The organism is Reinekea sp., from assembly GCF_982785585.1.
Genome location: NZ_CEYAVF010000014.1, coordinates 1,530 through 42,164 on the forward strand (window position 1 = coordinate 1,530; position 40,635 = coordinate 42,164).

The 40,635-nt window shown below is 54.8% G+C and carries 35 protein-coding genes; 28 read left to right on the forward strand and 7 right to left on the reverse strand.

The features are described 5' to 3' along the window. Positions 1-1,543, reverse strand: a 1,543-nt coding sequence (locus AC4FIC_RS07250) for a hypothetical protein (protein WP_490359393.1), incomplete at its 3' end; no start/stop codon positions are given. A gap of 154 nt (positions 1,544-1,697) precedes the next feature. Between AC4FIC_RS07250 and sbcB the strand changes: the two genes are divergently transcribed. Together sbcB and AC4FIC_RS07260 are read left to right on the forward strand one after the other, a co-directional pair. Beyond that, positions 1,698-3,239, forward strand: a complete 1,542-nt coding sequence (sbcB, locus tag AC4FIC_RS07255; protein WP_273284476.1) for an exodeoxyribonuclease I — start codon at positions 1,698-1,700, stop codon at positions 3,237-3,239. Then, positions 3,239-4,744 carry a YiiX/YebB-like N1pC/P60 family cysteine hydrolase gene (locus tag AC4FIC_RS07260; RefSeq protein WP_100257944.1) on the forward strand — a complete coding sequence of 502 codons (1,506 nt, stop codon included), beginning with the start codon at positions 3,239-3,241 and terminating at the stop codon, positions 4,742-4,744. The genes sbcB and AC4FIC_RS07260 overlap by 1 nt, the downstream gene beginning before the upstream one ends. Before the next feature lie 8 nt (positions 4,745-4,752). Here the strand turns inward: AC4FIC_RS07260 and AC4FIC_RS07265 are convergent, their stop codons facing one another. Further along, complete coding sequence (locus AC4FIC_RS07265; RefSeq protein WP_100257945.1) at positions 4,753-5,496, reverse strand: enoyl-CoA hydratase; 744 nt, start codon at positions 5,494-5,496, stop codon at positions 4,753-4,755. Between the two features lie 260 nt (positions 5,497-5,756). Between AC4FIC_RS07265 and AC4FIC_RS07270 the strand changes: the two genes are divergently transcribed. Further along, complete coding sequence (locus AC4FIC_RS07270) at positions 5,757-7,271, forward strand: fumarate hydratase (RefSeq protein WP_100257946.1); 1,515 nt, start codon at positions 5,757-5,759, stop codon at positions 7,269-7,271. 78 nt (positions 7,272-7,349) lie between these two features. Here the strand turns inward: AC4FIC_RS07270 and AC4FIC_RS07275 are convergent, their stop codons facing one another. Further along, positions 7,350-7,814, reverse strand: a complete 465-nt coding sequence (locus AC4FIC_RS07275; protein WP_100257947.1) for a YbjN domain-containing protein — start codon at positions 7,812-7,814, stop codon at positions 7,350-7,352. 160 nt (positions 7,815-7,974) lie between these two features. Between AC4FIC_RS07275 and AC4FIC_RS07280 the strand changes: the two genes are divergently transcribed. Together AC4FIC_RS07280 and AC4FIC_RS07285 are read left to right on the forward strand one after the other, a co-directional pair. Continuing rightward, complete coding sequence (locus tag AC4FIC_RS07280; protein WP_100257948.1) at positions 7,975-9,159, forward strand: amino acid aminotransferase; 1,185 nt, start codon at positions 7,975-7,977, stop codon at positions 9,157-9,159. A gap of 68 nt (positions 9,160-9,227) precedes the next feature. Continuing rightward, complete coding sequence (locus tag AC4FIC_RS07285; RefSeq protein ID WP_145980295.1) at positions 9,228-10,136, forward strand: VanZ family protein; 909 nt, start codon at positions 9,228-9,230, stop codon at positions 10,134-10,136. On the opposite strand, the gene hisI is transcribed toward AC4FIC_RS07285, so the two are convergent. The 4 genes from hisI to AC4FIC_RS07305 all read right to left on the reverse strand — a co-directional run bounded on the left by hisI (position 10,128) and on the right by AC4FIC_RS07305 (position 13,389). Then, on the reverse strand, positions 10,128-10,541 hold the full coding sequence (gene hisI, locus AC4FIC_RS07290) for a phosphoribosyl-AMP cyclohydrolase (RefSeq protein WP_100257950.1): 414 nt from the start codon (positions 10,539-10,541) through the stop codon (positions 10,128-10,130). The two genes, AC4FIC_RS07285 and hisI, sit on opposite strands and share 9 nt — an antisense overlap. A gap of 7 nt (positions 10,542-10,548) precedes the next feature. Then, on the reverse strand, positions 10,549-11,421 hold the full coding sequence (locus AC4FIC_RS07295) for an AEC family transporter (protein WP_100257951.1): 873 nt from the start codon (positions 11,419-11,421) through the stop codon (positions 10,549-10,551). A gap of 98 nt (positions 11,422-11,519) precedes the next feature. Further along, a complete protein-coding gene (locus AC4FIC_RS07300) occupies positions 11,520-12,110 on the reverse strand; it encodes a hypothetical protein (protein WP_145980296.1) in 591 nt (196 codons plus the stop codon). Positions 12,111-12,210: 100 nt separating this feature from the next. Then, positions 12,211-13,389 (reverse strand): aminotransferase class I/II-fold pyridoxal phosphate-dependent enzyme, encoded by a 1,179-nt coding sequence (locus AC4FIC_RS07305; protein ID WP_100257953.1) that lies wholly within the window; start codon positions 13,387-13,389, stop codon positions 12,211-12,213. A gap of 104 nt (positions 13,390-13,493) precedes the next feature. Here AC4FIC_RS07305 and gluQRS point away from each other — a divergent pair, with 104 nt between their 5' ends. From gluQRS to AC4FIC_RS07420, 23 genes are all read left to right on the forward strand, one after another. Then, positions 13,494-14,396 (forward strand): tRNA glutamyl-Q(34) synthetase GluQRS, encoded by a 903-nt coding sequence (gluQRS, locus tag AC4FIC_RS07310; protein WP_227003685.1) that lies wholly within the window; start codon positions 13,494-13,496, stop codon positions 14,394-14,396. A 29-nt stretch (positions 14,397-14,425) separates the two neighbouring features. Next, positions 14,426-16,063: a sensor histidine kinase gene (locus AC4FIC_RS07315; protein ID WP_100257954.1), complete on the forward strand. Its 1,638-nt coding sequence runs from the start codon at positions 14,426-14,428 to the stop codon at positions 16,061-16,063. Next, entirely contained in the window at positions 16,060-17,604 is a 1,545-nt protein-coding gene (locus tag AC4FIC_RS07320) for a DUF3369 domain-containing protein (RefSeq protein ID WP_100257955.1), read from the forward strand. The genes AC4FIC_RS07315 and AC4FIC_RS07320 overlap by 4 nt, the downstream gene beginning before the upstream one ends. A gap of 78 nt (positions 17,605-17,682) precedes the next feature. Further along, on the forward strand, positions 17,683-17,841 hold the full coding sequence (locus AC4FIC_RS07325) for a hypothetical protein (RefSeq protein WP_158524381.1): 159 nt from the start codon (positions 17,683-17,685) through the stop codon (positions 17,839-17,841). After that, on the forward strand, positions 17,838-20,804 hold the full coding sequence (locus tag AC4FIC_RS07330; protein WP_100257956.1) for an ATP-binding protein: 2,967 nt from the start codon (positions 17,838-17,840) through the stop codon (positions 20,802-20,804). The genes AC4FIC_RS07325 and AC4FIC_RS07330 overlap by 4 nt, the downstream gene beginning before the upstream one ends. Positions 20,805-20,881: 77 nt before the next feature. Beyond that, positions 20,882-22,333 carry a sigma-54-dependent transcriptional regulator gene (locus AC4FIC_RS07335; protein WP_100257957.1) on the forward strand — a complete coding sequence of 484 codons (1,452 nt, stop codon included), beginning with the start codon at positions 20,882-20,884 and terminating at the stop codon, positions 22,331-22,333. 290 nt (positions 22,334-22,623) lie between these two features. Beyond that, positions 22,624-23,502: a glucosamine kinase nucleotide-binding domain-containing protein gene (locus AC4FIC_RS07340; protein ID WP_273283985.1), complete on the forward strand. Its 879-nt coding sequence runs from the start codon at positions 22,624-22,626 to the stop codon at positions 23,500-23,502. Further along, positions 23,499-24,278 carry a GntR family transcriptional regulator gene (locus AC4FIC_RS07345; protein ID WP_227003686.1) on the forward strand — a complete coding sequence of 260 codons (780 nt, stop codon included), beginning with the start codon at positions 23,499-23,501 and terminating at the stop codon, positions 24,276-24,278. Before AC4FIC_RS07340 ends, AC4FIC_RS07345 begins: the two co-directional genes overlap by 4 nt. 1 nt (position 24,279) lies before the next feature. Continuing rightward, positions 24,280-25,425 carry an N-acetylglucosamine-6-phosphate deacetylase gene (gene nagA / locus AC4FIC_RS07350; RefSeq protein ID WP_100257959.1) on the forward strand — a complete coding sequence of 382 codons (1,146 nt, stop codon included), beginning with the start codon at positions 24,280-24,282 and terminating at the stop codon, positions 25,423-25,425. A 41-nt stretch (positions 25,426-25,466) separates the two neighbouring features. Further along, the gene (gene nagB / locus AC4FIC_RS07355) at positions 25,467-26,261 is read left to right on the forward strand and encodes a glucosamine-6-phosphate deaminase (RefSeq protein WP_100257960.1); all 795 of its coding nucleotides are present in this window, start codon (positions 25,467-25,469) and stop codon (positions 26,259-26,261) included. A 489-nt stretch (positions 26,262-26,750) separates the two neighbouring features. Continuing rightward, positions 26,751-28,091: a polynucleotide adenylyltransferase PcnB gene (gene pcnB, locus AC4FIC_RS07360; RefSeq protein ID WP_193437302.1), complete on the forward strand. Its 1,341-nt coding sequence runs from the start codon at positions 26,751-26,753 to the stop codon at positions 28,089-28,091. Further along, entirely contained in the window at positions 28,088-28,564 is a 477-nt protein-coding gene (gene folK / locus AC4FIC_RS07365) for a 2-amino-4-hydroxy-6-hydroxymethyldihydropteridine diphosphokinase (protein ID WP_476194893.1), read from the forward strand. Before pcnB ends, folK begins: the two co-directional genes overlap by 4 nt. Before the next feature lie 99 nt (positions 28,565-28,663). Then, positions 28,664-29,461 (forward strand): 3-methyl-2-oxobutanoate hydroxymethyltransferase, encoded by a 798-nt coding sequence (gene panB / locus AC4FIC_RS07370; RefSeq protein WP_100257962.1) that lies wholly within the window; start codon positions 28,664-28,666, stop codon positions 29,459-29,461. Positions 29,462-29,466: 5 nt separating this feature from the next. Continuing rightward, positions 29,467-30,309 carry a pantoate--beta-alanine ligase gene (gene panC / locus AC4FIC_RS07375; RefSeq protein ID WP_100257963.1) on the forward strand — a complete coding sequence of 281 codons (843 nt, stop codon included), beginning with the start codon at positions 29,467-29,469 and terminating at the stop codon, positions 30,307-30,309. Between the two features lie 147 nt (positions 30,310-30,456). Beyond that, positions 30,457-30,840: an aspartate 1-decarboxylase gene (panD, locus tag AC4FIC_RS07380; protein WP_100257964.1), complete on the forward strand. Its 384-nt coding sequence runs from the start codon at positions 30,457-30,459 to the stop codon at positions 30,838-30,840. Positions 30,841-31,074: 234 nt separating this feature from the next. Then, positions 31,075-32,721 (forward strand): glucose-6-phosphate isomerase, encoded by a 1,647-nt coding sequence (pgi, locus tag AC4FIC_RS07385; RefSeq protein ID WP_476194892.1) that lies wholly within the window; start codon positions 31,075-31,077, stop codon positions 32,719-32,721. A gap of 291 nt (positions 32,722-33,012) precedes the next feature. Further along, positions 33,013-33,537: a prepilin-type N-terminal cleavage/methylation domain-containing protein gene (locus tag AC4FIC_RS07390; protein ID WP_100257966.1), complete on the forward strand. Its 525-nt coding sequence runs from the start codon at positions 33,013-33,015 to the stop codon at positions 33,535-33,537. Between the two features lie 188 nt (positions 33,538-33,725). Next, positions 33,726-34,292, forward strand: a complete 567-nt coding sequence (locus tag AC4FIC_RS07395) for a type II secretion system protein (RefSeq protein ID WP_487778662.1) — start codon at positions 33,726-33,728, stop codon at positions 34,290-34,292. Positions 34,293-34,336: 44 nt separating this feature from the next. Next, positions 34,337-34,873, forward strand: a complete 537-nt coding sequence (locus AC4FIC_RS07400; RefSeq protein WP_100257968.1) for a type II secretion system protein — start codon at positions 34,337-34,339, stop codon at positions 34,871-34,873. Further along, on the forward strand, positions 34,857-35,501 hold the full coding sequence (locus AC4FIC_RS07405; protein WP_158524382.1) for a type IV pilus modification PilV family protein: 645 nt from the start codon (positions 34,857-34,859) through the stop codon (positions 35,499-35,501). The genes AC4FIC_RS07400 and AC4FIC_RS07405 overlap by 17 nt, the downstream gene beginning before the upstream one ends. Further along, positions 35,502-36,365, forward strand: a complete 864-nt coding sequence (locus AC4FIC_RS07410) for a type II secretion system protein (RefSeq protein ID WP_476194889.1) — start codon at positions 35,502-35,504, stop codon at positions 36,363-36,365. Then, the gene (locus AC4FIC_RS07415; RefSeq protein ID WP_100257971.1) at positions 36,362-36,775 is read left to right on the forward strand and encodes a hypothetical protein; all 414 of its coding nucleotides are present in this window, start codon (positions 36,362-36,364) and stop codon (positions 36,773-36,775) included. Before AC4FIC_RS07410 ends, AC4FIC_RS07415 begins: the two co-directional genes overlap by 4 nt. Positions 36,776-37,658: 883 nt before the next feature. Next, positions 37,659-40,635 (forward strand): DUF6701 domain-containing protein (locus tag AC4FIC_RS07420; RefSeq protein WP_476194888.1); only part of this gene is annotated, 2,977 nt, incomplete at its 3' end.

Below are 40,635 nucleotides of genomic sequence, written 5' to 3' on the forward strand. Positions count from 1 at the left end.
CGTCCTGCATATCCCGAATCGATTGGGCACGGAATTCTGGATCGAGCGATTGCTCGATCAGGGCCGTCATGCGTCGGATCAGGGCTTCCTTCTTGGGCAACACCGCAAAGGCTTGCCAATCGCGTAGTTTAGCCAAGGCAGCGGTGGTTTCATCGAGTTGCTTGCGCACGCCAGCGTGATGGCCCAGGTCAAAATCCTTGAGCAGGTCTTCGACGCCGTGATACAGGCCAGAGGCGCGCCGAATTTGACCGTCCTGGACGGCCGACAGACAACGGCGCAGCTGGCCACGAATGGCACGCACTTGGCTCATTTCATGCTGCCGGTGCGCGGCTAGGCTTTTTTGATGTTGCTGCAGCCCCTGACGCAGAGCGATGACAACCTCAGGTGACTCGGTGCTGATGACAGGCGCCATCTCGTGCAGCCAATCCTCCAACTCATGCACCAACTTGTCTGCCGATTTGCCGTCGACCAGGAGTTGGTCGGGTATGGTCGCCAGTTCACCGTGCTGTGCGATCAATTTGCTTAGTTTGGGCAGGCCCAAGCTATAGCTCCGGCAGGCCTGTCGAAAAGCCTCGGCGTCGGCCTTGATCACCGCGCCCAGGGGCTCGGACTGTTGCCATTGAGCTTGCATCTCATCGAGAAAATGCTCGGCTGCGGCGATTTTTTCAGCACTGAAATCGCCAACCTCAATAAACTGACACATCCATTTAACCAATGCCTCGACCATCGGCTGTCGATCGATTGCCGGCAACTCGGCCGCAATGGGTTCCGCTTCCGGCTCTAGAGCAAGGTCAGTACTCAGTATGGCCTCAATTGGGGCCGCGTTATCGTCTAGCGCGGACGCTTCAGGGTCGGTAGGGACCGATGCCGATTTGGGCTCGACCGGGGTGAATACCGCCTGAGCCACTGCGCGGTTAACTTCAAACTCGGCCTGGAGCACGTCCGAAATATTCTTGAGCTCGCCCCACTGTTCCAATAAGCCCTTGTATTTGGCGATATACATCGGCTCGAGGGACCCATGCGCCAGTCGCCTCATGGCGTCCAACACCGCCTCTTGCTTATCCAGTAAGGCTTGGGCGGCCTTCTTATCCGTCGCTAGGCGATCGAGCTTATCGGTCGCAATACGATGGACAGATTTATCCTTACCCTTGGTTTCTTTTGCCAGGGCGGCCAGTAAGTCGGCATCGGTCAGTTCCGTGGCGGCCACTTTGCGCACCGAGGCCATATGGCCAGTCAGCGCTATATCGTGCCATTGCACTTGGCTGACAGCCTCGGTCGGCTGCCCGTGCTGGACTAAAAACATTATGCCCGGCAAGCCGGTCAGGTGAGCACTTACTTCCGCCAAGCTATAGGTGCCCTGTTTAATCGCTTCGGTTAGTTGGGTCCATAAGGGCGCCTGGGCCTTGCCCGGCGCGCTGACAATTTTGGCTGCCAGCTCAGGCAGTGAATCGGCTTGCACAACGGCCGGTGCCGGAGTCGCTTTGGCCTTGGCTGGCGTGCCAGTGATGGGCGGTGATTTACGCGAAAAGAGCTTCTTAAACATGATCAATACTCCACAAAAAAAGGCCAGATAAACCGATCGGGGGGCGATCTGTCACCGGAAACTGTAAATTGGTAGAACTACGCGTTAGCATACCCTGAACGGAGATGGCGCGGAACAGGGTAACTCGACGATGCAAACACCCCAATCAGGTGACATGACCCTACTATGGTATGACTACGAAACCTGGGGTGCCAACCCCCAGCGCGACCGCCTGGCGCAATTTGCCGCGGTGCGCACCGATCTGGAGCTGAATCCGATTGGCTCGCCCATCGATCTGCTCTGCCAACCAGCACTCGACACCCTGGTGGATGCCGATGCGGTCGCCATTACCGGTTTATCGCCACTCGACTTGGCCGCGCGTGGCCTGTCGGAATGGGACTTTGCCCACCAGATTCATCAGCATTTGTCGCTCTCGGGCACCTGTTCGGTGGGCTATAACAGTATTCGCTTTGATGATGAATGTACCCGCTATTTACTCTATCGCAATATGCTCGACCCCTATGCACGTGAATGGAAGAACGGTAATGCCCGCTGGGATCTGCTCGATGTAGTGCGCATGACCCATGCGTTGCGGCCCGATGGCATCAATTGGCCGACGCGGGACGACGGCACACCCTCCTTCAAGCTCGAGCACCTGAGCGCGGCCAACGGCTTGGCGCATGCCAAAGCACACGATGCCGTCAGCGATGTCTTGGCGACCATCGCGCTGGCCAAGTTGATCAAGCAACGCCAACCCAAGCTATATGACTATGCTTTTAGCCTGCGTTCCAAACATCGGGTTCGTCAGCATATCGATATAGAGGGCCGGCAACCGCATCTGCATTTTTCCGGCAAGATCCCGGCGTTGGAACATTGCATGGGCATTGAAATCCCCCTAATGATGCACCCGGAACGCAATAACGAGGTGATCGTTATCGATATCCGTAACGATCCCAGCTGGCTACTGGCCCACGACGCCCAAACGCTCAAGACCTGGCTGTACAGTAAGGCTGCTGATCTGCCCGAGGGTGCGACCCGACCGCCGTTCAAAACCGTGCACTTGAACCGCAGCCCGATGATCGCATCGATGACCCTGTTAGATGCCGTCACAGCAGAGCGGCTCGATGTCGACCTGGTCCGCATTCAGGTACATCAGGCCATAGTAGAGGCTCATCCGGAATTGCGTGCGCTGGCGCTGGCCGTCTTTACCGACCAAGACCGACGTGAGCCCCCTGCTGACCCTGAACATGCGCTCTATTCCGGCTTTATCGACGATCACGATCGCAACCTATTGAACCGAATGGCCAGTGACCGCATCCACAAAGAACGCTGGCTCGATGAAACCCATCTGCTGCACGATGATCGCTTACCACCTTTGGTCGAAAGCGCACTGGCGCGGAACTTCCCATCGGCGTTGAGCGATGCGCAGTTTGCCGGGTGGAAAAACAGCCGCCTCGGCGTGCTTGAGGATCCGGACCGAGGCCAAGCCTTAAGCATCTCGAGCGCGCTCGAGCGCGTCGCGGCAAAGCTGCTAGACTCACCGGAGCACGCCGCCTTACTCGACACCCAAGCGTATTTGCTGCAGCGCCAGAGCTATTGGTTCGGGGCCGCTCCTCTGGCGACTCATAAAGCGTCCGTTGAGGACTCGGCACCACCGGCCGAATCAGAAACGGACGCACCGGACAGCAACCTTAATGATCAAATGGACTTATTTTAGTGTTAGGAAAAAAACCGTTCGCGCTTGCCCTATTTTGTTATTCACTGCTGTTTGGCCTTGAGGCCCTGGCCGAATCGACCGATGTTCAGGCGATTCGAATTCAACGTCAGGGGCTGCTGAATCTGATCAGCTATATCGATCAAAAGCCTGACATATTTAATCGATCGAAACTTCTCCCGGTGCTGCTAAATCGGGCTGAGAAGCAGACCGTGCTCGATGTCTGGGGGGTTTATCTGGACTATATGGCCACCCTGGGTGTACTGGCCGACAAGAATGAGCTCTATCAGCGGCAATCTTCGGCCGAGCATGATCGGCGCATGCAAATACACGCCTTCGCCATGACGGCTTATTACCGCTTCGGCTTGGCATTTATCAGTCGCATCGGTCGGGATCCGGAACTGGTGAAATGGCTCAACCTTGCTCATCCGGATCTGGAGCTGCCCGCCAAGATGTATCAAAAATTCAGCAATCAGGTTTTGAGTGACTGGAACACTGTTCGCTTCGATGATCTCACCAGCAGTTTATCGGTCGATGCGCAGTCGTCTTTTGCCGCACAATTTTCCGCCGATCGACTGGCCGTTCGGCAGCAGAGTCGCACCGGTTTGTTGGTCGCCAACAGCGCCGGCACGGTAAGCCGTTCGCTATTTAGAACCTGGTTCCCAATCCAGCGAGGGGTCGCCAAGGGCATGGGCAAGGTCAAGGTTTGGCGTATTGGCGAGACACTGATCACGCCCGAGCAAGCCTTAAGCTTCAGCCGAGATTTAGAGCCAGGCGACTTTTATCTGACCCGCAAGGAATGGCGCCTGACCAATGTCGGCATTCCCGGCTTTTGGACCCACTCGGCAATCTATATCGGCTCGCACGCCGAACGCGAGCAATACTTTGATACGCCAGAGGTTAAGCAATGGCTCGCCGAGCAAGGTTTTAACAGTTTCGATGCGCTCTTGCGTGCGACCAGCGAGATCTATGCCCGACATCCAGGGTATGACGCCATGGGCGAGGTTCGGGCCATCGAGGCACTGAACGCGGGGGTTATCTTTAATTCCATTGAAACATCGCTGGCAGCCGACGGCGCCGCCATATTCCGCCCGTTGCTGGGCAAGCTTGAAAAAGCCAAGGCCATCCACAACGCCTTCTATTACACCGGTCAACCCTACGATTTTGATTTCGATTTCGACAGTGACAATGCCATGGTGTGCAGTGAGCTAATCTTTAAAGCCTATCAGGCGGGCACGACACAAACAGGTGTCGACTTCCCGCTTTACACCGTCGCCGGACGCAAAATGTTGACACCTAATGAAATTGCCCAATGGTATGACGCAACGGTAGACACCGCTGAACAGGAGATTGAACTGGTGATGTTTATCGACGGTAATGAAAAGGACCGCGTCGCCTTTCGGTCCAACTCGGCCGCCTTCAAGGGCTCGTGGCAGCGACCCGACTGGTATCTGTTTAAGCAATCCCCGTCCGCCCTGATCGATGCATTTACGACTGAGTCAAACTGAGTCGATACTCAGCTTCGGCTTAAAAACCGGGTCACCGCCTGTTTGAAATCGTCACTGGCCAACCGCTTGCGGAACAGTTCGCCTTCTTCTTCCATGGTTTGCAGGGTTTTCGCCATATAGGTCTGCTTCATTAGGCGCTTGGTGATAATCAAGGATTCCAGCGGCAATTGCGCCAAGGCCTGTGCCTGATGAACGGCGGCACTGAAAAACTGCTCATCATTATAAACCCCGTTGATTAGACCGGCGGCCTTGGCTTCCTGACCATCGAAGGTCTTGCCGGTTAACAGCCACTCCGCGGCCTTGGCATGACCGACGCGCAGCGGCAACAGGTAAGACGAGGCAAATTCTGGCACCAAACCCAGCTTCACGAAGGGTAATTGAAACAGCGCGCTCTCGCCGGAAAAAACCAGGTCGCAGTGCAGCAACAGGGTGGTGCCAATGCCAATGGCCGGGCCATTGACCGCGGCGACCAGCGGCTTGGGAAAGTCAGCCACGGTCTGCAGAAACCGAAACACCGCCGACTCATCATCCACCGGCGGATTATCGAGGAAGTCTTGTAAGTCGTTGCCGGCGGTAAAACAGGACTTCTGACCGGTAATCAGAATCACGGCGACCTCCGAGTTACTGCGCGCACCGATAAAGATATCGCCCAAGCGACGGTACATCTGCTCGGTAATGGCATTCTTTTTTTCAGGCCGATTAAATTGGACTTCCAGTACACCGTTGTTGAGACGCGTTTCTATTTCAGACATGTGGCCCACCTTTGATGATAAATGGTTTTGAGGACAAACGGTTTAATGATATAGAGTTTTAATGGCTAACAATCATGACTCGCAGCAGTAGGACGTTATCTCTAATTTAAACGAGCGTTTGAATTTTGCAAGCTTATCTCGATGCTGGGCGGCAAACCTGTGCAACTTTAGTCTGGGAACAGCCTCCACCCTGATATTTGTTGTACACTTCCAGCCAATAATAATACCGAGGCGCCACCTCGATCCTGATGGAGAGCAGTATGACTCTGATAAAACAAGCCGATATAATCCAAAGTGTTGCCGATGCCTTACAGTATATATCCTATTATCATCCCAAGGATTTTATTCAGGCCATGCACCAGGCCTACGAACGTGAAGAATCCCCTGCCGCACGGGATGCCATTGCCCAAATACTAATCAACAGTCGAATGTGTGCCGAAGGCCACCGGCCAATTTGCCAAGATACTGGCATTGTGACAGTCTTTGTTGAGGTCGGCATGAGTGTGGTCTTTGGCGATGCGACCATGAGCCTCGAAGACATGATCAATCAAGGCGTGCGCGAGGCCTATGCCCTGCCCGACAATGTCCTGCGTGCCTCGATCTTGGCCGACCCGGACGGTGCTCGAACCAACACCAAAGACAATACCCCCGCGGTCATCCATACCCGCTTAGTGCCCGGCACTACCATCGATATTCAGGTCGCGGCCAAGGGCGGCGGCAGTGAGGCCAAGGCTAAATTTGCCATGCTGAATCCATCCGACTCGGTGGTCGACTGGGTCCTGAAGATGATCCCAGAAATGGGGGCCGGCTGGTGCCCGCCGGGCATGATCGGTATCGGCATTGGCGGTACCGCTGAAAAGGCCATGATACTGGCCAAAGAAAGTCTGATGGCGCCAATCGATATTCAAGATTTACAGGCCAAGGGGGCGAGTAATAGGGCCGAGGAACTGCGCCTGGAGTTGTTTGATAAGATTAACAAGTTGGGCATCGGTGCCCAGGGTTTAGGCGGCCTGACTACAGTATTGGATGTTAAGGTACTGGATGCGCCCACCCACGCGGCCAATAAGCCGGTTGCGATCATCCCCAACTGTGCCGCCACGCGCCACGCTCATTTCACGCTCGACGGCAGCGGCATCGCCGATTTGCCCGTGCCAACACTCGCCGACTGGCCGGCCATCGTTTGGGAAGCCGGTCCATCGGCACGCCGAGTCAACCTCGACACCCTGACCAAGGCCGAGACGCAAACCTGGCAGCCTGGTGAAACCCTGCTCTTATCGGGCAAGATGTATACCGGTCGCGATGCCGCGCACAAACGCATGGTCGATATGATCAACAAAGGCGAACCGCTGCCAATCGACCTGACCAACAAGGTGATTTATTACGTCGGCCCGGTGGATCCGGTGCGCGAAGAGGCGGTCGGTCCCGCCGGCCCAACGACGGCGACCCGCATGGACAAGTTCACCGATACGGTACTGGAGCATACCGGCCTAATTGCAATGGTCGGCAAGGCTGAACGCGGACCGATCGGCATCGAGGCGATCAAGAAGCATAAGGCGACCTATCTGATGGCCGTTGGCGGTGCCGCCTATCTAGTCTCGAAGGCAATCCGCAGCGCCAAGGTGGTGGCCTTTGCCGATTTGGGCATGGAAGCGATCTACGAATTTGTGCTCGAAGAAATGCCGGTCACCGTTGCAGTGGACTGCAATGGCGTATCGGTACACAGCACCGGGCCACAGGAATGGGCCGCAAAGATTGCGGCAAAAGAAATCGTTTAGGCCGCTGCTTGGTAACCACAGGGCCGTCCTGCTGCCAAAGGCAATAGGGCGGCCTTGCCAAGGGGCTTGCGCTAAGCCCTAGTGCAGCCTGTCGTCGAAATCTTCGACAGGATCATCCAGCTCGTTGTGCACCATTAGGACGTCCATATCGGTTAATTGATCGTAGATGGCATCCATTTCGGTCAACAACATATCCAGCCAATCCTTAAACATCGGCGCGCTCAGATGCTTCAGCGGTATCGCTAGAGTCAGCAGCATGCGCGGCACGTCCTCATCATCCATGGAAATCATCACCTTCAGCAGACTGAAGTCATAATTCATAAAATGCACGGCGCCTTGCAGTGGTAACACCGCTGACGGTCGAATGGCAATCTCGGTCAGCACCGAGCAGCGATCGGACTCGACGAAACAACGCGCTTCGAGCACTCCCGGCCGACCTTCCCACACCGGCAAATGTATCCCTTCACAGTCTGAACAGACGTAGGCTTCCAATGAGCAAGCCTCTATCCAGCTTTGTACTTGATCACGCGATAAGGCTTTCATGCGGTCCTCAACAATGAGACTCAATAAAACAGCGACAGATTGTAGTGGGTTCTGGGCGAGTTTGCACTGCGCCGAGCGGCCATTATCGCGACAAGACTCGAAATGCACCCGACTTTAGCGTTATGCTAGTGCCTTTGCGATTCAATCCCCTGGAGTCATCATGTTTGAACAGATTCAGGCCCCCTCGGCCGACCCGATTTTATCGTTAATCAGCGAATTTAAGAATGATGCACGGACCGATAAAATTGATCTGGGCATCGGTGTCTATCGCAACGATAAGGGCATCACACCGATCATGGCTGCCGTGGCACAGGCCGAACAGACTCTGCTGAAAACGGAATCCACCAAGGCCTATCAAGGATTGGTCGGCGATGAAAACTTTAACCTGGCCATCCAGTCTCTGCTCTTGGGTGGCACTTCGGCGATGGCCCGCGCCAGCACCCTGCAAACGCCGGGTGCCAGCGGTGCCTTGCGCAATCTGGCCGATCTGCTCGCCTTTGCACGGCCCAATGCCACCGTCTGGATCAGCAACCCCAGCTACATCAATCATCGCCCTATTATGCTTCGTGCCGGTTTGGCCGTGCAGGAATACGCTTATCTGAACCCGGTGACCAAGGCAGTGGATGAAACCGCGATGCTGGCCCAAGTGGCCCAATTGGGACCCGACGATGTCCTGCTGTTACACGGCTGCTGCCATAATCCAAGTGGCGCCGATCTGAGCCTAGCGGCTTGGCAGCGGATCGCCGAGTTGGCTCAGCAACGCGGTTTTCTACCCTTTGTCGATATTGCCTATCAGGGTTTGGGCGACGGCCTCGAAGCTGATGCCCAGGGCCTGCGGCTATTGGCCAACGCCGTGCCAGAGCTGATGATCTCTACCTCCTGCTCGAAAAACTTTGGCCTCTATCGGGAACGCACCGGTGCTGCCATCCTGGTCGGCGAGGATGCCAGCCATGCGCATAATGGCCGCGCGAAGATGTGTGAATTGGCGCGCGGCAGCTATTCGATGCCGCCCTCGCATGGCGCTGCGATCGTCAGTACCATTTTGGCCGATGATCAACTCAATGGCCTCTGGCGGGCCGAACTCGACACCATGAACCTGCGCATCAACGGCTTACGTTCGGCTCTGGTCGAGGGTTTCCGCATTGCCACCCAAGGCGAAGACTATGACTACTTTGGTCACCACAAGGGCATGTTCAGCCTGACCGGGCTCAGTGATGCCAAGATCGCTCGCCTCAAGGCGGACTACGGCATCTATATCGTTAGCGGTGGCCGCGTCAATATTGCTGGCCTGCAGCTCAACGAGGTTGATGCGTTGGTCGCGGCCGTTGTCGCGGTCAATCGTTAGGCCTGAGTCCATGTGCTCGACTGACCATCACCCAGTGCCGGACCGGCCGCCGACGTCGGTAAACCGCCTTGCTTAGGCTGCTGCGCCCGGGTCACCTCTTGGTGATTCTGGTGCTGGCGGTGACGCCGCTGTTTTTTATCGGTGGGCCGAGCGCCGTTGCCTTGCCTTTTATCCGCTATGGCTGGAATCTCGGCCATATAGGCTTCTTTTTCCTGGCCACCGGCCTCTATTGCTCATTCCGGCCCATCACCCGTTGGCCACAGGTCGCCCTGGTCCTGGCGAGCATCTTCATTCTGAGTTTGCTGCTTGAGCTAATTCAACATCAGGTCGGGCGGGATTTCAGTAGTCGGGATATGCTGCGCAACCTGGTTGGTGCCACTCTGGCACTGTTTTGGCGCGCGCGAGCGCACCTACATCCTAGCCTGATCAGTTTTGCGATCCTACTACTGCTGCTCGATCTGAGTGGCTTCGCCTGGACGGCACAGCAGGATCTGCGGCGGCAAAACCGAGCGCCTCTTATTGAGAATTTCGAACAGGGAGACTCACTGGCCCATTGGCATGGGATGACTGAAATCAGTCCCGATCGAGTGTCGGAAGGTCGCTTCGCCGGCCAGGCGCGACTCAAGGCTGGCCATTTTTCAGGCGTAAGCCTCGCGCCAACGTTGGCCGACTGGCGCGGTTACCAGCAGTTGCAACTGCAGGCACACAATCCCAGCAGCAGGGTGCAGGTGTTGACCGTTCGCATCAATGACCGAGCCCATGAATTGTCGGCTCAACTGTATTCGGATCGCTATAATCAGAGCTTCGAACTGACGCCGGGCTGGAACCACATTAGGGTGCCCTTGGCGGCGGTCCAATCGGCGCCGGCTGGGCGTGCGATGGCGATGGACGGTATATATCGCCTGGGTCTGTTTTTTGCCCAACTCGACGCGCCGCTGCTGTTAACCTTGGATGATATCCGCCTAACTTCAGACTAAACCCGAGTCGACATCATTGAGCACGGTCACCGCATCGGCCTGGGCTTCGAAGAAGAAGCAATTGCGCCTATTGGTGTGACAGGCTGGGCCCTGTTGATCGACCAGCAGCAACAAGGTATCGCCATCACAATCGGCACGCAGCGCCACCAGTTGCTGTCGGTGACCCGAGCTTTCGCCCTTGCGCCAATAGGTTTGGCGCGAGCGCGACCAATAACAGACCTGACCGGTGGCCAGGGTTTCGCTAATCGACGCCAGATTCATCCAGGCCATCATCAGCACCTCGCCACTATCGTGCTGTTGGGCGATCGCTGGGATCAAGCCATCGGCATTGAACTTCAGTGCCTCGATAAACGCCTGTTTATCGATTTGTGTCTGGGCGGGCGCCCGTTCCCATTGTTTAAACATGTTGACCTCAGAGAATGAAAAATAAAACCAGCGGAATAACCGCTAGGCTACCAACATTGGCGAACAGCACAATGGCCGCGACCTTATCAGGTTGTTGCTGGTATTTGTCGGCCAAGAGGAAGTTCAGGATCGCCGGCGGCAGGGCGGCGAACAACCAAACCATTTTCTCCAGCGTATCGGGTAGCTCAACCCAATGAATAAAGAGCGCCGCCGAGGTCAGGCCCAACACCGGCGCCGCGATCGCGCCGGCCAACCCGATGCGCCAGCCGTGAAAATCCAAGTTCACCAACCGGACGCCTAGGGCAAAGAGCATCAAGGGTACGGCGACATCGCCGAGCATGCTCAGGCCGGTGACCAACCAGGGCGGTAAACTGATCTTTAACACCGAAAGGCTAATGCCGATCAACGACGCGATAATGATCGGCTGTTTCAAAAAGCTGAGTGAGCGCTTCTTCGGACTGAGGAGCCAAATCCCAACGCTAAAATGCAGGATGTTTTCCAAGATAAAGAGGATCAGGATGGCTGGCAAATACTCTTCGCCAAAGGTCAAGACCAGTAAGGGTATGCCCAAGTTACCACTGTTCTTGAACATCATCGGTAGTGCAAAGGTCTTCCATTCGACGTTCAAGAAACGATAGAACAACAACACGAACAGACCCGGCAACAGGGTAATGACGGTGCCCATCAGAATCAGTCCGCCATAGTCTGAAATATCGACCGGCGCGCTGGCGAAGACGCTGAGGATCAAAATGGGCACAAACACATCCAAATTAATGGTGTTCGCCGCTTCCATATTGGGCTTTTTAAAACGGCTGTAAAAAAATCCCGCCAACACCACAAAACAGATCGGCGCGACGATTTCAAAGATACGGTATGCCATAAAGAAGCCTAGTTACGAGTGGCGCAGATCCTACTCTTTTTGATTACAGAAAACTCGACCCTACGACGATAGTATGGCAAGGGCAGTGCCGCCAAACGCTAGGCTTGAGCACTGTCGGCTTTTACCATGGCGTGTAAACTGAGCCACCAAAGCCAACAGAATAGTAACTCATAAATGCGCTGCCACAGGCCCGGTGATGCTTGAAAGACGAAGGCATCCAATTGCAGCACGGCAAACACCAGCAGCAACAGGGCGGCTAGATGGCGAATTTGCCGCTCCGGCTTGCCCCACAGCAGACGACCGGCAAATACCGCGGGCCCGCAATACAACAACCACAGCACGCTGCTGTGCACCATCTGACTTACGGATGCACCGGGCAGGCAGCCGTTATCACAGGGGAAAAGCATGCTAAATAAATAGCTGGCGGCGAAGCCGATAGCCGAAAAACGCAACCAGCTATCCAGCGACCGCGGCTCTATGAAGCGCCGGGTGCTATCGACCGCACCCATCCAAAAAATACCCAAGAGCAAGAAAAGACCATTGGCCAACGCTTGATGGCTGGCATTTTCGCTATTCAACAGACCAATAAGGTCACCGGACTGGACATTGGTATCCAGGGCGGTAAGCAGGCTGATACCGGCCAGACTGAGGCCAATGGCAATAAGGGACAGAATTTGAGGTGCGCGCATCGTAAACTCGACTGCTAATGAGCCGCCAATTGTGCCCATAAAACGACGCTTCTGCCACGCTCGCGTGATTTATCGCGCAACCGAGCCCCCGGGCGGGCGATTAGAGACTGACCTCGAGTGCCAAATTCCGACAATAGACCGTCAATCGGCGCATCGCTTCGGCCAAGCGAGCTAGATCGGCGGTATAGGCGATGCGCACACTGGTATTAAAACAAGGACCGCCAAAGTCCAAACCTGGGGTCAGGGCAATGCCAGCCTTAAGCAACAGATCGTGGCAAAAATCTTGCGCGTTGTCGCTGTAACGAGACACATCGATATACAGATAAAAGGCGCCCTCCGGCTCGCCCAGGATGCGAAAGCCCAGCGTCGGCAAGGCTTGCATCAGATAATCGCGCCGTTCGCGCAAGCGATCCCGGCGTTCAAAACAGATTGCCTCAACAGCCGGTGAGAAACCGGCCAGGGCCGCAATTTGCGCTACGGTCGACGCCGACAGATAGAGATTCTGGGCAATGCGGGTACAGGCGTCGATGGCGTATTCGGGCACCACCAGCCAACCTAGGCGCCACCCGGTCATGCCATAGAATTTTGAAAAGGATTGAATTATCCAGGCGTCCGCTTCCACTTCCAACGCGCTGCAGGCCAGATCGGAAAAGGTCAGGCCGTGATAAATTTCATCGGCCAATAACTGCAATTCGTGGGTGCGACAAAAATCGACCAAGGTTTGCCATTGCTCGGGCGACATCACGGTACCGAGCGGATTGCTGGGCGAGGCGATCAATAATGCCTTGGTTCTCGGGCTCAAGGCGGCGCTCAGCGCGCTCAGGGATAGTTGCATATCTTGGTTTGGGTCCATCGGCACGGCGACGCCCGTGGCGTTAACCATATGCAGGATATTCGCATTACAGGGGTAACCCGGTTCGGGCAGCAATACTTCATCGCCGGGATTCAGGGTCGCCAGAAAGGCCACATGCAGCGCCGCCGAACCACCCGGCGTGACAATTATTCGCGCCGGATTGATGCTTAGGCCATGCCAACGCTGATAGCGGTCGGCGATGGCCTGCTTCAAAGCCGGCACCCCGGTGCTCGCGGTGTAACCGAGCTTTTGCGTTTGCAGGGCTCGCACCGCCTCGGCCACGATAGGCTCCGGTGTCGGGAAGTCGGGCTCACCAATAAAGGCGCGAATGACATCGACCCCACTCTGTTCGAGCGCCTCAACTTGGGCAATCACTTCTAGAACATAAAAAGACGCGATACGCTGGCATCGATCGGCAAGCATCATACAATTTCCCAAAGCTGGTAAGGTTTTTCAAACGGGCAGTTTGCGCTCGACGCGCTCTACTCACTACAATGGGCCCATCTTAGCGAACCTGACTGAAAATAACAGTGTCTGAGCACCACACGCCAATTAGCCCAACCCCCTACAGAGGACGTTTTGCGCCCAGCCCCAGCGGCCCGCTGCATTTTGGTTCATTGTTTGCGGCCGTGGTCAGCTATTTGGATGCCAAGGCAAATCAGGGCCAATGGTTGGTGCGCATCGAGGATCTAGATCCAGCTCGAGAACAGGCCGGCGCCAGTGCAGACATTTTGGCGACACTGGTCGCACACGGACTGGAATGGGATGAAACCGAAACCTATCAGTCCGACCGGCTTGAGCTGTATCGGGCCAACCTCAACACCCTGCACCAGCAAGAGCGACTGTTCTGGTGCCAATGCAGTCGTAAAGACCTCAGCGCTCACCCGGTGTATCCGGGCACCTGTTCTTCTCAACGTCAACCGGTGGCGAACGCCGCGGTGCGCTTTCGGGTATTGACCGAGCAGGATCGCTTTATCGACCGGTTTCAGGGCCTGCAAGTATCGGCTCCGCGCGACCAGGCCGGTGCGGTGGTCGTGCTGCGCAAGGATGGTTTATTTGCCTATCAATTGGCCGTGGTCAGTGATGATATTGACCAGAGCATTAACCAGGTGGTGCGCGGCATCGACATATTGGAGTCGGTCTGGTGGCAACGCGAACTGTATCGGGCGCTCGGCGCCCCACTGCCCCGATACGGCCACTTCCCGGTGCTATTAAGCCCGAATTCGGCACAGAAACTGAGCAAGCAAAATCTCTCCCCGGCAATCCAGAATGCGACCGCGGGTGCCAATCTGCTGCGCATCTTGCAGGCCTTGGGCATAACCTTGACGCCGGACTCGCCCCATCGTTTGCTGCAGCAGGCCGTAGCCTGCTGGCGCGAAGACCCAATTAGTTTTCAATTGCCGCTGCAAAGCCAAAACCTTCGGCTAGACTGATACTTTCTCACGCAACCCTCTAATGCTTTATGTTCGGACTCAAAGCTCATCTCACTCGCCGACTGATGGCCTGTATCACTACTAGCGTATTGAGTGCCCTGTTAATAACCGTGGCGACCGTGTACTGGGCTTTACAGCCCGTACTGGAGCGCACGCGGGCGCACAATGTCGCGGCCGCCATCGATAATTTGGCGATATTGGTGACCCAGTCGTTGTGGGTCTATAACGAAACCGGCACCGTCGACGCCGCCAATGCCATCCTGCGCGACCAATTCATCTCCGGTGTGTCGGTCAATGACCACAGCGGCCTATTCAACTACAGCGGCGGTGACTTGGCCGACTTCGCGGCGCAAGTCCCTAGGTTAGCGGCACCGATCCAGACACAAAACGATGCTGCCCTGACCGCTTGGGTACCGCTGATCGTCGAGGCCGAAGGCGCTGGTGAGCAGAATTTCAATATCGGCACGCTACAGATTCGCAGCGATAATGGCTTAATTCGCCAACAGGTTAATGAACTAACCCAAATCAGCCTCAGCGTCAGTGTGGTGGTCTTTGTCCTGTTGCAATTTCTGTTCTATTTTTTGGTCCGCCAGCTTATCGCCAAACCCGTGGAACTGTTCACCCTACACGTACAAACTTACGCCGCCGATCTAAGCCCCGAAACCGTTGCGATCACACCCGCCTTACAACAACGCAGCGACGAAATTGGCCGACTGTACGAAATTTTTAACGTCCAACGTCAGTCATTGATCGAGCAGAATGTGTCCTTAGTAGAATACCGTCACCGTTTGGAACAGCTGGTGTCGCGCCGGACGAGCGAGTTGAGCACCGCCAATGCCACCCTGGTCGATTCGCTGGAAAAACTCAAAACGGCACAAACCGAACTGATTCGCAGTGAGAAGATGGCATCCTTGGGTATCTTGGTAAGCGGTATCGCCCATGAGGTCAATACGCCCCTCGGGGTAGCCATCACCGCCGCGAGTCACCTCAAAGAAGAGATGCGCATTACCCAGCAATGCCTGGCCGGCAATCAACTGACCCGCTCTGGTTTTGAAGGTTTTCTGGCCGAATGCCACGAAACCGAAACACTCCTGAGCCGAAATCTCAACCGTGCCGCAACGCTAATTCAGTCGTTTAAAAACATCGCCGTCGATCAGGCCAGCGATCAGGCGCGGTTAATTAACCTACACGGCTATGTGGATGAGATCGTGATGTCGCTGCGCCCCAAGCTAAAGCACACGGAAATCGAGGTTCTCAATCGAGTGCCGAAAACGATCAACCTGAGCATTGCACCCGGTGCCTTGGCACAGATCATCACCAATCTGATCCTCAACTCCCTCATCCATGGTTTCCAGGACGGCACTCGCGCCGGCCAAATTACCCTCGATGCCGCACAGCAGAGCAAAGACGGCTTTTCCTTGGTCTATCAGGACAATGGTGCCGGCATGACCCCTGAAGTTTTGGCGCACATCTATGATCCTTTTTACACCACACGTCGATCCACTGGTGGCAGCGGCTTGGGAATGAATATTGTCTACAATCTGGTTACCTCTAAGTTGCTAGGGCAGATCAAAACCACGAGCCAACTGGGACAGGGGCTTGAGATTGTCATGGCAATTAAACTGCTGCATGAGCGGCCACCCTACCGAGAGGAAAACGCCCTATGAGCGATGATCTAGTCTTTGCCGATGAGAACGGAGCGCAACCCGATGCCAACAAAGCCCGGCGGCCATGGCAAGTATTGGTGGTTGACGACGATGAGGAAGTGCACAGCATCACCAAATTAGCCTTACGTAACTTCACCTTTGACCATCGGCCGCTCATTTTTTTACATGCCTATACCGGCAAAGAGGGCATCGACATCCTGATGGATAACCCAGACGTTGCCGTGTGCTTGCTCGATGTGGTGATGGAAACCGAACATGCCGGACTGGAAACCGCCAATGCGATCCGGTCGATGCTGAAAAACACCTTTGTGCGCATCGTTTTGCGCACCGGCCAACCCGGTCAAGCGCCGGAAGAGACCATTATTGCCGAATATGACATCAATGATTACAAAGAAAAAACCGAGTTAACACGTGGTAAGTTACACACCCTAATGTACTCCTGCCTGCGCAGCTATCGCGACATTATCGCCTTAGATCGCTCACGCTTGGGCCTAGAACGCATTCTAGAATGCTCAACCCAGTTGCATCAGAAAACCTACTTGAAGGATTTTGCCCACGGCATATTAGAGCAAATTTCGGCGGTTATTGCGCCTGAGGAGGACGGCTTCTATGCCGGCAGTCATGGCGTGGCCGCCTTTGAACAGGCCGGTGAACTGAGGGTCATTGCCGGAACCGGCGCGTACTCCGATCAAGAACAGCAACGCGCGGTCGACATCCTGCCTAACGAATGTGCCCATCTATTGCATGATTCTGCGCTCGGTTTTAGCAGCCAAATGACATCCCACGGCTTTATTTGCCTGTATCGCGCCAAGCCTCATCACGCCGGACTGTTATTTTTACGCGACTTCAAGACGCGCAATGAGCTGGAAGAACACCTATTAAAGATGTTCTGTCACAATGCCTTAACGGCCTTTGAAAACATTTCATTGCGAACCCTGCTCGAAGACAGCCAACGCGAAATCGTCTATCTACTCGGCGATGCGATCGAACATCGATCCCAAGAAACTGGCTTTCATCTGCGCCGGGTGTCAGAAATTAGCTATCTGCTGGCGCAAAAATGCGGCCTGTCGAGCGACGCGGCGACCCAAATTCGCGAGGCGGCCCCGCTCCACGACCTGGGTAAAATTGCCATTCCCGATACCATTTTGAATAAGCCGACCAAGCTCGATGCGCAAGAATGGACTGTGATGAAAACTCACGCCAAGATCGGTTACCAAATGCTCGCATCGTCCAACAAACCGCTGTTGCAACTGGGGGCTGACATTGCGCTCGAACACCATGAGCGTTGGGACGGGACCGGATATCCGGCCGGCAAAAGAGGCACCGCTATCGGCATCGCGGGGCGCATTACCGCCGTTGCCGATGTCTTTGATGCCCTGTGTAACCGTCGAATCTATAAATCGGCCTGGGATATGGCGCGCGTTGAGGCCTATTTCCAGGCTCAACGGGGATTGCAGTTCGACCCACAGCTGGTCGATCTATTGCTTGAAAATCTGGACGAGTTTTGCCAGATTCATCAACGCTTTGCCGACCCAGCTTGAGCCGCCTTCTTATTCGGTCGCACTCAGGCTACACTTGACGGCTGCGCAACAGCCGTCGACCTTTATTGAGCCCCGAGTATGTTTATTAAACTCATGATTCTCCCGCTTTACCTTCTTCTGCCCTACACCCTAACCTGGTTCGATGCCCGCACCTTCTGGTATCTACCCTTCTTGCTGTGGTTTCTGGGCATCTTGGTAAATGCCTTAGTTGAACGCTCGCGTGGACGGCGCTCATGACCTTTCATTGGGGCTACCTGGTGCTCGCAGCCTTGCTCTATTTGAGCGCACTGTTCTTGGTCGTGTACTTTGCCGAAAAAGGCAAGATTGCCGAACGATTGATCAAACATCCGCTCGTTTACGTGCTGGCCTTTGGCGTCAGTTGCAGCTCGTGGGCATTCTATGGCAGCGTGGGCATGGCCTATGAGTTGCAACACGGCTATATGGCTTTCTATGTTGGCCTATCCATTCTGCTGTTGTTTTCGGCGATCGTCATTAGACCCCTGTTTAACCTTGCCAAAAACTATCAACTCTCGTCTTTGGCCGATCTGTTCGCCTTTCGCTACCGCTCTCGCTGGGTAGGCTTATTGACCGCGGCTGGAGTTTTTCTGGCCGTTCTGCCGTTGTTGGCACTGCAAATCCAAGCCATTACTGATGTTATTATCATTCTCGACCCACGCGCCCATACCCGTTTAATCGCCGGTCTGATTAGTGTAATCCTGCTCTACATGACGATCCTATTTGGCACGCGCAGCATTCGTCCGAGCGAAAAGCACCCCGGGCTGATTTTTGCGCTCGCCCTAGAGGCCCTGTTTAAACTGGCTATTTTCCTGCTCTTAGGCGGCTTGGCGGTATACCAAATCGGCGGAGGTTTGAACTCAATGCAGGAGTGGGTGAAAATGACCCCCTTGACCTTTAATTCGATCAATCCTGACTTAAAGATGACGCAGTGGTTTTCGTTGTTGCTGTTGTTTGTCACGGCACCGCTAGTCTTACCCCATCTATTTCAAATACTGTTTCGAGAAAACTCGCAACCGAATCGATTGCGTTTAATTACCTGGGCCGCACCGATCTATCTGCTCTTAATGGCGCTGCCGGTTCTACCAATCATGTGGGCCGGCATCCGCACCGGCTCCAACCTCAGCCCAGAGTACTTTACGCTCAGCATCGGTATGAGCCTTGATTCAGCGTTTCTGGTCTGGTTAACCTACTTGGGCGGCTTGTCTGCGGCATCGGGCGTGACCATCATTGCTGCTCTGGCGCTGTCGAGCATGTTGCTGAACCATCTGGTGCTGCCCTTCTATAGTCCGAGCGTCAATGTCGATATCTACCGATGGCTGATCTGGACCCGACGGCTATTAATCGGCTTGGTGTTCTGTTCAATTTATGGCTTTTACCTCTTTTTAAACCAGGTGCAAAACCAGTCGACCTTATTGATTACCGCCTACACCGGTTTGTTGCAAATGGCCCCTGGCCTGATCGGCTTGCTGTTTTGGAGCAAAGCGAACCGTAAAGGCTTTATGGCCGGCGTGGGCATGGGCCTGGGGTCTTGGCTGGTCATGCAGTTGAGCCCGGTGCTGATCGACAGCCTGTTAGTGCAGGGGCGCATGCCACTGCAATTCGCTTTAGACAATAACCATTGGTCTGAGGTGGTATATATTTCGTTCGGTCTCAATGCGCTGACCTTCTTCTTCGTCTCGCTGCTCACCAAGACCTCACCGGAGGAGAAAAACTCGGCAGAAATCTGTGTGATCAGCTCCGTTGACCGACGCCAGCGCTTTCCGCTGCGCGCCAAGAATGCGCGCGAGTTTATCGATTCATTGATCAAACCACTGGGCCAAGTCATGGCCGAACGCGAGGTCCGGCGCGCCCTGGCGCAGCTCAAGTTCGATCTGAGCGAGTATCGCCCCTATGCCTTACGGCGTCTGCGCGACACCTTGGAGGCCAACCTGTCAGGTATGATGGGCCCCTCGGTGGCACAGGCGATGGTCAGTCGCTACCTGCCCTACGACCTAGTCGCCAGTACTCGCAGCGACGACATTCACTATTTAGAACAGAATCTCGACAACTACCACTACCAATTGACCGGCATGTCGGCGGAATTGGACCGGCTCCGACGACATCACCGCGACACCCTGTATCGCCTGCCCATTGGCGTTTGCTCACTTACCGTCGATGGCGAAATACTGCTCTGGAACGAATGGATGGTGCACTTGACCGGCATCAGTGAGGAACGCGCGATTGGCGCTAAAATCGATCTTCTGCCGGGCAAATGGTATGACCTGATCGGCAGTTTCATCAAGGGCAGCGAAGAAAAGATCACCATCGAACAGGACGATCCCGCCGATCTGGCCCGGAAGCGTTGGTATAGCCTGCACCGCACCCAGTTTGGTCGAGCCAGCAGTGATTTAAATGAGGGTATTATTGTACTGCTCGAGGATGAAACCGAGTACAAGATGCTCGAGGCGGAGTTGGTTCATTCGGAGCGTTTGGCCTCAATCGGTCAGCTCGCCGCCGGGGTCGCCCATGAGATTGGCAACCCCATCACCGGTATCGACTGCCTAGCCCAAGACTTGAAATACGCTGAATCGAGTGCCGAGGTCGAACAGATTGCCCAGCAAATTCGTCATGAGGCCGATCGAGTAACCAAGATCGTGCGTTCGCTGGTCAATTTTTCCCATGCCGGGGACCAAAAGGGCAAGGCCGACCATTATCCTCATTCGTTAGCGGCCATCGTCCAAGACGCCATCGACCTGCTGTCGTTATCACGCGATGACAAGCAGATCATCTTCGTCAACGACATCGACCCCAGCTTGGAGCTGATGTGTGAACCGCAACGCTTGTCTCAGGTCTTCATCAACCTGCTCGGTAATGCCCGCGACGCCAGCCCAACCCGCGAAAAGGTCATCGTATCGGCGCGCACCGAAGATAAGCGAGAAACCCTAAATGTCACCGTCACAGACCGGGGCACCGGCATTTCGGCGGATATTATGGATCACATTTTCGACCCCTTCTTCACCACCAAGGAGGTTGGCAAGGGCACCGGTTTAGGGCTATTTCTGTCCTATACCATTATCGAAGAGCACTACGGTCATATCGGTGTGGAGTCGCCGGCTTTCCTGGTGGAAGATATTGGCACTCGTTTCACTATTCGGTTACCCTTACACCTGAATGTTACTTCGGGTAACACTAATATAGAGTAAGCGGGCATTAATCGGACACAGTTCGGCAAATCCGAGCAGAAAGTGCCGACCTTAGCGAATTGAGCGGAGCGGAACAGATGGGCGAGATTTTAATTGTTGAAGACGAAAGTGTTATTCGCGCGGCCCTAAAACGACTGCTCGAGCGCAACAATTACAAGGTCACCGAAGCAGAATCCGTCAGCGAAGCCAGCGAGAATGATCTCTCTCGCTTTGATCTTATTATTTCTGATCTCAGATTACCCGGCGCCCCGGGCACCGACCTCATCAGCGCGGCCAAGTCCGTACCAGTGCTTATCATGACCAGCTATGCCAGCATGCGCTCGGCCGTTGACGCCATGAAAATGGGCGCTGTTGACTATATAGCCAAACCCTTTGACCACGAAGACATGATCCGTACCGTTCGGCGCATTATCGACGACGCTCAAAAGAGCAAGGGCACCGATACTGCAACGGTTCTGGGCCGGTTTGAAGACCAACCGGTCTATCTGAGCGAAGCCGGTGATCGAGCCGCCTTGGGCGATCTGGTCGGCAGTTGTCAGCCCATGCAGGTTTTGTATCGCCGCATGCTGCGCGTCGCGCCGGCCGACATCACCGTGCTCATACAGGGTGAGTCCGGTACCGGCAAAGAGCTGGCAGCCCGTGCCATTCATCAATTCAGCCCCCGCAAGGACCAGCCTCTGGTCTGCGTAAACTGCGCGGCGATCCCGGAAAGCCTCATTGAGTCTGAACTGTTCGGCCACGAAAAGGGCTCCTTTACCGGTGCCACGGCCGCTCGCCTGGGCTTGGTCGAAGCTGCCGAGGGCGGTACGCTATTTCTCGATGAGATCGGCGAACTGCCCTTGGAAGCCCAAGCTCGGTTGTTAAGGGTACTGCAAGAGGGCGAGGTGCGCCGAGTCGGCTCGGTAAATGCGCGCAAGGTCGATATCCGCCTAATCGCGGCCACCCACCGTAATCTCAAGAAGCTGGTCAAGGAAGGCAACTTCCGAGAGGATCTCTATTACCGCTTGCAGGTCATTGAGATCGCCCTGCCACCGCTGCGCGATCGGATCGCCGATGTGCTCGAAATTGCCGAACACCTAATTCAAAAACATTGTCGACGACTGAAGATCGACTCTGTGCCGAAACTGTCGCAAAGCGCCCGTGAGCTGGTCGTCCGCTACGATTGGCCCGGCAACGTTCGGGAATTGGAAAACGCCATCCAACGGGCCCTGATTTTGGCCGATGGCATCGATATCAGCGGTAACGATTTGGGCCTGGCCCAGGAAGATTGGGAAGTACCCAATACCCTGGTAAATTCCGACGATCAACCCGGCCCGACTCCCGCAGCCGAAGTCGCGTTGCCCGAAGATAGCGAAGATCTGTCGTTGGAGGACTACTTTCAACATTTTGTGGTCGAACATCAGGAAGGCATGTCCGAGACCGAACTGGCGCAAAAACTCGGCATTAGCCGAAAGTGTCTGTGGGAGCGACGACAACGCCAAGGCATACCGCGGCCTAAAAAGGCCGCCAGCAACGTCGCAGAACGTTAAGCAGTAACCATTTACCCGGCCTAGATCGGCCACGCCGATAGGCCAACCTGATGATTTCAGGTTGGCCTATCAGCTTCCCCCTTTGCCCCTCCCCTTTTGACCTCGCCGCTAATACTTTCCTGCCGTTACCGATCTGTTGCCTTGCTGGATCCGCCGGTGACTGACTCTGAATAGTGTTTCATAAGATTCGCGATATAGGCATCGCATTGAATTGGTATTGAATTGGTATTGTTTATGCGCGAGAAAGGCCGTAATCTGGTTGACCAAACCTAAGGCACTAGACACCCGGCATGAGTAGCCCTGACACCTATTTAATTGGCATCGATGGCGGCGGCACAAGCTGCCGAGCCCGCATTACCGACCGCCATGGAAACATTGTGGGCGAGGCCCAGGCCGGCAGCGCAAATATTTTCCAGGACGTTGAATTGGCTTGGCGCTCGGTCCATCAGGCGGTCACTGAAGCCTTTGCCAATGCCAATTTGCCCGCCACATGCGCCCAGTCCAGCGTGCTGGTGGCGGGCTTGGCGGGCGCCGAAGCGCCCGTGGCTGTCGATGACTTCTTAGATCGGGCAAGCGACTCCTTTGCCGATATCAGCTTGCTCTCGGACGCCCAAATCGCCTGCCTAGGGGCCCATGCCGGACAAGACGGTACCATCTTCATCATCGGCACAGGCGCCATCGGTATCGCCCTAGACCAGGGCCAATGGCGACGCGTCGGCGGTTGGGGCTTTCCGCTTAATGACCTCGGCAGCGGCGCCTGGCTGGGTCAACAGGCGGTGCGAGCGGCGCTTGATCAACGCGATGGCATTATCGCCCGCAGCCTCTTGACCGATAGCATCTGGAAGATCTTCCCTGCGGGCACCGATGAATTGATTGGCTGGTCGCAAATAGCCAGCTCCGGTGACTACGGCAGCTTTGCACCATTGGTGCTGAAAGCCGTGGCCGCCCACGACAATCTGGCGGAGGCACTGATGGCCGAACAGATCCAACTGCTCAGCCGGCAAATTCAGGCACTACCCGCCCACGGCAGAGGTCTGTGTTTGATGGGTGGCTTGGCCGAAACAATCGCCCCGAAACTAACCCGTGACATCCAGATACGACAGGTCCCAGCGCTCGGCGATGCGCTCTCCGGTGCGCTGTACTATGCCCAAACCAGGCTCAGACGGTGAGCGCTAAAATACGTTTAGATCCAGCGCTGATCGATTTTTTGCGACCAGATGTGAGCCGTTCCGGATCACTTTACACCCAGCTCGCGCGGTCCCTGACTCAGGCCATTGATGAAGGCCTGTTGCTCGACGGAGACTTTATTCTGCCCCAACGCGATTTGGCCGAAGCCCTGGGCGTGTCTCGTGTCACGGTCCGCAAAGCGATTGAGTGCCTAGTCGCAGAGGGCCTGCTGAGTCAACGCCAGGGTGCCGGCACCGTCGTAACCCGACGTGCTCAGGTGTTGATCCGCAAGAATATAGCGGTTCTGAACAGCTTTACCGACGACATGGTAGCGCGCGGGCTAGCACCCTCTTCATCCTGGGTGGCACGCGTCACGGTGCAGGCTTCGGTCAAAGAAGCTCAAGCCTTAAATTTGTCGCCCGGTGACCTGGTGAGCCGTTTTACTCGTGTCCGATATGCCAGTGCAACCCCGATGGCCTATGAAATCGCCACGGTTCCCGGCAACCTAGTGCCCAATGCCCTGGCGGTCGGTGACTCGCTCTACCATGCGCTTGAGGCTCTCGACGCGCGCCCAATCCGGGCCGTGCAAACCATGACGGCAATCAATGCCGAACCAGCAGTCGGCCAGGCTTTAAAGATCAACACACAGGATGCGGTGCTCTATATCGAGCGGCAAGGCTTTGACGGCACAGATAAACCCGTTGAATTCACTCGATCTTGGTATCGAGGCGACCTCTATAACTTTGTTGCTGAACTAAACACCACGGAGCAACCCTAATATGACGGGTCCAACCGCCTTGACCGGTGCGCGCATCTTTGATGGTTTCAGGATCCAGATAGACTCTGCGCTGCTATTTGCCGATGACCGCATCGTTGGGCTTATCCCTGCCGATCGGATTCCGACCGGTTATCGAACCATTCGCCTGGCTGGCGGCCTGCTCGCACCGGGCTTTATCGATTTGCAAATCAATGGCGGCGGCGGTGTGCTGCTGAATAATGTACCGACTGAGCAGACCATGCTGACCATGGCCCAGTCGCAGGTGCCGTTCGGTGTAACTCGGATCCTGCCGACGGTGATCAGTGACTCCGTTGAGGTCACCGATCAGGCCATTAGCGCGGCACAACGCTGCGTGAAACAAGACAGCGGTGTTCTAGGCATCCATATAGAGGGGCCGTTCTTCAGTGGCGAAAAGTCGGGCGTACATCGCGCCGATAAGATCCGTGCATTGGTCAGCAGTGACTGGCTCTGGCTCGAGCGCTTGGCCGGGCTGCCCAGCATCCTCACCCTGGCCCCGGAACGGGTGTCGGCCGAGGCCATCGCCCGCATCGCTGCGCTCGGCGTTCGCATCTGCGCCGGTCATAGCAACGCCAGCTCAGAGCAGGTTGTGGCCGCCCATGAGCAAGGTCTGTCCGGCTTTACGCATCTGTACAACGCCATGAGTCAGCTCACCGGGCGTGAACCGGGCGTGGTCGGCGCCGCACTCACCTTGACTGAGACCTGGGCCGGTCTGATCGCCGACGGTATTCATGTACACCCCACCTCGATCCAGACAGCTTTGAACAGCAAGGGCTTTGAGCGGATTTTTTTGGTTAGCGACGCCATGGCCACCGTCGGCAGCCCGCTGACCCAATTTGAACTCTATGGTGAAACCATCCAACTGCGCGAGGGTCGGCTGATCAATGCTCAAGGCCGACTCGCCGGCAGCGCCATCAGCCTGCTCGATGCGGTCAAATACTGCCTAGACACACTAAACTTACCGCTGCACCAAGCCCTAGCGATGGCCAGCCGCATTCCAGCCGAATACATGCAACTGGACCACCAGTACGGCTCGTTTCAACCCGGCCGCCGGGCCGATATTTGCCTGATCAATGATGCTTGGGGCATCGATAAGGTCTGGCGCTCCGGCCAAGCAATTGCTTTTTAGTGACCTAATAACCTAAGTGACAATAGGATGAGAACCCTCGTATGCGCATAGTGATTTTGCCCGACCCCGCCGCCGTTGCAGCATTCGGCGCCCAGCAACTTATTAGCCAATTGCAGCAAAAGCCTAGCAGCGTCCTAGGTTTGGCTACCGGCTCGTCTCCAGTGCAACTGTATAAGCGGCTGGTACAGGCCGTGCAAGCGGGTCAGGTGAGCATGGCCGAGGTGACCACCTTTAATTTAGACGAATATTTGGGCTTAGCGACGACTCACTCCCAAAGTTATCGCCATTTCATGAACACCCATCTGTTTGATCAAGTCGATATTCGCCTCGCTGCGACCCACGTTTTAGATGGGCTAAGCTCAGACCCTCAGAAGGCCTGCTCCGCTTATGAGGCGCTGATCCGAGACCAGGGGGGCGTGGATTTGCAGCTCTTGGGCATCGGCCGTAACGGCCATATTGGCTTCAATGAGCCCAGCTCCAGCTTGGTCAGCCGCACTAGGGTAAAAACCCTGACCGAAGATACGGTGGCGGCCAACCGACGTTTTTTCCAACCGGACGAATTCCAACCCCATCTGGCGCTGACCATGGGCATCGGTACTATTATGGACGCCAAACAGATCTTATTAATCGCCACCGGTCAAGACAAGGCTGAGGCGTTGAGGCACACCATCGAAGGCCCCGTCTCGGCGCATTGTCCAGCATCCATCCTCCAGATGCATGCCAAGGCCACATTGGTTATCGATAAAGCTGCGGCTCAAGGATTACAAGAGAGTGCTTTTTACCAATACATCGAACAGGAGCGTCAGCGCTTGGTGACCCCTTCGGAGCAGGCTTAACTTACCCGGAATGGCCAGGCCGTTAATCTAAGAAAGATAATTCACCGGTAACAACCTTATGAAAGGCGGTTACATTCTTGCAACCTTAGGTAACACTTCCTGTTATTCGAATTGATCACTATTCGACCTTAAAAATACAAGCTATTGATTTTAAAGGATTTATTACTTCTGGCATGACGAATGCAATAATGATTGCGCAAAGCAGGTACGCCCATTAATAAAAATAATAATAGGGCAACCCAACACAGCGACCCCGACTAAAAACAAAAATAAGGGGTAGCTAACACCTGAGTAATATAATAAAAACAATAATACCAACAAGAATAATAAGCTCATAAAACCCTGCGGAAAGTGCTGTTGCGGTCGGCGTCCATCGCCGGCTGGCTCGTCTTCCAGCCCTCCTACCTAAGTTCTCGGTAGCGAATATCCTCAATTTTCTATACACTGCGCACACTTTTAACTGTCGCTACAGAGCAGAACTCTCATCTCATGGTCGTTAAGTGGATAAAACGCTGGTTTAACCAGCCTGTTCAAAATTTAAACCTGGTCACCGTTCCTCGGGATCAACATCAGGTATCTCGCAAAGGCATCAGTCATAATGCACTGAAGGTCTTGCATCGTCTGCATGGCGCTGGTCATGAAGCATTCCTGGTGGGTGGCTGTGTCCGCGATCTGCAACTCGGCTATGCGCCGAAGGATTTTGACGTTGCCACCAATGCCACGCCTGAAGATATCCGTAAGATATTCAGTAATTCACGCATTATCGGCCGACGCTTCCGCATCGTCCATGTGACCTACGGTCGCGAGATTATTGAAGTCACCACCTTTCGCGGTAAGGCAGAAGCATCCGGTTCCGATCAAAAGCAATCGGCTGAAGGCATGTTGCTGCGCGACAATGTTTACGGCTCCCTAGAAGACGACGCCAAACGGCGCGACTTCACCATCAATGCCATGTACTACACCGCGACTAACTTTTCTGTGCTCGCCTACCCACAGGGCATGGAAGATCTGAACAACAAAATTATTCGCATTATCGGCGACGCTGAAACTCGCTACCGGGAAGACCCGGTGCGCATGCTGCGGGCCATCCGCTTTGCCGCCAAATTGGGCTTTAGTATCGAACGGAATACCGAGAAACCGATCCGTGAAATGGCGTCGCTGTTGACCCATATCGCACCGGCGCGGTTGTTCGATGAGTTGCTCAAGCTGCTTATGGCCGGATATGGCGTACAAACCTGGGAACTGCTGCAACAATACGGCATCGTGGAACCGCTGTTGCCGTTGACCTACCAAATTTTGAACCGCGACGCTGACGATCACTATCAGAAGTTTATCAACAGCGCCCTGATTAGCACCGATTTGCGTGTCAATGCTGGCCGACCGGTGACCCCGGCCTTTATCTATGCGGCGCTATTATGGCCCGCGGTGAAGGATCAGGCGCTCTACAACCTTGAAATGGGCACGCCTGAGATACCCGCTTGGCAAAAAGCCATGGGTCAAGTTCTCGATCGCCAGGTTAAGACCATCGCCATCCCGAAACGATTCTCTATCCCGATGAAAGAGATTTGGGAATTGCAGCTGAGATTGCCCAAGCGCAGCGCCCATCGAGCTGAACAGCTGGTGACTCACCCGCGTTTCAGAGCCGCCTACGATTTTCTACTGTTACGCGAACAGGCCGGCGAACAACTCGATGGTCTGGGCAACTGGTGGACAGAATTCCAAGCCACCAACCCCGCACAGCGCGAAACGATGCTGGCCAATCTGGGTACCAAGTCGGCACCCAAGCGACGCCGTCGCCGACCCACGCGTGCCGCTCAATCGGATTCGTGAAGCAGGTTTATATCGGGCTCGGCAGCAATCTGGGCGTGCCCGCAACACAACTGCACCAGGCGATAGACCGCCTCGCCGCGTTGCCGGATAGCCAAGAACTCAGTCTCTCGCCGTGGTATAAAACCAGTGCCATCGGCGGACCGCCCGACCAACCCGATTACCTCAATGCCGTCTGCAGTCTGCAGACCGATCTCAGTCCCGAGCACCTATTGACCGCCCTGCAGGCCATTGAAAGCGAGGCCGGCCGAGAGCGCACCATCCGTTGGGGACCGAGAACGCTCGATCTCGATATCATCTGGTATGAACAGGTCGAATTGGCCACGTCTCGCCTCACCCTACCCCACCCCCGCGCTCATTTGCGTGCCTTCGTGCTGCAACCCTTACTGGATCTGAACGCCGATTTTTTACTCCACGACATGGCTCTGCAAGCCTGGCGTGATGCCGTTGACGGACAAAATATTCAACAAGTTTGATCCCAGTTGGGCTAAGCGGCAAAAGAGCCCTACCGATACTTGACATATTCCGGCACAATCGCAACCATTCTCGGCTTATTAACCAAAGGCGCTGCCATCATGTCTAAAGCACACACCGTATCGACGATTCGACAGCTGGTCAGTGACGGTGAAAAATTCACCATGCTAACGGCCTATGACGCCACCTTCGCGCACCTTTTTTCGGCGCACGGCATCGAAACATTGCTGGTGGGCGATTCTCTTGGCATGGTCTGCCAAGGCAGAAGTTCAACCCTGCCGGTGACGCTCGATGAGATGGTCTACCATACCGCCGCCGTCGCCCGCGGCAACCAGGGCGCCCTGATCGTGGCCGACATGCCATTTAATAGCTATGGCACTGTGGCGCAGGCTTTGGACAGTGCCGGTCGTTTAATGCAAGCCGGTGCGCAGATGGTCAAGCTGGAGGGCGGGGCTTGGCTGGCCGATGCGGTCACGGCCATGAGCCGGGCCGGCATTCCGACCTGTCTACATCTGGGTTTAACACCCCAATCGGTCAATAAGTTCGGCGGCTACAAGGTTCAGGGCCGCGACGAGGCCTCGGCCCAATTGATGATTAACGAAGCCCTGGCCCTAGAGGCGGCGGGGGCCGACTTTATTCTACTGGAATGCGTGCCAGCCAGTTTGGCAAAGGCCCTGACTCAAACGGTGTCGGTCCCCGTTATCGGCATCGGGGCGGGTAATGGTACCGATGGCCAGGTATTGGTCAGCTATGACATGTTGGGTCTCACCCAACAGCGTATGGCCAAGTTTGTGAAAAACTATATGGCCCAAAACACTGGCTGGGAAAGCGCGGTAGCGGCCTATATAGCCGACGTAAAGTCCGGTCAGTTTCCCGCTCCTGAGCACTGTTTCGAGTAATTACTATGCAAGTGGTAAACAATTTAATCGATTTGCGCACAGCGTTGCGGGACATTAGAGCTCTGGGTAAGACAATTGCCTTTGTGCCGACCATGGGTAACCTACACGAAGGCCATCTGACCCTCATACAGACAGCCCGTCAACAGGCTGACTTTGTCGTCGCCTCGATCTTTATCAACCCGACCCAGTTCGGCGAAAACGAAGACCTGTCGGGCTATCCCAGAACTCTAGAAGCCGACCAAAAGCATTTGATCGCCGACGGCTGTGGCCTGCTTTACTTGCCCAATAACGCGATCATGTACCCGGAGCCGGACTTGACCCGGGTTGAGGTGAGTAAGATTACTACGCTGCATTGCGGCTCGAGCCGACCGGATCACTTTGTCGGCGTCGCCACGGTGGTGCTGAAGCTGTTCAACCAGGTGCAGCCCGATGTCGCAGTGTTCGGCCTGAAGGACTATCAGCAATTGACGGTTATCCGAACTATGGTCGACAACCTGTTTTTGCCGATCAAGATAGTCGGCGTCGATACCGGTCGCGCAGAAGATGGCCTGGCCCATAGCTCGCGCAATAACTATCTGACGGCGGCTGAGCGGGAAATGGCGCCAACTCTGTATAAAATCTTGCAAGCTACCGCAAAAGAAATAAAATCGGGCCAGCGCAACTATGAACGCTTAACTCGCCTGGCCAAGGAGTCCCTGCACGCGGCGGGCTTCACACCGGATTATTTTAACATCAGTCGGCAACTTGATCTGGAACCCGCTCAGACCCAGGACACCCAAGTGGTTATTCTGGCCGCAGCCTATCTTGGTAAGGCACGACTGATCGACAACATCACGTTTGAGCTTTAGATCGACAAGGGCCGACCACACAATGGCTTGACCCACGCAGGAGGTTGGACAGACGTCCACCTTACTTAGACGACATTATGGCGAGTATCAGAGGTCAACAGCCGCCCAACAGCGGTCAAGACGCTCATGGCACGAGAGGACGTAGGTATGGATCGAATCATGTTAAAGGCCAAGCTCCATCAGGCGCGCGTCACCCATGCGGTAACCGATTACGAAGGCTCCTGCGCGATCAGCGGAGACCTGCTGGATCTGGGCGGGATATTGGAATACGAGCAGATTCAAATTTATAACGTGAGCAATGGCGAACGCTTTACCACCTATGCGATACGCGCCGAGGATCACGAGGGCATTATTTCGGTCAACGGTGCCGCGGCGCTTAAGGTCAGTGTCGGTGATCAAGTGATTATTTGCGCATACGCCGCCTATAACAGCAGCGAGCTGGACGACTATCAACCGACTATGGTCTATATGAAGTCGGACAACAGCGTCAGCCACACAGCCAATGCCATCCCGGTACAGATGGCCGACTAACCTGCCGGCGCGGCGGACAAACGGTGCAAGCGCTCCCTAGCCGTACCGATGTAGGCCGGGTCATCCACCCTGGCCTATAGACCTTCCTATAACCTGATAGGTTGCCCCTAATCTAGATTTTGCCCCCTTTTTGTCTGATCAATGTCAAAAACACTCGATTAATGGGTGGCCTTCCCCATCGTTTTGTAATTAAATTACCGATTGAAAAAATTTATCGCCTCAGGAACCTTAATCATGTCTCAAAATCCGACTCAGTTGCCCGCCTGGTTGGCCTTGGCCGAACACCAGAAAACCATTGCCAACACCCACATGCGCGACCTGTTCCGGGCCGACGCTGAGCGCTATGATAAATTCAATAGCAGCGCCGCCGGCATTTCTCTCGATTACTCGAAAAACCGCATCACCGGCGAAACGGTCGAAAAGCTACTTAATTTAGCAGACGCCATGCAGCTGCCCAAGGCCATAGGTGAGATGTTTAACGGCCAGGTCATCAATAAGACCGAAAACCGTCCGGCCCTGCACATTGCATTGCGCAACCGCAGCAATCGGGAAATCCGCGTCGAAGGCGAAAACATTACCGACGCCGTCAACGCCTCGCTGGCCAAGATGAAAGACTTTACCGCCCGGGTTCACAGCGGCGAGTTCGCCGGCTTTACCGGCAAGAAGCTGCGTACCATTGTTAACATTGGCATCGGCGGTTCGTTTCTCGGCCCTAAGGTCGTCTCCGACGCGCTCAAACCCTATTGGAATGACGGCTACCAGTTGGCATACGTCGCCAATGTCGATGGCACCGACTTCGCCGAGACCATCAAGGGCCTCGACGTCGAGACCACCCTCTTTATTGTTGCCTCCAAATCGTTCAGCACGCTGGAAACCTTGAAAAACGCCCAGGCTGCGCGCGCCTGGTTTTTGGCTCAGGGCGGCCGTGCCGACCAGGTTAAGCACCATTTTGTCGCGGTCTCGACCAATGTCCCGGCGGCCACCGCCTTTGGCATCGAAGAAGCCAATATGTTCCCAATGTGGGACTGGGTGGGTGGCCGGTATTCGCTCTGGTCCGCCATTGGCCTGGCGCAAATGATCGTGCTCGGCGCGCAGACCTTCGAAGCCCTGCTCCAGGGCGCGCACGATATGGACGAGCATTTCCGCACCGCACCCATGGCACAAAACCTGCCAGTGATCTTGGGCATGCTCGGCGTTTGGTATCAAAACTTCTTCGGTGCCGAGTCCCATGCGGTCTTAAGCTACGATGAATATCTGCAAGATTTGCCCAATCACCTGCAGCAGGTCGACATGGAGTCCAATGGCAAATGCGTTACTCGGGAAGGCGAGCCGGTGACCTACCAAACCGGATCGGTGATCTGGGGCGGTACCGGCACCAACGGACAGCATGCCTATCACCAGTTGATCCATCAGGGCACGCGCCTGATTCCGGCCGACTATATTATGCCGATGACCTCGCACAACAAGCTGGCCGACCACCATGAGTGGTTATTTGCCAATTATCTGGGTCAACAGCAGGCCATGCTCGAAGGCAAGACCGAAGCTGAGGTCCTGGCCGAGTTGCTGGCCAAAGGCATGGACGCCGAACGGGCCGCTTGGTTAGCACCGCACAAGGTGATACCGGGCAACCGGCCGTGCAACAGCATCACCTTCGACCTGGGTACGCCCGAAGTGATCGGTGCCCTGATTGCCCTCTATGAGCATAAGATTTTTGTTCAGGGCGTTATTTGGGATATCAACAGCTTCGATCAATGGGGTGTTGAACTGGGCAAGATCCTCGGCGAGTCGGTCTTTAGCGCCATCGAGACCGGTAAGACCGACGGCCTGGACAGCTCAACCGCCAGTTTAATTGCCGCCTTTCGCGCTAAAAATCAAGCCTAAAAAGATCCAACGACCGGCCGTCCCAGGCCGGTCGTTGGGCCCCTTGCACCGCTTAGGCCAGTGCATCCTGAGCATTTTTTATTCCCACAAAGCCCTCATCCCCGACACCCCTTGGCGCACCCGAACGACCAAGTCGGTGCACGTCGACAGTATCTTTCTCACCCAGCGAACAATTCAACCGCTAAAATATTTTTAAAATTCCACCACCCTTTTTGGCAAAAGCCTCCCCTAACCATTCAACCGCTATACTGAAGGCATGACAGTACAACAACCTTATAGGACAGTGCTCAGATGACCGTAAAAAAAGGTTTTACCCTGATTGAGTTGGTAATAGTGATTGTGATTATTTCAATACTATCAGCCATCGCCTTGCCTAGATTTTTGAATTTAGATATCAAAGCCAAAGAAGCGGTACTTAGGAGCGCGCTCAGCTCGATGAAGTCCGCCGCGCGTATTGGCAATGCCTTCGCCCGCTCCGACAGCGTTACCGCCGCGGGCAATATTCTCATCAACAATCACGAAATACTGATGGTCAACGACTACCCAGCGGGCCGAGCCAATGATGTCTCGGCGAGCGGCCCGGGAACCTTTGGTGGCCTATTAACATTGATGGAAGTGGATACCGAAATAGGCATCACTTACAGCGACACCGCGCAGCTGCGCAGCGCCCTGCAAGCTCAGACCGCGGTGATGATCTTTTACATCGACAGCCAGTGTATCGCCTATCAGCCCCCTCAGATTAGCGGCGGCGACCCCCTCTTTTCAATCGGTGTGGGCACCTACAGCCCAGGTGCCGTTCCGGCCTGCAATCCCTGAGTCGTAAGTTCTGAGCTATGACCTCTGAGTCTAAGAGTTGGATCTAATCGGCACGACAAGATAGGCAAATCCGAGGTCGATCTTAACGCCGGAAAATAAGTCGATGGACTTTTTGAAGGTTCAATTTTACAAATACTGAATAGCATCTAAGCTTATTTATAACCTCAATGTCCCGACAGGAAATAACCATGAATGTGAATGTGAACACGAACAAGCAAGTTGGTTTTACCCTCATAGAATTGATCATGGTGATCGTCATACTCGGGATCCTCTCGGCCTTTGCCTTGCCTCGCTTTGCGGATTTGAGTGGCAACGCGGAGATAGCAGCGATGGAAGGGGCCTATGCATCGGCTAAGTCGACCTCGGCGATTGTGCATGCCTCGGCTTTGGCTAATGGTGCGACAGCCGCGACGGGTAATATAATAATGGAAGGAGCGAATTTTGCGACAGTGAATGGTTATCCGGATGCGGGCGGCATTTTGGGAGCTACCGGTGTAGACGCTGCCAATGGGTTTGGCATTTCGGAAGCGGCAAATCTGAGTGATTACATATTAATTTATGACACAACAGGGGCCTTCAATACAGCTAGTTCCGCAGCTAGCAAGGTTGCTGCTACCAGCGTGTTGATAACCGTCGATCAAGGTGTGGCTGACAGCCCATGTTTCACTTACACCCAAGCCGGGACTAACGCAGCACCAACATTTTCAAACATTGGAACACTGGATATAACTGCTGCTCCAGTTTTGACCTGTTAATAGTCAACCGGAAGGAGAGGTGTCACGCACCTCTTTTGATCTAAATGAAAACTAAAGCCGGTTTCACCCTAGTCGAGCTCGTTATCGTAATACTGCTACTGGGTATCGTCTCGACTATTGTTTTACCGCGCTTTTTCTCCGCAGACGCCTTCACCGATTCCTTTCAACGTTCTGAATTCGACAGTGCCCTTAGCTGGGTCCGCAATCGTACTGTTACCGCCCAATGCAGCCATGAAATTCGGCTGACGACAACCGGTTGGCGCGCCTTGCGCGATGTCAATTGCACCACAACGGATGTGGAATCCGCCTGCATTGCTGAATCGGAAACCTTGGATCTTTCGGTGGCGGTCAGCGATGGCGCTGGCACTCTTCTCACCGGTTCCGCGCCGTCGGTTGCCAGCGGCACGCAACGGTTGATCTTCACGGCAACGGGCCAACTCTTTAACAATACCAGCCCGCCCACAACGGCCGGCTGCACGGCCATGCCAACGGTGCCGGTAACAAATGGCACAACCATAACGCTGAGCCCAACTGGCAGCATAAGCCTAGATGGAGACACCGCCTATGTCGCGCTCCAATAGTCGCGCCGATCTGCGCGATGAGTCTTTTGTGGACCGACCTTGGGGCTGCTATTCCGGTTCAGGTTACCGGGCTGCGAATGGCCGGCAAGAGGGTGTCACGCTGGTTGAGCTGATTATTGCCATGGTGATTATTTCCATTGCCGCCGTGGCCCTGCTGCAAGGGCTGGGTTTGCAGAGCCAGCGCAATGTCGACCCGATGATCCAAAGCCAAGCCCAGCGTTTGGCCAGCCAATATCTGCACGAGGTCAGCAGCAAGCCGTTCTTTGATCCCGGTGCCGACCCTCGTCTGAACCCGGCGCTAACCTTGGCGGCTGTTGTAACCAGTATCAGCGACCAAAGTTCGATCGGTTCGGCCAATCGATTAACCTGGGACAACCTCTATGAATACCAAGGCTATGACGACAGCATCAAAGATCTCGTCGGAAGCGCAATCGCTACGCTCGCCGGCTATCGGGTTGCCATAACGGTCAGTATCGCGCCTGGGCTAGCCTTGCATAATATGGCTAATAGCACAGACCCTACCTGCCCAGCTAAGATCGCACTGATCACAGTAACCGTGACCGATGCGCGCAATCAAACCACCACCTTAAGTGGCTATCGCACCAGTTATTGGGCTGCGGGGTGTTAGATGCGAGCACCTAGAGTACAGGGCTTTACCCTGACCGAGTTGATTATTGTGATCGTCTTGATGGGTATACTGGCCACCGTAGTGACGCCCTTGATTGCCAATAAATTCAGCGCGGTGCATCAGTCGACCCGACGCGCCCACTGGGTACAGCAGGCCGAATATGCCCTGTTTACGTTACGTCAGGACCTGGCCAACAGTGTCCCAAATTCGGTTTTTGTTGATGCCAGTGGTGAGCAGGTCGAGTTTTTGGGTGCATCGCCGGATGATGAGCTTTTTGCCGCGCGTTATCGGGACAAACCGAACACAAGCATTAGCGATCGGTTACAGCCCAATAACGACGATATTTTCGATATCTTTGGTGACTTCTCTGAGCGGCCACCCTACGTCAGTATCGGCACCCTTAATGCTACAGACATGCGCATCGACTGGGGCAATCTTCTAGGGGCTGGCACTACCGGCACCTTGGCTTCTATTGCTGTGATGGAACCTGTACTGGACGCTGGAGTCCCCATTTCCCCGCCAGAAACCCGTATTACATTGCCGGCAAGCCAAAAATTCGGCGCCGGCTCACCCTACAAAAGGGCCTATTTCACCAATGGTCCCATCGCATACGACTGCAACACGGCAGTCCAGCAGCTCTATCGCGTCAAGGCATATGATGTCCTGGACCCCGCACTGAATTTTGTCACGCGCACCGCTCTTGGGAATCGAGCCCGGGTGATCGACAGTCTGGTTGCGTGCAATTTCGAGCTTGTTGGTGGCGGGACCTATCTGCCTCCGGCCTTGCGCGTCAGCCTAGAGATTGGGGACGCCAGTGGCACCATACAGTTGATCGATACTATCCTATTAAGTAATGGCTCATGAACAGAACAGCGGAGCGAGGCGTCGCCCTGATTGCGGCAATTTTTTTGGTGGTCATCATCGGTGCCGGTGTGGTCCTGTTATCCATACTCAGCGTCCGCAACAGCCAACAGACCACACAAAATTTATTGCAGATTCGCGCCCAACTCAGTGTCGAAGCGGCTTTGGAATATGGTGTGCAATCGTTGGTACAAGCTGATAATTGTAACACCTATGATCCAAGCAACGATGTTGTTCTGGTCATTGACGCTTATCCGAATTTCGTTATCAAACTGAGCTGTGTGCAGAATAACTATGTTGGTCCACCCTCCCAAATCGTGAGCATCATGACCTTGAACGCGACCGCGGAATGGGGCAGCCCTGACGATGCCGACTATGTCTGGGCTGAGTCTGAGGCCACCATAGAGCTCTGAACAATTTTTTGCACGTCTCCGATAGCATAAAAGAGCACGGCGGCCTGCGCTTCATGAACTGGCCATGCACTCGAAAATGGTGTTTATTTTATATTACAAACGCATTGCCGATACTTTTAATAAATTTAACAATTAATTAGAGCCTATGAAAAAACTCAATAGATACTTGCTCTTGCTATCTTTATTGTTGCCTGCCTTCAGTAGCGCAACAACCTATACCTTGCCAGCCGATACGGGGGTCGATGCCTTGGGTTCGTGTAGTTATTCGAACAGCACTCTTACGGTAACCTGCGCTGGTGTTCGGCTCAATAACAACGACGTTTTAATAATCACCAGCAATCTAACATTAAATATCAACGGTGATTTAGAAATCAGAAGGAATGTGGTCATTAATGACGGTCAACCCTTTGACCTGACAATTTCAGTGACCGGTGACGTTGATGCAAACCGGGATGATATTAGGGTGGTTGCAAATTTAATTGCAAACGGCGATATACAATTTGACGACAATCTAGAATGGGTAGGCACTATCACTGCAGGTGGTGGCATCCAAATTGATCAAAATGCCAACATTACCGGAAACCTAACGGCTAACAATTCACTTTCTTTTGGTTCCGGCTCTAACGTAGTCGGTTTTTGCAGTGCTAGCAGTGGGAATTTCGCAGCCTATTGTGCCTCACCACCGACCGATATCTCAGCCGGCTATTGTGAGAATTTCGAATCGGGTTATCCAGTCGGTTGGGCTGAGACAGGCAGTGGTAATTCAGGTATCAACAATGACACGGCGAACTCACCCACTAACAGTCTGTATTTAAGAAGCCAGAGCGTTCAGGTAACGACCGAATCTTATGATCTATCGCCCTATTCAGATGTTAATTTGGACATGTGGATTCGAGAAGGCAGCGATTCATTCAGTGAAGATCCTGATAACGGTGAAGACCTGCAGCTGGAATATCGCACCAGTACTGGCACCTGGCAAAGTTTACAAACCTTTAGTGCAGGCCCCCCGTATGGTGATATTTTCACACCGACCATTTCTTTGACAGGCGCCCAACTGCACAACAACTTTGCCCTGCGCTTCAATAAAATAGCAGGCAATAGCGGTGACTATGATTATTGGCATATAGATGATGTTTGCCTAGTACCGGCCGCCGCGCCACCGCCAAGCACCTGCTTTACCGATGACTTTAACCGCACCGGCTTGGGCAATGACTGGGCTGTGACATCAAGCGACACTAACTCCAGACTGCCGAGCATTATCAATAACCGTCTCAACATTACGCAAGATTTAAACAATCAATCAACGGCTGCGACCCTGTTTCGTTTATTCCCCAGCGCAGGTAATAAGATTGTCGTTGAATTCGATTATTATGTTTATGGTGATCTGACTGGCGGTGGGGATGGGCTTGCGATGGTTTTTTCAGATTCGACGGTCGTACCACTGCCAGGCGGTTACGGCGGCTCCCTAGGTTACGCGCCCAAGAATTCAATAGAAGGTTTCGCCGGGGGCTGGATGGGTATTGGCTTGGATGAATACGGTAATTTTCTCAACCGCAATGACGGCGCGAAAAATGGTGGTTTTACCACCCTAGTCAGAGAGACCATTAGCATACGCGGGTCCGGGACCGGAACCAGCGGTTACAACTACATAACCTCCAATGGTCAAATTCCGACCGTTCTCACCTTACCGTCGAGCTTATCACCCCCAATCTCGACCGCGAGCGGACATCGCTATCGGGTGAGTGTGGATCATGAAAATGGTACCAATGCCTATGTAACGGTCGAGCGGGATACCGGCGCTGGATTCGCGACCCTTGTCAGCCAGTTCGATTTGCTGGCCCAAACGGGCCAAGCCCCTATTCCAGAAAAAATGTACCTAACCCTAACCGGCTCAACCGGCGGTGCGAAAAATGCTCACGAGATCGATAATGTCGAAGTTTGTGCCAATGTGATTGAAGCGGCCGAGACCATCGACCATTACGAATTGGACCGCGATTTTAGCCAGGGCTTAACCTGCGAAGCGCTCAACATCGAAAGTCGCGCCTGTCTCGATGTGGCCTGCAGCACCGAAGTCAGTGGTGCGGTCATCACCACCGAATTCAGTCCCGTCACCGGTTGGGCCGGTTCCAATACCAAAACCAACTACAGTAGCCGGGACAGCTTTGCGTTCCAACAGACCAGCCCTGGTATCGTGACGCTGGGGGTAGCCAGCTCAACACCAGACCTTAATCCGTTGTCCGTAGAACCGGTGCAATGCTATGTCGCCGGGATAGTACAGCCCAACTGTGAGGTTGCTTTTGCCGATACCGGGCTACGCTTCTTCAACCGAGGGTCGGGCAGCAGCAGTGCGATCTTGGACCTCGTTGCCGGGCAGCCGAGCGAATTCGACCTGCGCGCCATCTATACCGATGAAATCTCAGGGGAATGTAAGACACAGTTGTTTGACAGTGGGCCGGTCACTGCAACCCTGAGTACCGAATGCACCAACCCAAACACTTGTCTGGCTGGTCAGCAAGTTCTCTGGCAGGCACCGGCTGAGTCACTCAATCTGGCCAATCCGCAAAATCCGGACGGTGGTAATCTTTGGAGCATGGCCGCGTTGCTTTTTGGTACCAATGTCACCGCCGGGTTTGAGCTCACGGCCCCGGATGTCGGTCTGCAGCGGCTGGATGTCAGCCTGCCATTACTCAACGTCGATGGTTCCCCGAGCGGCCGGCTTATCGAGGGGTCGGTCAGCCTGCGGACTCGACCGGCGTCCCTGGTCATCGCGGAGGTCGACATCAGTGGCACTGCGGTCGCCGGCGACCCCTTTCAGGTGACGATGCATGCCCTGGATGCCAATAACAGTGTGGTACCAAGCTTCGGCCGCGTCAGTGGCCTCTATGATATGAACTGGGGCCTGTCCAGCTTGGCCGCACCGATCGGCGGCGTGCTCGGCACCCTGGTCGGTGATGCCGTGAACCGCTCATCGGCCAGCCAATGGCTCGGCCTGGATACCGGTATCGATGCGGACAGCTTTAACGAATCGATCACCTTTAGCGCCGCGAATGGGCTGTCTTACTACGAGGTGGGTGAGCTGAATTTGGTGGCGCAGATCGATGACTATTTAGGTTCAGGCGTCCCAGTGCAAAGCCCTAACACCCCTGCGGGGCGTTTCATCCCGGCCTTTTTGACGGCGACCCAGGTGGACCCGGCCACCTGGGGCAGTGACGCGTCTATTTACCAGGGTCAAGCGGGCAGCCTGACGGATCTCAGTTATGACCTAATCGCCTATGCCTCGGATGGTACGACGCCGCTGCGAAATTATAGCGGTAACGGGCTCAACACCAGCAGCCAAAGCAACAGTCTACTCAAGCCAGTCGGTGCCGCTGCAACCGGTGGTGATCTGGAGAGCACTCTGGCCTGGACGGTGACGGGGGGTGGCGATTTTGATGGCATCATTCGTTTGATGGGCGCGGTGCCGGATCTGACCTGGCAGCGCAACCCTGTAGGGGTCTCACCCGGTGATACCCTTCTGAATTTAACCGATCTGCAACTTGCCGCCGCGGCCTTGACCGATGCGGATTCCGTGTGCGTTAAGCTCAACGCCCTAGGGACCTGCTTGGCTACCGCCGTGTCGCTGACACCCAGGGACTTACAACTTGTCCGCGCCGCCTTGCCGGCGCAGGTCGATGCCAGCACCAGTATGGCCTACATTGAAGTGAGATTAGAAGCTTTAGACCGATATGTTGCTGGCGAGCCGGTTTTCGAACTGCAAAGTACCGACAATGGCTTGGATACCAGTGTCTTTGCCGGTTTGGACTTTGACGCCTCGGTGCATGCCTGCACCCTAGCCACTAGCGCGAACTGTCCCAGCATCG

Coding starts and splice junctions, on each gene's coding strand:
- sbcB (WP_273284476.1), top strand. CDS start 1,698: ATGACCCTACTATGGTATGACTACGAAACCTGGGGTGCCAACCCCCAG.
- AC4FIC_RS07265 (WP_100257945.1), bottom strand. CDS start 5,496: ATGTCTGAAATAGAAACGCGTCTCAACAACGGTGTACTGGAAGTCCAA.
- AC4FIC_RS07270 (WP_100257946.1), top strand. CDS start 5,757: ATGACTCTGATAAAACAAGCCGATATAATCCAAAGTGTTGCCGATGCC.
- AC4FIC_RS07275 (WP_100257947.1), bottom strand. CDS start 7,814: ATGAAAGCCTTATCGCGTGATCAAGTACAAAGCTGGATAGAGGCTTGC.
- AC4FIC_RS07280 (WP_100257948.1), top strand. CDS start 7,975: ATGTTTGAACAGATTCAGGCCCCCTCGGCCGACCCGATTTTATCGTTA.
- hisI (WP_100257950.1), bottom strand. CDS start 10,541: ATGTTTAAACAATGGGAACGGGCGCCCGCCCAGACACAAATCGATAAA.
- AC4FIC_RS07295 (WP_100257951.1), bottom strand. CDS start 11,421: ATGGCATACCGTATCTTTGAAATCGTCGCGCCGATCTGTTTTGTGGTG.
- AC4FIC_RS07300 (WP_145980296.1), bottom strand. CDS start 12,110: ATGCGCGCACCTCAAATTCTGTCCCTTATTGCCATTGGCCTCAGTCTG.
- AC4FIC_RS07305 (WP_100257953.1), bottom strand. CDS start 13,389: ATGATGCTTGCCGATCGATGCCAGCGTATCGCGTCTTTTTATGTTCTA.
- AC4FIC_RS07315 (WP_100257954.1), top strand. CDS start 14,426: ATGTTCGGACTCAAAGCTCATCTCACTCGCCGACTGATGGCCTGTATC.
- AC4FIC_RS07320 (WP_100257955.1), top strand. CDS start 16,060: ATGAGCGATGATCTAGTCTTTGCCGATGAGAACGGAGCGCAACCCGAT.
- AC4FIC_RS07325 (WP_158524381.1), top strand. CDS start 17,683: ATGTTTATTAAACTCATGATTCTCCCGCTTTACCTTCTTCTGCCCTAC.
- AC4FIC_RS07330 (WP_100257956.1), top strand. CDS start 17,838: ATGACCTTTCATTGGGGCTACCTGGTGCTCGCAGCCTTGCTCTATTTG.
- AC4FIC_RS07335 (WP_100257957.1), top strand. CDS start 20,882: ATGGGCGAGATTTTAATTGTTGAAGACGAAAGTGTTATTCGCGCGGCC.
- AC4FIC_RS07340 (WP_273283985.1), top strand. CDS start 22,624: ATGAGTAGCCCTGACACCTATTTAATTGGCATCGATGGCGGCGGCACA.
- nagA (WP_100257959.1), top strand. CDS start 24,280: ATGACGGGTCCAACCGCCTTGACCGGTGCGCGCATCTTTGATGGTTTC.
- nagB (WP_100257960.1), top strand. CDS start 25,467: ATGCGCATAGTGATTTTGCCCGACCCCGCCGCCGTTGCAGCATTCGGC.
- pcnB (WP_193437302.1), top strand. CDS start 26,751: ATGGTCGTTAAGTGGATAAAACGCTGGTTTAACCAGCCTGTTCAAAAT.
- panB (WP_100257962.1), top strand. CDS start 28,664: ATGTCTAAAGCACACACCGTATCGACGATTCGACAGCTGGTCAGTGAC.
- panC (WP_100257963.1), top strand. CDS start 29,467: ATGCAAGTGGTAAACAATTTAATCGATTTGCGCACAGCGTTGCGGGAC.
- panD (WP_100257964.1), top strand. CDS start 30,457: ATGGATCGAATCATGTTAAAGGCCAAGCTCCATCAGGCGCGCGTCACC.
- pgi (WP_476194892.1), top strand. CDS start 31,075: ATGTCTCAAAATCCGACTCAGTTGCCCGCCTGGTTGGCCTTGGCCGAA.
- AC4FIC_RS07390 (WP_100257966.1), top strand. CDS start 33,013: ATGACCGTAAAAAAAGGTTTTACCCTGATTGAGTTGGTAATAGTGATT.
- AC4FIC_RS07395 (WP_487778662.1), top strand. CDS start 33,726: ATGAATGTGAATGTGAACACGAACAAGCAAGTTGGTTTTACCCTCATA.
- AC4FIC_RS07400 (WP_100257968.1), top strand. CDS start 34,337: ATGAAAACTAAAGCCGGTTTCACCCTAGTCGAGCTCGTTATCGTAATA.
- AC4FIC_RS07405 (WP_158524382.1), top strand. CDS start 34,857: ATGTCGCGCTCCAATAGTCGCGCCGATCTGCGCGATGAGTCTTTTGTG.
- AC4FIC_RS07410 (WP_476194889.1), top strand. CDS start 35,502: ATGCGAGCACCTAGAGTACAGGGCTTTACCCTGACCGAGTTGATTATT.
- AC4FIC_RS07415 (WP_100257971.1), top strand. CDS start 36,362: ATGAACAGAACAGCGGAGCGAGGCGTCGCCCTGATTGCGGCAATTTTT.